Source organism: Prevotella sp. oral taxon 313 (assembly GCF_003043935.1).
Lineage (GTDB): Bacteria > Bacteroidota > Bacteroidia > Bacteroidales > Bacteroidaceae > Prevotella > Prevotella jejuni.
Window position 1 is genome coordinate 57,672 of record NZ_PYXE01000001.1, and the last position, 57,671, is coordinate 115,342.

A 57,671-nucleotide genomic window follows, 5' to 3' on the forward strand; every position below is an offset into this window, starting at 1 on the left:
CTCACGGAGGATATTTCTTTCTCGCATAGAGGGTATTTCTTTCTCTCACAGAACTCACAGATTTAACAGAATTTTTCCACCAGCGTTTCGAGTCCACAGAACGCCTCCGGCATACAGATATCACAGAGCGTTACTGCCAAAGATAGGTGTTGGATGTTGAGTGTTAGGTGTTGATGATTAGCCAAAGAGGCATCAGAGTGAATCTATATTCCCATCAAGACACAAGTAGCGAAGGAGGGGTATCTCGGTGATCACTCCCCTCTCCATTCGGAGAGGGGCTGGGGGTGAGGCTTCACTTGGCTGTAAGGTTCTGTGAAATCGGTTGACTTAATGTCTCTGTGGGCCATTGTGTATTCTGTTCTTCTGTGTTTTTCTGTGAGAAGAAATATGCACCCTCTCAATGAGAACACAGAGCATTAGAAATTTCATCATTATTAGGTATTGTACGACCTACCATTTCTTTTTAATTTTGCTACCCCTTACAAATATCAAGAAAATAGTGCAAAGGAGGGCCTCTCGTCTACAACCCACTTGATGGAAACCTTATAACGATTGACAACACGTATTAGGAGATGTAGTCGACAAACCTTGAATAAGAACAAACAAATATATAATTAAAAACAAAGAAAAGAATGAAAGTCATAAAAACAAGTGTTTTGTTGCTTCTCATAGTATGCCTAACAGCAGCTTGTAGCACCGAAAACAAAGCAGATGAAGAGATGACAAATAACGTTGCACTCTCTGTGGTAGGGAATGCTTTTATGAATGAAGACGATACAGAAGGTATCACCCTTCATCTGCTAATAGCATTCGCACCGACGAAAGATGAAACCATCAACCTTGACATAAAAGGTAATGAAGATGAGATCGTACACTTAGAACAAAGTACTATTCAGCTCAAAGCTGGCCAGAAAGAGGCTACGGTGAAAGTTATATCTAATACCAAACATCTACTCTCTGTGCCTAAGACGCTAAGCATCAGTGTTGGGAACACATCGAACCCACGCATAAAAGCAGCCGACGCAGGTGTGAAGATAACCGTCAACCCAGACTCAGATGTTCCGCAACTAAGTGCACACCAGCTGCAACTCATCGAAGGGTATAAACAGAAATATGGGTTCGACCTCACCTACTTAATGGGTAAGATTCCTGTTGAGGCAACCGTATCATTCAACACAGAAGACAAAGAAAGCTACTTCAAAGGAGAAACGCAATTTACAACTAAAGGCTATAGCATCATCACGCTAAGCGAGAAAGCAACCGAAGAAACACCCGTACTGAAGATTATTGACAATCCGATGGGACTCACCTCGTTTTTCTATGACGTCTTGAAGCGCAAGACCGTCGAGGATCAGGAGTTCTTCCTACAACAACCATACGGGAACGCTATCGTACAAGCTATCGGTTATGATGCGACCAAAGAACAGTTTAGTATGACACTCGACGATATTAAACTCGTTCCATCATCGGGTAAGATAGACTTCCTCGTCCAACGTCCTAACGCCTACGACGAGCAGATCTCCGCCCTACCCTTCGTCTACCATTTCTCGGCATGGGAGAGGGTAAAGAAGCTACGTGACGAAGGTGCACTTGTCTACGTTAAAGAGAACGGAAAGATGGTAGGGTATCAGGTGACTGACGAGTTCCTCTTAGCTGGTGGTTCGATTGACCCACAAAGATGGCTTGCAGTCAGTGATGTCAGTCATGATACCTTTGGCAACTCTCCTTCTGACTGGATTGAACCATCTGGGCAATTTGACTTTACAAAGGGGACGATGACATTTGTTTTCCCTTGGGACTTTGAGGCTGCTAACGGATATGAACAGGTAAAAGTCACCTATACCATGCACAAGAATAAGTAACACGTCCATCAACAGTAAGCACAGTAATATAAAACAGACATCTTATTAATAAATCAAACAAAACAATGAACCGAAAATTAATCTTTCTTCTACTGCTCGGCTGCCTTCTCACACCTCTCAGTGTGAGAGCAGCAGGACCAGTAAAGTTCTTCTGCGTAGAACTTCGTGATGGAACAAAGGCTGAGTTTGCTCTATCAAGTCAACCGCAAATCACGTTCTCAAATGGAAGTATGACAGCAACAACACCAGAGAAGACCATTACGGTGGAACTGGGACGCGTGCTTAAATACTTTTTCAGTAGTACTCCTACAGGCATTTCCCTTCCAAGTAAACAGCCTATAGGCAAACCACAAGTAGAGTATCACATAGGACATGTCCTCCTCTACGGTCTTCCTACGGAGGCTGCAGTTAGCATTATGACGATAGACGGTCGACGTGTCTTTAAGGGTCATGCAACAGCTGACGGTAAGATAGACATCGACCTATCAACCTACTCTAAAGGCATCTACCTACTTTGTACGCCAAATGGGAACATCAAAATGGCAATAGATAAATAATAACTTAACGAAACAAATTAATAACAATCAAAAGACAAGAAAATGAAAAAATATATACTTACACTTCTCCTTGCTTTCACGTTCGGGACACTCTTTGCACAAACCTATCAAATGAAGGTGGTAAAGAAAAGTGGTGGTACAATAGAAATCGACGCCGATGACATAGAGGACATCACCTTTGTAGCTAAAGAAACACCAAAGGGCTCAACGAAATATGTTACGCTTTTTGGTGTGAAATGGGCAACAGGAAATCTGCAATATGACAAGGGTACATGGAAAATTGCAGACAATCAATGGGAATACTTTAAGCCACGATATGGACTTCACAGAAACTCTACTGAAGCTTATAATCATGAGATAGAACAGGCTGACGACCAGATCGACCATTTCAACTTTGGGGTATGTGGTAACAACGCCCTCACTTACTCGAAAGACGTGTGCGGAAATACGACAAAGACAGATATCGCAGGTAAGATGTACACAGACGATAAATTCACAAATGAGACAACTGATTTCAATCAAGCAGCATTCGGTGATATCGCTTATTGGGCTACGAAAGGAACTTATCGTCTACCACGCTATTCAGAGGTCAGCACATTAGCACAAAAAGGTAAATGGCAGTTTGGCTATGTCACGGTAGAAGACAACAAGCAAGTCTATGGCTATTTGGTTACCGAACCAGCAGAGGGTGAGTTTGCAATGACAGTCAGATTCCCAAAGGAAATAACGCAAGACGATCTCTCAAAAGGCCTTTTCCTTCCATGTGCTGGTTCACGCTATGATGATACCAAGGCTGTGAGATATGCAGGATATGGTGGTTACTATTTCTCTTCTATCCTCTTTGAAGATGCAGCAGATTATGCTCGCGCAATCACATTCGACAATGACGGCATCTATGGTGACAATGGTGAGAACTGCCGTTGTGGGGATTCTATCCGTCCTGTAGTAGTTGAATAAGACGCAGAAGGCTACTCATGACTATACGAAAAGAATTTCAATCATAGCCATGCTATGCGCATAAAAGAATGCGGACACTCGATAGGAGCGTCCGCATTTTTACAATACTGTTTTGTGATTAGTAAGATGTTGTCATATCCTCAGGTACACAGATATAAAAATCAGCAATACCCTTATAGTCTTCTTCTAAATGAGATATGTCTTCTTGTCTGACAGCTCTCACAACCGTATAGGTTGTTCCTGGTTTGTATTGCAAGAGATAAGGAATAATACCATCATGGTTGTCAGTATGGAAGTTACCATTGAAATGAATAAATTTCGATGGTAGGTTCTTGGCTATTCGCCAAGCCATCGTAGCGTCTTTGATAGCTTGTGCCTCAGCAATCTGACGTGGGTTGGCATCCTTATTCTTACCCATGACACCCATGAGTGCAAATCCTTGTTCAACACTCTCGTTCGTCTGAAAACGGATGGGGAGCGGTGCCATGTACGACTTCGCCTCCGTAGAGAGCGAATCAAGATAGGCCAAACCGTGCTCTTTCACTGCTGTGGCATAACGACGAGGAACATTCGTAGCAACGACAGGGATATGATGTTCGCGTGCATAAGAGATTAGACCCGCATAATCAGTGCTGTAATTCGGCCAGAGACGTGCCTCGTCCTCAAAGCGATCACCTGTTATCTGTCCGTGAAGATATTCATCAAGGATGAGTTGGTTATCGCTTTCAAACATCTCCATACCCATCTTTAAGCTCTTTCCATGGACTTTGTAAAGACTTTCAAGGAGTTTCTGCTCCAGCCAGTGAGTTATCACACAGTTGTGGATCTCGCCTACAAAGACAACATCAACTTTTGCTATAGCCTTTATCAACTGGTCGTATGTTATTGACTTTCCTTTACTGTCATACAAGCGATAGGCCTCTGGTTGCGATTGTGTTTGTGCTATTGCCTGAGTTGCCATAAGCATACAAATGAGGCAAACAAGTAAACGTAATTTCTTTATAATCTTCATTTCTTTTGTGTTTTATATACTACATATCTTTGATTCCAAACAATCAATTCGTTGATCATCTCTTGTAATGTCTTAGGTGTGATCTCGTTAAGACACATCGAATAATGTTCGAAGTCGTGCAATGATTCGCCATTTTTAATAAGTGACATCAAAGCTGTTTTCCATTCAGAAGGTGCCTTATCGTTAAGCACCTTATCTTTCGTGACGAGGAATGAGCGTTTCATCTTATTAAGCTCTGAGGCTGTGATAGGTGTCGTCTTTAGCTGGTTTATGATGTCTTGCAACAAATATTCTATTCGTTGCTGGTTGCCGTCCTTCATCGATACAGTAATCAGAAACTCATATTTCTGCTGTGGCACACCATTATAATAAAGGTCTACAAAAGGTGAATAGACCAGATTCTCCCTTTCACGTAACACCTTCAATAACCTGTCTTGCAACACATCACGTATCAGTTTCAAGCACAGAGAATTACGGAGTGAAGGAGAGTAATTACCAGCAAAAACGTAGTTGACAAGTGTTTGATGGTCATTACCACCATCAAAACCCTTCGTAAACATCTCTTTACCAACCCTGAAAGGCGTATTGTTCAGCGGTAAAGGCATCGTTTGTTTAGGCATCTGGGCAAACGTCGCAATAGCCTTTGGCAACACTTCTCTCATAGAGAAATTGCCAGTCAACACTATCGTGAGCCGTGAAGGATCGCCAAACAAACGTTTATAATAGTTTGTAAGTGTGTCAATATCCAATGTCTCCAAGACCGATTTAGTAAGGTAGCTCCTGCTATTATCAACTGAATTGCCTACCAACGAATCTATGGTCATTGTCATTAAACGGTCGATATCATGTGAAAGCATCTTGTCGAGTATGGTCTCTTTGCCTAAGTCTTCAATCTCTGCAGCTACAGTCTCCTTAAAGTCCTCACGGTTGATACCTGGGAAATACATCTTCTGATAAACCAAGTTGAATAGTTCTGTAGCTTTATTGGAAGGTGAGGAAGCCAAGAGCTGGTGCCAGAACGCATCTTCCCCAACCGTCATAGAAAGACTCTCTTGGGTCATATAAGACAATAAGCTATCATTTGCAACCTTAGACAAACCACCCATATCTACGTAACTAATAGCATCATACACTTTTAATTGTTGTGGTAGTGATAAGTCAGCAGTTCCCCCACGTCCTATTGCAGCCAGGGAGATAACGGAGTCCTCGTCAATGGTCGGTCGGAGAATGAGCCTGACCCCATTCTTCAATATCACTTCTTCTATCCCTAAGTCGCCCCATTGCTGTTTACTCTTAATGCTCTCCGCCATAAAAGTAGCTGGTTGGACTAAACACATGGGAGCCTTGACACGCATTTCTTTTACTTGTTCTTTTCTATGGAAATGATAGGGCTTCATTTGCTGTTTCTTTCCCATTCGCCATGCTTCATCAGCTTTTTTAGCTGTGAGATAGCCTTCCTTTGTATCTTTCTTGACCGATGTGTAAGCATACAGACGACTGCGTCTCATTTGTTTAAGAACATCACCTAAGAGTTGTTGCAGCTGGGAACTCGTCGTCATCGCAACTTGTTGTCGTACCCATTCCACCTCACAAGGCATCCAAAGGGTGCGATCTCCAGCTGTGATATAATCAATGAAATCGTCGCAGATGTTAGCCGATAGGTTCTGAGTAGTGTCAGATGTGAGATGGTTTAGACGTGAGGCAACAAGTTGCTGTAGTTCGTCATGTGACACACCAAAACGTAAAAGACGATGACACTCTGCTGAGACAGTACTAATCTGACGCTCTAAATCGATAGTAGACGTACCACGAATAGACAGTACGAAATGGTCTTTATTAGCTAAATACCAATCATTTGAAACGTTACACTTCACTTCATCTGTCGTAAAACGATCATCTAAGCATTGCAACAACATACGCATACGTTGCTTCGTAACCACATCTTGCAATGTTCGACGAACACAAGTGGTATGTGGGACTATTACTTCTAACTTGCTTTCCGACTGTATGCTGTCTACAATATGCATCCAGCTGGCACCCTTAGCATAGCTCATATCAAACTTAATTATAGGCTTGTCATCACGACTTGAAGGTATAGAGCCAAGCGTATGAGTTAGTTTCTCTACCACTTCAGGCACATTGACTTGCCCAACAATAAGTACGGTAGCATGAGAGGGGTTGTACCATCGCTTATAAAAAGCCTTCAACCGGTCGCTATTAATGCTATTGATATCGTGTTCCGTTCCAAGCGGGATACGTTCAGAATAACGATTATGCCCCATCTTTAGACGATAGAAATCATCATTTTGTTGGTAGCCTCGCAGCTCTTCGACAATGACTCCTCGTTCTTTTTTCACACGTGCATCATCAAACTCTATCTCATTTAGCCAATCGTGAAGGGCTAAGAAGGTGCTATCAAGTATCTCTGTGTGATCAGAATAATAAGGCAAAGAAAGCCAATAGATTGTGCGATCGAACCCCGTAAAGGCGTTAATATCACGCCCAAACTTCATACCATGTCCCTCAAAATAATCAATTAGCGAACGATTAGGGAAATGTTTCGTACCTATAAAAGCACTGTGCTCAAGGAAATGTGCACCTCCACGCTGGTCGTCTTCCTCCTGTAAAGAGCCAACATCCATAACCATTCGTACCTCAACACAATGACGTGGTAAAGCGTTCGGCAAGATAATATAACGCAATCCATTCTGCAACTTCCCTTCAACAGTTCCTCTCGGAAGCGAGATAAGTCTATCACCACTCAATGAAGGTTGTGCGAAAGCGCAACCAGAGAATAGTAGACCGAATATAAGAAATAACCAAAAAGTAGATAGAATGGACTCTTTTCGCATTTTCTTCATAAATCAATTAGAACTTCTTAGGGATGTAAGGTATAGACTACAGACACCTGTTCGTAGCCATTACCATCGGCATAGTCCCATGGGAAAAGGAACGATAGCTTCCCCTTCTGAAGGTCAAGTGTAGCAGAAGGCGCAACCCAATCACTTGGATTATTACCAAACTCATCGTTGCTTATATTGCTCATACCAAGGAACTTATTAGGATTTAACGAGCCACCCTGCATAAAGAAATCATCATCAATGGTATAACCAACTATCTTCCCGTCTTCCTCAATCTCTACAATGGAGCCTCTCTTCTGAAGCAAACGCTCCCATAAAGAGTAATGATAGATGAACGGTAGACCCGTTATCATGTCACCATATTGATTCTCTTTTTGTGTTGTAAACGTAATAGCCTTCGTAGACATATCGAGGGTTATACCTCCCAAGCTGACGTCAAAAGTCTCTTTATCTTCTTTGTAATCAGCTGCCTTCACAGCTGCTCTACCATAAGGAGTCTGCATAAAGAATTCTTCGTCTTCAACCGTCTTACGTTTTAACACATCATAGAGGAATGTTGTTAATCCCATAGGGTTGCTCACCATCTTAAAAGTTGGTGCATCAACAGTAGCATCATCAGCAAGTGTTATCACACTATACCCCTTATACGTGCGCTGTGCCTGTCCTTTAAAGAAAGTCTCCTTATCTGCTGTATTAAACGTGATTGTCGTCTCAACAGGTATCTTTCCTATCATACGCATAAGATCTACACCATACTTTGTCTTCACATCTGCTATGAGTTGTAATTGTGCTGGCGTGAGCGCAGGTATGTCGGCATCAGGATTAACAGTGATTTTCACTCCTTTCCCGAAACCTTTCACGGATGGTGTAGAAGCTGAGACAACTTGCAACGTAACTGTACGAGGGACAGAGAGGACATGATTACCATTCGATCTCACACGAACAATAGCCTCCTTCTGCCCGGGATTAAACACCACATTCTCATCTTCCAAACGTAGAATATTATCATCATTGCCAATAAACGCAAGCTTAATTTCTACCTTTTCTTTAGGAGCAAAAGCAATCATTGCATGCACTGACACACTTGTCGTGTCGTCTTCAGACAATAATGCAGTGCTTGGAATGGTAAGTTCAACATCATTTGTCATACTTTCTGTGGGTATTTCCTCCTCATGGCAGGCTACTAAAAAGAATGACATTAACACTAATAAACTATTGAGTAACTTCTTCATTTTTTGTTCCATATAAATTAATTAGAAGGCCATCCAGGGTTCTGTTCCACTTTGTTAAATCGATATTCAGACACAGGAATAGGGAATGTCCAACGATAATCATCGCTCGCTACACTGGTTGTAGTACTATTCCCCCACTGAGATTGTCGTTTTAAAGTAGCAGCATGTGTACGCTTAAGATCAAAGAAATTCACGCCCTCACCTACAAACTCACGTTGCTTATCAGTTAAGATAAGGTTTAGAAGTTCTTGATTGGAAATCGTCGATGGGGCTTCAGCAACCCCTATACAATGCCAATAATGATTGATTAATCTACGAGCAGCCTCTGTATCTCCCTTTCTGCAATATGCCTCAGCAACAATAAAATAAGCTCCAGCATACCGCATCGTATTGATGTAACTCGTTGACTGATTTTGCTTATTGCATCGGTTATACTTTCCAAGAAGCTCTCTATTAGAGCCATTCATCATAAATGGATAAACAAACGAGGCTTTTCGGAGATCTGACCCAACAAAACTCAACTGTGGATTGACCATAAAATAATCACCTTCCTGACTACTATATTGGATGCCAGCATAGTAAGATGAGTTATTATTAAAAGCAAAGATACGCCCCGAATAGCTGTTTTTTGACCACAGACTATTAAGTCCTTCTGATGTGAAATAAATATCATTGCTCTTGCTAAGAACCTTATTTCCAGCATCTATAGCCCCTTGGTAATCATTTGAATAGAGGGCTAAGTCAGCTAATAGATACTGTGTAGCTTCTTGTGACAACCATCCATTACGGTCAGAGCTGTGCTCTACAGAGGCGGCATCAGTAAGCAATTCCTTTATCTTTGCAACACATTCACGTATTGAAGAACGCTGTTTATCCTCAATCCCAAGTTCAGTTTTTAGGATAACCCCAGGCGCATCAGGATTAACATCGTAGGCTGGAGCAAAGATTCTTAGCAACTGTAGATAGCATAACGCCTTCAACGTCTTAGCCTCAGCAGCTATCACAATCTTTTCTTTCTCCTCATTTTCATTCTCTGCTTTTACTCCATTCATACGCCCAAGAAGTCCATCACATTGTGCAATCACATTGTAATAATCTTGCCAAAGGTTTGGTGCAAGCTTGTTTATCTCCTTATCATTCCAATTATAGAGATTCAATGAACTGATATCTTTTATAGACAAAGAGGTGGGAACAAAGTCGTTCCCCAATAAAGAAAACTCATATTCTTGATGAGGATAAGACGAATAGGCCGATGCCAACAGTGATCGAGCATTTGAGACATTCGTTATTGCATCTGGATCAGAGAATTGGTCTTGGGGTGGAATGTTAAGACTACAAGCCGTTAACAGTGTCAGACACGCTCCTACAACTACACTTTTGAATATTAATATACCTTGTTTCATATTGTATTATCCATGCGTCTTAAATGTAAAACTACTCTACTTACATACTATATCATTAGAATGTCAAATTGAGATTGAACGTGAATATTGGCTGCATCGTACCAGCAAGCGTGCCACTCTCAGGATCAGACTCCTTATATCTTGTCCATGTAAAGAGGTTAGAACCTTGTAATCCAAGATTAGCATATCGAATGAATGGAATTGTCTTCTGTAACCATTTCGATGGAACTCGGTAACGCAGTGATACGCTCGAGAGTTTTATGTAATCACTACTTCCTATCGTCCTTGTGTTAGGATAGAGCGCAAGATTCCCCTCGGCAATACTCTGCGTATAGAATGGGGTCCAGTATTCCTTATATTCATCGCCTCGTTTAAACCACATCTTCTGTGTTTGTCCTGACACAGCATTGTAGATTGCATTGTCACTATTACGCACATATTGGTAAGAGAAGCGTTGCTTCCCACCAAAGACATAGTAGAACGACACGTCAACATCGAATTGCTTATAAGAGAAACTGGTGTAGAAGCTACCAGAGTATGGAGGTGTCTGATGACCTAAAGCAATAAAATCATTCCTTGTGAGTGGTTCCGTACCTTGCTTTTCTACTCCTTCTGGGGTCAAGAAGACAGGATAACCCGTGAGTGGGTTGATGCCTAAAGAATGTAAACCATAGATCATGTCGTATGATTTACCCACCTCATAATTAGGCACTATTGACTGTTCGTCAAGATAGAGCTTATCCGTCCAATAGAGGCTTACTACCTTATTATCATTATAAGCTATATTTCCTCCCAAAGAAAGACGACAATCAAAAGCATCTATAATCTTTGCATTTAATCCTATTTCTATACCACGATTTTGCAAGATACCAATGTTCCGTTTAAGAGAGGAATAGCCCGAACTTGTTGCGATAGGTACATCTAAGAGTGCTTGTTCAGTACGCCGATTGTACCAGTTCACATCAAGTATAATACGCTTGAATAACTCTACGGTTAAACCTAAGTCTGTAGACTTATTTTGTTCAGCCTTCAGATCTTTATTATATAATGATAGTAATGACAAAATACGACTTTCCTCATAAGCCTGCTCACCAAACATAAACGTACCAACAGTATTAGAAACAGTCACACCATTAAGATTTGCCGTAACACCGTATGATGCTTTAATATTTAATTTTGAAAGGACCTTATTATCTTTCAACCATGAATAATTTGTTGGTGTCCAACCCAAACCTGCTGCCCAAGCCGTATTCCAACGCTTATCAGCTGGGAGTATTGATGAAGCATCAGCCTTATATGTGAAGTAAGCATCATAGACTGAATTATAAGTATAACCTGCCACGACACCAATACCCATCTGTGCATTCTTGTCACGAGGATTTCGTACAGAAGGCTGACGCATTCCGTGTAACGAGTTATTAATTGCAGAAGGGGCATCAACATTGCCTACTCCATATCCGGTGATACCCACGGCATCATAATTATACAAATAATAGTCGTAGTTTGCACCAAGCGTAACGTCATGAACGTCTGCAAACACATGATTATAGGTTGCTCGGAGATTACTTGACAGGTTAATTGTCGTTCCTTTCATTCGACTATATATGCCTCTCGCATTATCAGGGACGCCAGTGTTTTGTTCAGTGAATGAAGAAGCTGGCGTAAAGTTATGATTATCATCCTGAAGATAATCTAAACCAGCAACGTAAGCTAAGGTAAAACCTTGCCATGGCGTTAAAGTTACGTTTATGTCTACCCCCGCATTCTTATCTGAGGCATCACTCTGATATTGTTGTGTGAGATCACGATAACTTCTATTCGGATAAGAATAGAGTTCACCTGTCTTTTGTTCGTAAGGATTAAGATTATAAACTAAAGATGTGGGGTCGAATGATGATCCATTAGGCGACTTACTCTTAGCATAGCCACCAGACACACCAATCATCAGATATCCTATCTTCCCCAACTGCTGGTCTAAACCCATACGAACACTAAACCGTTGCTTATTATTACCTTCTATACGCCCGCCTTGATAGGTATAGTTCCCAGAGAGGAAATAAGTTGTAGTCCCACTTCCACCTTTTATACTGATGTTGTGTTTCTGATAGAAATTATTACGGATAAGTTCCTTAAACCAGTCTGTATGGATATTTCTTAAAGCTTCCAAACGCTTTTCTCCTTCTGCTATCAATTGTTCTTTATTGGGGTCGGACGCATGATAACGTTCAAAGTAATCTCTACTATAGCGATAGCCTGGAGCTGCAGGATTTTGTAACAAACGCTCTAACTCTAATTTTTCATCCGTATCCATGAGCTTTACGCCACGCCTACCACGCATCGTCAGGCCCATATCAGTGCCGTAGGTAAGGGTCATCTTTCCATTATAACCGCGCTGTGAACTTATCTCCAACACACCATTAGCAGCCTTTACACCATACAAAGCACCTGCAGCTGCATCTTTCAGAACCTTTATACTTGCTATGTCTTGTGGATTAAGATTGTAGAATGTCTCGGCGGAGATAATCTTTCCATCGAGGACATACAACGGCTCATTACTCGTGTTGCCATGACGGAAAGAAGAATTGCCTCGTATTCTGATCTGTGGCTTACTTCCAATATCTCCCGTATTGATAACGTTCAATCCAGGTACCATACCTTGTAGAGCCAACCCCATGTCAATCATTGGTTTCTCGTTGAGACGTTTCATATCTATCGACTCAACGATTCCTGCCTTTGCACGAAGGTCGATAGCATTGATGTTACTCTTTGCCTTCACCACGACTTCGCCCAATTTATTCTCTGACGATTGCATCTTTACATCTATCTTCTCTCTCCCGTCATAATTGACTTTCTTCTGAGCATACCCGATATAAGTAAAGATTAACACTGAACTTTTATTAAAGTCGCCATTCAATTGATAACGACCATTAACATCTGTAATAGTTGCTATCTGAGTTCCTTGGATCCGAACGGTCACACCAATCAGTGCCTCATCACTGGCATCCGTCACATAACCATATACCCTACTTTCTTGGGCTCCTACCTCCTGAGAAGGAATAAAGAGCCCAAGAAACGTGAAAAGACACCATAATAAAAGGTTCTTCATATCGAAACTATTTATCGTTTGCTTTCAACCCATTTATTTGTTTGGGCTACTATCCAATCTACCACAAGCGGAGTACAAGCAGGAAGAATACCATCTGCACTATACACGATGTCTACTCCTGTCTTCTTAACAAGATCTTTTTGTACATCTGTCATCTTATGACGATCAGCCATACGCTTCACATCAGAGGTCAGATAGATACCCTGAACTATGATTCGCTTCTTCTTTGCTGAAGCTTTTGTCAATAATGGCATCAACTCATTGGCAAAATCATGTCCCATTTCGATAAGAGCATGATCAACATAATTAATCTTTGTATGTTCTTTAGTGTACTTATCAACATTCTTTAGGACTTCTGCCCAAAAGCCATCTCGTTCAGGATCACCATGAGCCAAGAAGATTACAGCTTCATTAGGTGCGTCTTTAGAAAGGCTTTGTACCCGATTTAACATACTCTCTTCTAACAAGTAGCTATAATAGAAAGTTGGACCAAGGATGATGGGTGTTTTGGTATGTACCAACTCTGTGTTCTCCTCTGCCAACTCTTCTCTTACGAAAGGATTGTATTTATGTCCGAGAATATTTGGAAGGTCTTCTTCAGTATGACTTGATGGTGCCATAAAGACAGGAAGAGCAAAGATCGTGTCTGCACCTTCTGCCTCACATGCCTTCACTACAGAAGCCACGGAAGGTTCGGTATATTCCATAAGTGCCACCTTTACGATATCTATACCTTTGAGCTTCTTTTTTTCAACTTGCTCTTTTACAAGTGGTTCAAGCGCTAATACAGGTTTGCGCCATGACTCCATAGGCGATCCATGAGCTACGATTATCAATGCAGTTTTAGCACTTAACGATGCAAAAGTTGTTAGCAGCGCAGCTAACACTAACATAATTTTCTTGTTCATATTCATATTAAATTTTATTCTTTTACCTAATTCCATGGGTATCAAAAAGATGTTATAAATTCTTTGGCAAAAGTATAACATTAGTCAGAATAAGACAATACCTAAAAATAATGAATTAAGACAACACTTCATGGTACATATTGCTTAACAACGCTAACCTAACTTTTTACTGATTTTACAGGGAGTCTGTAAATTTATAAAAGCTGAACCCCTCACATGGAGTTCAGCCTTTATATTCAATATGGACTTTTATGATACAAATTATGTAGACAACATTACTAAATGGTATTAGAAGCAATGTTCCATATCAATACTTAAATGGGTTGTTTCTCTTATTTACCCCACACCTCCGCAGCAATCTCCTGCACAAGGTCTATCTTTGCCCATTGCTCTTCCTCGGTGAGTTTGTTACCTATCTCACAGGAAGCAAATCCACATTGTGGACTAAGACAGAGGTCGTTATGAGGAATGTAAAGTTCTGCATCACTTATTCGGGCCACTATCTCTGCAGGGCTTTCGAGTTCTGGACGCTTCGTGGTGATGAGTCCGAGGACTACCTGCTTGCCGTTTGGGATATACTTCAACGGCTCGAAACCTCCAGAACGGGCATCATCATACTCCAAATAGAATGCATCCACGTTCTCTTGCGCAAAGACATAAGGGGCAACAGGGTCGTATGCTCCTTCGGCAGCGTAAGTGGAATGGTAATTACCACGACAGATATGTGTGGTGAAAGCAACTTCCTTTGGTCGTCCTTCAAGGGCTAAGTTATTCACCTTTAGATATTTCTTAGCCAAATCGTCGAGTGTTTTCTTGTCTCCTCCATGTGCTTTCCAATAGTTCTTGTCGACCACCATACCCCACGTGCAATCATCAAACTGAATATTATGACATCCAGCAGCATAAAGGTCGACAATCACCTGACGGTAGGCCTTCGCAATATCCTCAATAAGCACGTCAACGCCAGGATAATACTTCAACGTATTCTTTGTGTTATCACCTCTGAACAGTTCTGCAAACAACTGGGCTGGAGCAGGTATCGTTTGTCGGGCTGTCACACCCTCCTCTTCGAATTGCTTTACGAACTTAAAGTGCTCTACAAATGGATGATTCTCACCACTAATACGACCAGACAAAGCAATAGAACCACGTGTTGTCTCCTCTCCGTGGAATTGATAACCATGGTCGAGTTCTATCTCCTCTATGCCATTGAAACCCCACATAAAGTCTAAGTGCCAATAGCTTCTACGGAACTCTCCATCAGTTATTACCTTCAAGCCGTGAGCCTTCTGCTTAGCAATAAGGTCGGTGATGAGGCGATCCTCAACAGCCTTCAACGCTGAAGCATCAATCTTCCCTTCAACGAATTTCTGTCTTGCTTCCTTCAACTCTGCTGGACGAAGAAAACTTCCTACGATGTCTGCACGATAAGGTGCATTTGCTCTGACACTGCTCATATTCTTTTACCCTTTCTTTTTGTTATCATTATGAATGTGGATGCAAAGTTAGAGAAATTCTTTTTGACTTCAAAATATTCTTGTTTATTCGGAAAATTATACTAACTTTGCCATGAATTAAGGTTTTACACAGAATATTATTCTACTAAAACAGCAATTTACAAAATGGACAACACAACGATATTAGACGATATTGACAGAAAGATACTGAAGATTCTTCAGCGTGACTCCCACCTAACTGTCAAGGAACTGGCGGCCCGTGTTCATCTCTCGCCCTCGCCTGTCTTCGAACGACAAAAACGATTAGAACGTGAGGGTTACATAGAGCGCTATATGGCTGTGGTTAATTCTCATAAGGTTGGAAATGGCATCATGGTTCTATGTAACATTCGGTTAAAACAGCACACACAAGACCTCATCCAAGAGTTTATGGACGTCGTACAGAATATTGATGAGATAACTGAATGTTATAACACCAGCGGTGACTATGACTTTCTTATTAAGGTTTATGCACACGACATGAAGCGTTATCAACAGTTCATGCTCAATACGCTGGGTAAGATTGATTGTATTGGTAGCCTTCATAGTATCTTTGTCATCGACGAGACAAAGAACACTCATGGGGTTCCTGTGACGGAATAGGCCTAAGTCTAAGAGCTGCCCTGACTCTCCTCGCAGCCGAACAATCTCTCTTCCAGTTCTTCTCCTGCTTAGAGAGGTTGGGGAGAGCCTCCTTTTCGCAGGAGTATCTTGGTAATTATCTGTGTTACTCGGTGCTTGGTTGTTATCAGTGTTACTCGGTGAGAGCAGGAATGCACTCTCTCAATGAAATAAAACACAAACAATTCGCTGGGGTGTTTTTTCTCTTACAGAGTGGCACACAGCTCGCATCCTTGGGTAGTTCTTTCTCGCACAGAGGATATTTCATTCTCTCACGGAGGATAGTTTTCTCTCTCGGAGAACAGTTCTTTCTCTCACGGAGGATAGTTCTTTCTCTCACAGAATGCACAGATCTAACAGAGCATATTGGCGCACTGTTCGACCCCATGAGGAGGTGGCCCCTCCCCCAACCCCTCCCCCGCAGGGAAGGGGCGTAATATGTGAGGTTACCCCTACAAGTCTGCCAGTAAGAGGATAGAATGAAGCGTACATCCTCCCCATAGGGGTATCTCGGTGATCACGCCCCTTCCCTTCGGGGGAGGGGTCGGGGGAGGGGCCACCAGGGGAAGGGATGAGGGACCGATTGTTGTTGAAGCTACTCTCACCCCTCTCTAAGCCTCCTTTTTCTTCCTGTTAGCCAAGAAATTCTTGTATAACTTCTTCACCTGTGGAGCAAGGAAGATGATACCAATAAGGTTAGGGATGACCATCAGACCATTGAAGGAGTCGGCTAACTCCCATACCAGGTCGGCTGCAAAGAGACAACCCAAGAAGACAAAGAGGACTACAAGGGGGCGATAGAAACGAACACCCTTCTTACCAAACATGAACTTGATATTCATCTCGGCAAACATATACCAGCCTATAATCGTCGTAAAAGCGAAGAAAATAAGACTGATAGCAAGGAAGATGATACCTCCTTCTCCAAATGCTATCTCAAAGCCTTGTTGTGTGATAGCTACAGACTTTAAACTTGTGTTACTATAAACACCCGTAAGCATGATGACAAACGCCGTTGAGGTACAGATGAGAACGGTATCTACAAACACACCTGCCATAGCCACAAAGCCCTGTTCGCATGGGTCTTTGACATCGGCTAAAGCATGAGCATGAGGAGTGGAACCCATACCTGCCTCGTTAGAGAACAATCCACGTGCAACACCATAACGGATGGCATACTTCATCACTGTTCCTGCGGCACCACCTGCAGCAGACTTCAAAGAGAAAGCATCAGTAAAGATGGTACGGAGAACATGCGGCAACTGATCGGCAAACATATAAATAATAATCAATGAACCGAGGATATAGACTATCGCCATGAACGGTACTAAAAGCTCGGCAAGAGCAGTGATACGACGCTGTCCCCCAATGACTACAACGGCCACAACGGCTGCTAAAACAATACCTATCACCCATGAAGGGATGTTGAACGCATTGGTCAAGGCGATAGAAATGGAATTGGCCTGTACCATGTTGCCAACAAAGCCTAAGGCAAGGACAATGGCAATAGAGAAAAAAACAGCAAGCCACTTACTACCAAGACCATAATAAAGATAGTAAGCTGAGCCACCAACGGTCTCGCCATGGTATTCTTTCTTATACTTTTGGGCAAGCACAGCCTCGGAGAAGATGGTACTCATACCCAAAAGGGCTGACACCCACATCCAGAAGATAGCTCCTAAACCACCAGTAGCAATGGCTGTTGCCACACCACCGATATTTCCTGTACCAACCTGAGCAGCTACGGCAGTAGCCAAGGCCTGAAAAGAATTAACTTTCGTCTCACCTGGCTTTCGCTTCTTAAATATCGGACCAAAAGCATACTTAAACGCCAGATTTAGATGACGAAGCTGTGGGAAACCAAGGTAGACAGTGTAGAAAATGCCTACGCCTAACAATGCATACATGAGAAAACTGTTCCACAGAAACTCATTGAACGCTTTTACATAGTCTAATGGACTCATTGGCTACATAGTTTAGATATTAGTAATAGATTGATGGATAACTCCATCTTGAGATTGTTTCGCTGTAGGTAAGATATTTATCTCACTATCGGTCATTGACCGTTATGTCCCTTTACTCGCATTAATAGGATTATATCCTTTTAATCTGTTTAGATTATTCTTTCGGCACAAATATAGTTTTTTATCTTTTATGAAGCAACTACTAAAGCAATATTTTACTACATTTTTGTGATTTTTTAGGGATAGATTGCTTGTGATTTATACTATTATAATCCCTATAAAAACCATGTTTACACATTATCTTACAGTGTTTTACGGTACAAAAGATATTAGGAGAGGCAAAGAACACTGTCGGACTGAACAACAACAAAAAGATAGCATCACATCATACCAGCCTGATCCCTTCCCCCCTTCCTTCTCCCGCAAGAAGGAGTGTGATTAGTGAGATTACATCTATTAGATTACTTTACATGGGACGTGAGAATCATTCTCTCATAAAGGACACACCCTTTCTCTCACAGAGCACACAGATTTAACAGAGTTTTTTGTACACAGTTCAAGCCCATGAGAGAGTAGTCCCTCCCCCAACCTCTCCCCCACAGGAAGGGGCATAATATGTGAGGTTACCCCTACAAGACTGCCAACAAAGAACATAACGAAGCCTACATCCTTTTTATAGGGGTATCTCGGTGATTACGCCCCTCCCTTTTGGGGAGGGGAAGGGGGAGGGGCCATCATCTTTCTGGCCTTTGTGTGTTCTGGTCTTCTGTGTAAATCTGTGAGAAATAGAAAACACTCTCGCTATGAAATGAGACGCATGTAACACGTTGAGGAGTTTTTTCTCTCACGAAGGAATTTTCTTTCTCTCACAGAACTCACAGATGTAACAGAACCCATTTGCGCACTGTTTCGAGCCCACAGAACGCCTCCGGCATACAGATATCACAGAACGTTTCAGCTAAAGATGGCTGTAAGGTTCTGTGTTATCGGTTGACTTAATGTCTCTGTGAAACCCTGTGTGTTCTGTTCTTCTGTGTTTTTCTGTGAGAAAAAGAAGACACTTGAGAGTCGCTGCGGAGATTTTTCTCTCACAGAGCTCACAGATTTAACAGAACTTTCCACCAGCGTTTCGAACCCACAGAACGCCTTCGGCATACAGATATCACAGAACGTTACTGCTATTTTCAATACTAATAAGGGACAACACGAAGCCTACATCCAGCCCATAGGGGTATCTCGGTAATCACTCCCCTTCCCTTCGGGGGAGGGGAAGGGGGAGGGGCCAGCTGGGGTCGGGGGAGGGGCCATCATCTTTCTGGCCTTTGTGTGTTCTGGTCTTCTGTGTAAATCTGTGAGAAAAAGAACACACCCACTCTATGAGATGACACACAAACAACACGCTGGGGAGGTTTTTCTCTCACGCTGGGGAGGTTTATCTCTCACAGAGCTCACAGAGTTAACAGAGCCTTTTTGCGCACAGTTTCGAGCCCACAGAACGCCTCCGGCATACAGAGTTCACAGAGCGTTACTGCTAAAGAAGGGTGTTGGGTGATAGTTGTTAGGTGTTGATGATTAGCCATAGGGGTATCTCGGTGATTACGCCCCTTCCCTTCGGGGGAGGGATCGGGGGAGGGGCCAGCTGGGGAAGGGGGAGGGGCCAGCTGGGGACAGGGGAGGGGCCGCCCCCATAAACCAAAAAAGCTGCCACCCGAAAGGATGACAGCTCTATTCCGTTATAATGAGTACTCACACAAAGATGAGCTACAATAAATTTACTTTACTTTGTCAACAATAGCCTTGAAAGCTTCCTGATTGTTAACAGCGAGGTCAGCGAGCACCTTACGGTTAATCTCGATACCAGCCTTGTGCAATGCACCCATCAACTGGCTGTAGCTCATATCATAAAGACGAGCAGCAGCGTTGATACGCTGAATCCACAATGCGCGGAAGTTACGCTTCTTGTTACGGCGGTCACGATAAGCATAAGTCAAACCCTTCTCATAGGTATTCTTTGCTACCGTCCAAACATTTTTACGGGCACCATAGTAACCCTTAGTCTGCTTCAGAATTCTTGTTCTCTTTGCTTTTGAAGCAACATGATTGACTGATCTTGGCATAGTTTTTCTTTCCTTTTAATTTGTTTGACTAATGAATTAACGAAGTCTGAGCAAGTCGCGTACCTGCTTCAAGTTTGTACCATCCACGAGCGTCTGGTGAACAAGATTTCTCTTCTGTTTCTTTGTCTTCTTAGTCAGAATGTGACTGTGGTAAGCGTGATGACGTTTAATCTTACCAGTACCGGTGAACGTGAATCTCTTCTTTGCGCCGGAATTTGTCTTCTGTTTTGGCATTTTTGTAAAATTTAAAATTGTTATTTATATTCATCTGTGGCAACGTATATACCAGGACGTTACGCACAGGGTTGCTCATCTTGCCCCTACCCTATCCTTTCAGAAAAGAGCTGGCTCAACAAGCGTTAGTCAATATTCAACTTCTTCAAAGCGTCTGCACCATTCTTGGCATTGGCAAACAGTCCACCGTCGGTTGCAGTCTCCTCAGCGACCTTCTCTGCAGCAGCCTTTACACCAGCCTCAGCCTCCTCACGGTCACGCTTCTGTTGGCTCTTCTTAGCAACGCCAGCCTTCTTAGGTGCAAGATAAAGGAACATCTTCTTGCCCTCAAGTTTTGGGAGTTGCTCCACCTTTGCAAGCTCTTCAAGGTCGTTGGCAAAGCGCAACAACAAGACCTCTCCTTGTTCCTTAAAGAGGATAGAACGACCACGGAAGAACACGTATGCACGTACCTTGTTACCTGCATTGAGGAACTCTTGTGCGTGCTTGAGCTTGAACTTATAGTCATGCTCATCTGTTTGTGGTCCAAAGCGAATCTCCTTCACCTCCTGTTTCACCTGCTTCTGCTTCATCTCCTTCTGATGTTTCTTCTGCTGGTAGAGGAACTTAGAATAGTCGATGATACGACAAACCGGTGGCTGCGCATTAGGAGATATCTCCACAAGGTCAACTCCTGCTTGATGAGCCAGCTCCAACGCTTTTCGCGTAGGCATAACTTCTGCCCCATCATCACTTACCACACGTACTTCCCGAACGCGAATCTGCTCGTTCACGCGGTACTTCATTTTCATTTTGTCATTCTTCATTCAACTATTTTAAAGAGTATAATTTTGCTAAACGAGTGCAAAGTTACTATTTTACAACTGATTAACCAAGGATTTTATTGATATTTTTATCATCGAAGCATGAAAAAAACTTAATCAGAAAGGCTAATCAGTTCAGCTGCTCATGAACATTACTTATTAATGGACATAACGAACGTCAAATCCCGAAAACAAACTACCGAACGAACTAAAACACAAAGACTGACGTCAAAGAGTTTTTGATTTTCCTGTCATGTCTGTCATCTATTACGAGCATATAACTAATTAGTTCCCAGTGAGGTTACGTGAAATGTTAAAAGTGACAGCAAACTAAAATAAAAAAAAGTTCTGTATTAAGCCTATAAATAAGGTAAGTGAACATCTGTCATTCCTCTACTTCAATACACCTTGGGAGCAACATCTTTCGCAGAGAGGGATAATGGCATCTATCCGTATCTGCACATGTGCAAAAAACACAAAGGCAATACGAACGAACAAATCTACCTACCCCCCTCGTTATTACCTAACAGGTGTATTTATAAATACAATCGTTCTCTTAGTTGTTGTACGGATCTACCATATCTATTCAACAATGTCTTTCTGTAAGTAAAAGGTTTGTTCCTCCTTAAATAAAAAGTCCCTTACCTTCATAAGGTCTGGCACTCCTTAATTCAGAAAGAAACCAAAAAGTATCTTTATTCATTGATTGCACCACAATGCGGACACCTACCCTTTCGATGGAGACGAACGCCACAGTTGCCACAATAATAAGTTTCACTACTCTTACGTAAATAGACACGGAAGGCGTAATAGATATAGACTATGAGAAGTGGATAACCTATATAATATAAGGTGAGCACGGAGAAAACAATATAATTGACGGCACACACAGCTCCTAACCCACAAAGATAAAGTAGGGTTTCGCCTGACTTCAATAATCTTCGGACGTCATCAATCGTTGCGATACCAATAATGAGCATGGCCCATACCAATACTAAGAAGATATTAAGTAGGGGAGGCTGCGAGAAAGGATTAAGCGAAGGATGGAAATAGAACTCACGCCACGTCTCTGGAGCAAAGAGCTGTATACTGGCATAGAAGGCTGCGGATAGTGCCACAATAACGGCTAACAGCGTAGGATAAAGCGAACTAATATCATTGAAATGTACGATATGTGCGTTCTTCTTCAATATCTTACGTGCCAGATAGCCAACTCCCATAATGGAGATAACAATCAAGAAGATAAGCAAGTGGATATTAGAGAATGTAGAGATGAACTGAGAGATAGGGTCAGCTGGGTCTACCTGCTTTAAGAGACGGTTCTCATGAACCCACCCAAAGGCATAGTCCTCCGTAGCTATCTGCACCCATACCGAATCCTGCTTATCATTAGGAAGAATACGAATATCAGCCACAACGACCTCCTTTCCTTTCTTCACAGCAAAGGAATCTGTCTCCATCTTATTGACAGCTTCCTCTGGTTGTTGACGAAGAAGCATCAGAGAATCAGCTGTCACAATAAAGTTAAACCCTTGTGAATAGTGATGTTTCACACGAAAAGACAAGGAGTCTACCCTACTCCGTGTACCACTCCATTCAATGTTATCAGTATCTTTCTCCTTTAAAATAGAGTCGCCCCCAGCCTCTATTCGTCGGGAGATTTGTGCCTCTTGAATACTGTCTGGCAAACGGAAGGAGGATGGTGTCTTCTTATGATAACAACCTGTTAGCAAAAAGCTAAGCAAGAAGAGAAGGAATACCCCCATTAGCCCATATCGTTGTAGGGTACAACTACTTGCCTTTTCTCTCGTAGAAAAGTCAACACGGGGCTCTCTTTTCAGGTTCACTTTATCCATAATCATAATGATTGGTAATGAATAATGACTTTTCATTTAAGTAGCGTTTCGTACATTCATCTGACAATTCTTACAATCAAACTCTAAACGAAAACGTCGCTTATCTGGTAGTTCGAGGAAGAGTGGTTCACGCCATGTGGGTTTCTTTCCACCTCGTTTCACACAATAGCCGAGCGAATAACGAATACAATGACGACACTGCATCAATAGATGAGAGACGGCATCTTTATCCCCCCTGATAGAAAACGACTTTCCTGTTGACTCTGAACCATTGTCTACAGAAGGATATTGAATTTCAAAAGCAGGCTCAGCTTTGGTCAGTCCCTGCTGCTCATAGAACTTATGGGCAACATCATTGGAGATGTTATACAGATAAGGCATTTGCTGATACTGGGCAGGATTTACCACTGTTATATGTGGTTTATGGTCAGACACCTTATCCACCGATTTCCTATGAATCGTCATACGCTGCCTATTCAGTATCTGTTTATCAAGTTCCTCTACCACCATACGGCGAAGTTCTGCAAGAATACTGCTTGGAATAAAGTACTTATCAGCCTCGTCAACTATCTCAACCTCTGTACATTCATATACCGTATTACCCAATTTAGTGAGCTGGCGTATGATGTTATCGCGTTGAGGCTTTTGGGCAAGTTGGAGACCTCCCCCATACCCTCCAAGGGGAGGAGAGAGCCTTACGGGATGTTCGTTGGATATTCGTTCGTTAGATGTTTGCTTTGGAGTAGCACTTCCTATCACCTCTGCTTTTGCCCATATTGTCCCACGCCTATCCGTTAGGCACTCCCCTCCTTCGGAGCGGTTGTGGGAGGTCTCAGGTGAGGTTCCAAACCACATCTTTATCTTAATCTTACGTTCAGCAGTCTTACCGCTCAACTCCTTATCAAAGGCTTGGTCTTGATTACGATACAAACTCATCCCTGCTTTTAGGCCTTTTGGCATCTTAAACGGATAGAGTCGATTACCCACAGCACGGTTCACACGAAATCCCTCCAACCGTGTTGACTGATTGACTGGGTCACGTGAAAGGAAACAGAGTCCGTCACCATTCGCAAAGTTTGCTGTACTGGACACGTTAAAGCTGTCTCGTCTTATCTCTTTTACCCTACCAACAAACTCACCCAATGCCTTTGGTGTATCAGGAGAGAAGATATCTGCCTGCCTTCCTTTGAGGAAGTAATTGGTATAACCACGGTTGAATGTCTTCTTCAAATCGGGTGTAAACGAATAGCGCACACGTCCCAACGAAGCACGACGGAACTCGCCTGAATGCTTACTGATAATCTCGTCAATGCGTTTACTATAAGCTGACACAACATTCTTCACATAGTTTATATCCTTCAGTCTTCCCTCTATCTTAAAGGCACAAGCCCCTGAACGCATCAGTGTTTCAAGGTTATCAATCTGACTCATATCTTTTAATGAGAGTAGATGTCGCTGGTGTTCGATGGTCTTTCCGTCTGAATCCTTCAAATCAAACGCCAATCGACAGAACTGTGCACAGGCACCACGATTGGCTGAACGTCCGAAACTATACTGGGAAACATAACATACACCACTATAACTTACACATAATGCTCCATGTACGAAGGCTTCCAACTCAAGGTTTGGCAACCGCTTATGAATATCGCTTATCTCTTCAGCAGACAATTCACGAGCAAGTACAACACGATCAAAACCCTGCTGACTCAGCCACTGGGCCTTCTCCCATGTACGTGTATCACATTGTGTACTGGCATGGAGTGCTACCGTATCGGGTACTATCTCCCTCACCTTACTCATCAGCCCCATATCCTGTAGAAGGAAAGCGTCTACCCCTACGCCCACCAACTCACGCACCAAGGCCATTGTCTCTTCGAACTCATCATTATAGATAATCGTATTGATGGTCACATGAACCGTGGCACCATAGCGGTGAGCATATTCGCATAGCTTACCAATATCCTCCACACTATTACCTGCAGACTGACGTGCTCCAAATCGAGAAGCACCGATATATACGGCATCTGCTCCGTGGTCAATAGCTGCCATTCCACATTCAAGATTCTTGGCTGGCGCAAGGAGTTCTATTGTAATGGGTGTTGGGTGATGAGTGTTGGGTGATGATGATTGCATATTGTTGGGTGATGGGTGGTAATTGTTGGGTGTTGGGTGTTAATTGTTGGGTGATGGGTGGTAATTGTTGGGTGTTGATGAAATGTATAGGACAGGATGAACGTTGGGTGATAGATGTTTATTGTTGGGTATTGATGAAGTGTTTAGAGGATGATGAGCATCGGGTGATGGGTGATGAGTGTTGGGTACTGATGGAGTGTTTAGAGCTTGATGAGGTGATTGAAGGTATTAACAACCAATGTCGTCTATTTATGGTGAACAAAGATGCTAAGCAAAATTACTATTCTTCAACACCTAACATTCAACACCTAACACCCTATTCCTCAACACCTAACATTCAACATCTAACACCCTACACATCAACACCTAACACCCATCATTCACCACCCAAGCTACCCAATTCACAAATAGTAAATTGGCATGTGCACGCCAGGTGACAAGCGGACCATTCGCTGGGTTGTCATCACGATAATAATGTTTCGGGACCTCTACATCGTCTCGCTTACCGAGGTCGCGGTGATACTCCGTGTCGAGGGTATCTGGGGCATACTCTAAATGACCGGTGATAAAGAACTCTCGCCTACTACATGACCTAACAATAGACACACCACTCTCTGCTGATTCAGCTACGATCTCGAGGTCGGCGACTCGTTCAATATCCTCACGCCTTATCTCTGTATGACGACTCTGAGGCATACGGAAGACATCATCAAAACCACGGAAGATAGGCAGTTCGGGCTTTAGAGGAATCGTAGGGAAGATACCAAACATCTTCTTTGGTAATGGATACTTAGGGATATCATAGAAATGATAGAGTCCTGCCTGTGCTGCCCAACAGATATAAAGCGTTGAACGCACATTCTCACGAGCCCAATTGAATATCTCTTGTAGCTCTTTCCAATAATCCACCTCCTCGAAAGGCATGTCTTCAACAGGTGCTCCAGTGACTATCAACCCATCAATCTTCTCCTTGCTTAGTTCCTCAAGTGTATGATAGAATCGGTCGATGTGTTCCGCTGGAGTATGGCGGGAGACATGACTCTTGAGTTTCATGAAGCTGATATCTAACAGTAGTGGACTATTAGAAAGAAGGCGTATGAAATCAGTCTCCGTCGTAGCCTTGAACGGCATAAGATTGAGTATGACAATGCGAAGCGGACGTTTATCGTCCTCCTTAGCAAGTATATCTTCTATGTTGATATTCTCACGCTTCAGCATATCAATGGCGGGAAGTCCGTCAGGTAATATCAATGGCATATCCTGTTTCCTTTATCTTTAATGGTCGTATAAGCATACAACCCTACTTTTCTCTACTATAAATAAGCTACAAAGATAGTAATTAATAAGAGATTGCACAAGTCTTATCTACACAAAAGTATAACAACGAATACGAATAGACATCCACCTATCCTTCCCACAACAATACCTTCCTCTATAAGAATAAACACAAAAGGCTCACGCTAACCATTCCTATCAACATCATATCTGATAAGAATGATTAGTCGTAAACCTTTTATTTTATAGATTTATTGGTATGGGAAATATCGAACGACAGATGTGATAATCAACTGAGAGTCAAGCCATCAACACCCAACAGTCATCACCCATCACCCAATATTCAACACCCATCACCAACCATTACCACAGCTTCAGGCGTTCATTCTCAGGGATGAAGAGCTTATCACCCTCCTTCACACCGAAGGCCTTATACCACGCATTAATATGAGGAAGAGCACCATTGACACGCCACTCGCCGAGAGAGTGTGGGTCACTCTTCACTCGACTACGGATTTCAGCCTCAGTGATATTGTTTGCCCATACGCCTGCATAAGCGATGAAGAAACGCTGTTCTGGTGTGAAGCCCATAATGACCTTACCCTTCTTAGCCTCTGGTGTCTTCTCGAAAGCATTGAAAGCCACCTCAAGACCACCATGGTCAGCAAGGTTCTCACCTAATGTGAGCTTACCGTTAGCATTGAGGTCTGGCAACACCTTAATAGCACTGAAGAAATCAGCATACTTACCAGTACGAGCCTCGAAGTTCTTTCCATCCTCTTCAGTCCACCAGTCTGTCATATTACCATCCTTGTCGTAATGGCGTCCTTGGTCATCGAATCCGTGTGTCATCTCATGTCCTATCACCACACCAATGGCTCCATAATTAAAGGCATCATCCGCCTTCGGCTCAAAGAATGGGTATTGAAGAATACCTGCAGGGAAGCAGATTTCATTCGTCGTAGGATTATAATAGGCATTAACGGTCTGTGGTGTCATCAGCCACTTATCCTTATCAACAGGCTTACCAGCCTTCTCTTTGATAGCATCCTCAGCCCAGAACAACTGACAGTTCTGCACGTTCTCATAATAAGACTTTGTTGGGTCTATCTTAAGTTGGCTCAAGTCCTTCCACTTATTAGGGTAACCCACCTTCACATAGAAGGTTGAGAGCTTCTCAAGAGCAGCCTTCTTAGTAGCCTCACTCATCCAGTCTTGTGCCTTAATACGCTCAGCAAGACTCACCTCAAGATTCTTGATGAGGTCTTCCATACGTTTCTTACTTGTAGCTGGGAAGTAACGCTCACAATAGATTCGGCCAAGCGCCTCACCCATCTGCTTCTCCACCTGCTGTGTAGCACGTTTCCAACGAGGATAATCTTCCTTCGTACCACGCATCGTCTTACTGAAGAAATTGAAGTACTCTGCCCGTATGTCATCACTCAGATAGTTAGCTGAAGCAAGGATAGCGCTCCACTCCATACGTGCACGCAGTTCCTCTGCACTCTCTGTAGCCGTTAGTTTGTCAACACCAGCAAGGAAAGCAGGCTGACACACGACCATCGTCTGAATATACTCGCTCTTAATACCTTCGGCATTAGCCAACTGCTCGAGTTGGATATTAGGATATTTCTCCTTAAACTCACCGAGTGTCATCTTGTTATAGTTGGCCTCAACGTCACGTAACTCCGTACGGCTCTTTGAGATCAAAGCCAACATTGTCTCATAACGCATCACAGCATCACGCTTAGCCGCAGCCTGTGTATCAGAGAAGCCATAGAGGCGGAACATATTAGCAATGAACTGGCGGAAGGCATTACGGATATCTGCCGTAGCCTTGTCATTATCGAGATAGTACTCTTTCTGTCCAAGGCTCAATCCGTCCTGATAGATAAGAAGGATATTCATCTTCGCATTCTTCTCATCAGCCTCAAAGGAATAACCCATTGGAACACCATAACCGAAACTTGCATACTTCAACTGCAGGGCACGAAGGTCGGCCAGACTCTTTGCACTTTCCATCTCGTTGAGTAGCGGTTTAACCGGACTTACGCCCTCCTTGTTACGGCGCACTGAGTCCATGGCGAGCTTATAGAAGTCGCCTAACTTTCTCTCTGTTGACCCTTCCTTACCCTGTTTCTTGAGCAAGTCAGTGAGGATCGTGTTGATACGCTTGTTGTTGTTCTCTTGCAACTGGTCGAACGAACCAAAGCGTGAGAAGGCTCCTGGTAGCGGGTTAAGCTTCTGCCATCCACCCGTGGCAAACGTAAAGAAGTCGTCAGCCGGGCGTACCGACTTGTCGAGATTCTCTGCCTTGATACCTGCCTGACCCTGTGCCATAGCAGTGAAGGGCGCAGATGCAAGGAGCATCATTGGTAAAAGTGATTTAATACGCATAGTAATATATTTAATTAATAATAACCTCCCCCAACCCCTCCGAAGGAGGGGAGTGCAGGAAACAGGCCTGATTACCGTAGTTGATTTAGGACCTCCCCCAACCCCTCCGAAGGAGGGGAGTGCAGGAAACAGCCCTGCTTACCGTAGTTAATATATAACTTTAATCTTCTAACAGAGAGTAAAATAGAATACTTCTCATCCACAAACTATCGTGAGGAGCATCCACAAACTATCGTGAGGAACACCCACAAACTATTAAAAAGATAACATTCCCATCACAAGTAGCCGACCTATCCTGCCATAGCAAGTTTGGGACCTCCCCCAACCCCTCCGAAGGAGGGGAGTGCAGGAAACAGGCCTGCTCATCATAGTTAATATATAACTTTAACCCTCTATCAGAGAGTAATATAGAAAATTTCTCATCCACAAACTATCGTGAGGAACACCCACAAACTATTAAAAAGATAACATTCCCATCACAAGTAACCGACCTATCCAGCCATAGCAGGTTTGCGGCTCCCCTCCTTTGGAGGGGCTGGGGGAGGTCCCCTACTCCTTCATCCCCTCCAGCTCTTCCGACAGTATGAGCCATCGGTCGTTCTCCTCATCAAGTTCACGCTGAAGGTTGGTATATTCCGAAACGAGTTCCATATTCGAGGCATTCTCTGGTGCCATAAGGAGCTCGTCGAGTTCGCTCTTGCGGGCTTCCAGCTTCGCTATCTTAGCTTCCGAGTCGTCCACTGCGCGTTGCGCCTTACGTATCTTCTTCTGCAGTTCCTTACGTTCAGCGTATGACAAGGTCTCACCTGAGGTTTCAGCCGACCCTTCCGAAGGGAGGGGAGCAGCATTTCTACTATTATCAGATGACAGCGACACTGTCTCAGTACCCTTTCCCTTTCGAGCGAGTTGGAGGGACTCACTGGAGCTTCTAAGCCAATCGTAGATACCACCTAAATGTTCTCTCACCTTACCACCACCGAACTCATAGACCTTACTTACCAGTCCATCGAGGAACTCACGGTCGTGGCTCACGATGATAGCCGTACCATCAAAGGCCTTAATAGCTTCCTTCAACACTTCCTTTGAGGCTATGTCAAGATGGTTGGTAGGCTCATCAAGGATAAGAAGGTTTACGGGTTCAAGCAATAGCTTAATCATCGCTAAGCGCGAACGCTCACCTCCTGAGAGTACTTTAACATACTTCTCTGACGTCTCTCCACCAAACATAAACGCACCGAGGAGGTCGTTTATCCTCAGACGCATGTCTCCTGTAGCCACCCTATCGATAGTTTCATAAATCGTAAGGTTCTCGTCTAATAGTTGTGCCTGGTTCTGTGCGAAATAACCAATTTGCACGTTATGCCCTATCTTCAGCGTACCGTCAAATGGAATCTCACCCATAACACACTTCACGAAGGTAGACTTTCCCTCACCGTTCTTACCGACGAAGGCCACTTTCTCACCTCTTTTAATAATAAGGTCGACACCCTCAAAGACCGTCTGACCCGGTCCGTCACTATGCAGTCTACTTGGATAAGTCTTCCCCAAACCCTCTGCAATGACAGGATAGTCTCCACTTCTCAGACACGGAGGGAATTTCAGACGCATAGCCGAATTGTCCACCTCGTCCACTTCTATGGGTACTATCTTCTCCAACTGACGGATGCGTTGCTGCACCTGAACGGCTTTCGTGGCCTGATAACGGAACCGTTCGATAAACGCCTTGGTGTCGGCAATCTCCTTCTGTTGGTTCTCATAGGCACGAAGCTGCTGTTCGCGACGTTCTTTCCTAAGGACAAGATACTCGTCATACTTCACCCGATAGTCTTCCACATGCCCACAGGTTATCTCAAGCGTACGGTTCGTTACATTATTAACAAATGCTCGGTCGTGACTAACCAGTACTACAGCCTTAGCACTCTGGGCAAGGAATTGCTCCAACCATTGGATTGACTCAATGTCAAGGTGGTTCGTAGGCTCATCAAGTAAGAGTACGTCTGGACGGCGGAGGAGTATCTTTGCTAACTCAATACGCATACGCCATCCACCAGAGAACTCACGAGTAGGGCGGTCGAAATCGTCTCTCGTAAAGCCAAGACCCGTCAGTGTGCGCTCTATCTCAGCCTCATAATTCTCACCTCCCATCATCATATAGCGTTCATGCTCCGTCGTAAAACGCTCAACGAGTTCGGCATATCCGTCACTCTCATAGTCGGTGCGCTCGGCCATCTCCTGCTCCATCTCCTTGAGCTTGGCCTCCATCTTCGTCTTGTCAGCGAAGGCCTTGCGCGTTTCCTCCTTCACGGTCGTATCGTCAGAAAGCTTCATCACCTGCGGCAGGTAGCCTATTGTCGTATCGTTCGGTACAGAAACGGACCCGCTCGTAGGCTTCTGCATCCCACAGAGTATCTTCAGCATGGTTGACTTTCCCGCTCCGTTCTTACCCACTAAGGCTATCCTGTCTCGCTCATTGATGACGAATGAAACATCCTTAAACAATGGCTTCACGCCAAATTCCACCGTCAGTCCGTCAATTGATATCATGTTCTAATCTCTTTCCTAAGTGTTCTTTGCAAAGATAAGATTTTATTTTCAATAAGAGAAATCCGTCTTTTGTACATTTCGTTACGCTATTCCGTCTCTCTCATCTCCCATAAGACCTATCGGCATATACCTATTTTGTTTATTTTTCTATGTTATTTTTGCAATTTGACAAAGATAGTAATAATAAACTAAAAAACCAATGAAAAGGTGAATTAATACACAACATTCTCGCTAAAAGTACTTTTCTGTACCGATGTACTCCTATCCTACCATACCACAATACGATTTCTTCTATTGTTACATTACGTCTATCGAATGCTTGAAATTATTTTACATGAATCCAAATAAGAGTCAGTAAACAGCAAGCCAAACACACACTATAATCAAGCTTACAACTAACAGTGATTCAGATGGTTATAAACAGCAAAGGAGAACATGCCCTTCAACGTTCAAGAACATGCCCTTCTTGCCTCAAGAAGAGCCTCTTCTACATGCAAGAAGGGCATGTTCTCCAACACCAAACATAACATACTGATTTATTGAAGTTTACAGACTTAATTATAAGAGGTATCATACACCTATCCAGAGGGTATTTAGCTCATTACAATGTAATGATTTTTCACACCCTTATAAAGTCCTCTGAAGTGTGGAGTAGTTTGTTTTACTTGCTATCATCTTAGCGTTTTTCAGTCATCAGTAGAGGGCTATTTAGCTCTGAAATCATAACATTCGGTAGGGCAGCCAGCAAACTCTAATAAGATGAATCAACCTACCATCTGCCCCTAACCACTCAAGGCTCGCTTCTTATAGTATTACGTCTACATTGGTCGTAAACTCCTTTTTATTCATTAATAATCAGCTGCTTGTATGCAATATTCCTAATAAATGAGGATTGCGCCGTGTCTTTTTTCTTCCTACCTTTGCCATCGTTAATTAAATACAAAAATATTAGAAATAAGATTATATGGTTAAGTCTAAATTTGGTATTGCTCTTCTGGTGGCGACATCTTTACCTATGGCAATACAGGCCAATAACATTATCGAGAAAGGAGATACCTCCAGAGTCTATGACATAGACGAGGTTGTCGTTGTCGACCAGCCTAAGGAGGCTTTCCGCCTGCGTCAGCAGCCATTGAGTAGCACCTCTTTTAATGGCGATTTGATACGTAATCTCAACGTACAGGACGTGCGTAACCTCTCTGTCTTCGTACCTTCATTTGCCATGCCAGAGTATGGAAGCCGTTATACCTCTTCTATCTATATGCGTGGAATAGGCTCACGTGTCTACTCACCTGCCGTGGGTATTTATGTAGATGGTATGCCTATCTTGAACAAGAGTGCCTTTAATTTCCATACGTATGACGTCGACCGTGTTGATGTTCTGCATGGTCCACAGGGTACACTCTATGGTATGAACACCGAAGGGGGACTGATTCGCCTTTATAGTCGCAATCCTTTCCAGTATCAAGGGACTGATGTTCAACTCTCTATCGGCTCGAAGTTATATCGAAAAGCAGAGGTAAGCCACTATAAGAAAGTCAATGATAAGATGGCATTTGCCGTTGCTGGCTTCTATGGAGGGCAGAATGGGTTCTTCCGTAATCAGTATGATGGCTCACATGCCGACCTTATCAATGAGTTTGGAGGTAAGGGTCGATTGCTGTGGAGACCAACGGACAGACTGAACTTCGACCTCATTGCCGACTATCAATATACTCGTCAAAATGGCTTCCCATACGGTCAGGTGGTTACAGAAGACGAACTTGCTGCTGCTACTATCACCTCTCCTCTCTATGGATTGAAGGCTGGTACACAATCACCTAACCAAAATCGACAGAGCAATTATCGCCGTAATATCATCAACACAGGACTGGGCATCAAATATGCAGGTAATGGATTTGACATCAATTCGATGACTTCTTGGCAGTACCTACGCGACTACATGCTCATGGATATAGACTATCGTCCACAAGACTTCATGCACCTTACGCAGCGTCAGTTGGGTAACACGGTGACGGAGGAACTATCTGTTAAGAGCCAAAATGATAGTAAGTGGCATTGGACCTTCGGTGCTTTCGGGTCTTATCAGTGGTTGAAGACGACGGCACCCGTCTACTTCGATCAAGATATGAACAGCTATCTCTCTAAGAAGATTACTGACTATGCCTACAACGGAATGCTTAACGCTATGGCTGCTCGTATGGCTCAAAGGATGATAGCAGGCGGAATGTCAGAGGAACTCGCCAACAAGACGGCACGAGCAAGCGTCGCTGCGATGATTGCTGGGGCTGGTGGTGTCAACATCAACATGACGATGGACCCTGTCCCAGGTGTCTTCCATACGCCAACACTCAACTTGGGTGTCTACCATGAAAGCAACATTGAACTCACTGATCGCCTTATGGCGACCTTGGGTTTACGCTATGATTACTCACGTGTAAACATTGATTACGAAACCTCTGCACGTGTTGCGCTGCAGGAGAGTGTGATGGGTGTAACCATCAACCCTGTTATCACCTCAGCACTGAAGCATAGCGAGCATGACAGCTTCAAGCAGCTTCTCCCAAAAGTGGGCCTGACTTATCGTCTTCAAAACGGTAGTAATGTCTATGCGACATGGTCAAAAGGCTATCGAGCAGGCGGTTATAACTTCGAGATGTTCTCTGATGTGCTGCAGACCGAGACCTCTCAGGCGGCTAACAAGGCCCGTGCTGATGTCGACATCGCACATGATGAGGCTTACTATGAGCGTATCGCAAAGACGATTGAGTATAAGCCAGAGACCAGCTGGAACTATGAGGTAGGAGCACACCTAAATCTCTTCAACAACCAAGTACACCTCGACCTCGCTGCTTACTATATGCAGATTCGCAATCAGCAGCTCTCTGTGATGGCTGGTAACTATGGCTTTGGGCGTGTGATGACGAATGCTGGTCGCAGCCATTCTTGCGGCTTGGAGGCAACACTCCGTGGTGTTGCACTCGACAATAAACTAACTTACGGACTCAGCTATGGCTTTACAAGTGCACAGTTCGATGAGTATAAAGACTCTATCGCAGGCGTTGGTATGGTTGATTACAAGGATAAGCGTGTACCTTTCGTACCGCAACATACACTCGGCGCCAATGCTGACTATCGTATAGATGTTGACCCTGCAGCCTTGCTGGATGCGTCTAATCGCTTCCACTTGCGTAGTGTCACGGTGGGAATGAACCTCTCTGCACAGGGTAAGACCTACTGGGATGAGCAGAACATTATCGGTCAGAACTTCTATGCAGTGGTAGGTGCCCATGCCGATGCCGACTTTGGTCCGCTACATGTCAACCTATGGGTGCGTAACTTAACAGATACTAAATACAACAGCTTCGCCGTTCAGAGCGCTGCTACTGGTACTCGCTACACCTTCGCACAACTTGGTAATCCGTTCCAAATGGGCGTGGACTTTAGGGTACACTTCTAATGATAAAAGGGTAAAGGGGACCTCCCCCGACCCCTCCGAAGGAGGGGAGAGCCTAACGGGACACGGTTGGGTGTGGGGGGGATAGATAAGGCGTAACGCACGAATAAGACGTTTTCACGGGGCGAGAATATAAGGAAAGAATACTTAAATATAAGTTCTGTGAGGACGTAAACATACGTTGGTGAAGGCGTAAATACAAGTTAGTGGAGACGTAAAAATCAGTCGAAGACTTGTAAATAGCTGTCTGCTACTTATCAGTTATCTATATTAATATAAGGAACTTATCTCAATTAGAGGACCAATATGTATATATCATGACCTACAACTAATGTGACGTAGCTCGCACATTAGTTGTAGGTCATTTCTTTTACTCGTCCGATAGATGGAGTAATAAGAGCTTGCGGGGTGGTAGGTGTTGAATGTTAGGTGTTGATGATGTGCTTTGTGCGGTGGTAGGTGTTGAATGTTAGGTGTTAATGATGTGCTTTGTGGGATAGTAGATGTTGAATGTTAGGTGTTGATGATGTGCTTTGTGGGATGATAGGTGTTGAATGTTAGGTATTGATGATGTGCTTTGTGGGGTGGTAGGTGTTGAATGTTAGGTGTTAATGATGTGCTTTGTGGGATAGTAGATATTGAATGTTAGGTGTTGATGATGTGCTTTGGTGGGTGATAGGTGATGAATGTTAGGTGTTGATGATGTGCTTTGTAGGATGGTAAGTGTATGATGTTAGGTGGTGATGAAAGGGTTTTGTGGATGGTAGGTGAATAATGTAAAATAGTGAAGAAGAGCTGTTAGTCATTGAACAACGATTACCAACAAGTACTAATATCATACGCTTTCTCATAGCAGGTTAGGCTCTCCCCTCCTTCGGAGGGGCCGGGGGAGGTCTTCGGAGGGGCCGGGAGAGGTCCTCACTTTTTACTCTCCTCAATTCCACCACACGGTCTTCATGATTGAAGAAGACGCCCTTCTACGTTCGAGAACATGCCCTTCTTGCACGTAGAAGAGGCCCTTCTTGGGGCAAGAAGGGCATGTTCTTCAACGCTATTTGTAACGCTCTGATTACTTGACGGTTATAAACTCGATTATAGAAGAGATTATACCCTTGTATTGAGGGCGTTTAACACGCTGCTATGTAATTATTTTTCACAGCCTTATAGAGCCTTATATTGTGTAAAGCGATTGCCAAATTACTCCTATAAACATACTAAGAAACATAAAAAGGTGCGTCCTTTTTCTTGCATCATAACACAGAAAAACATATTATTCCAGTACACACAGAGACCTCATTAGGTGCAAGAACTCACAAACTATAAGCCTAATGATAGTAGAGAAGCGCTGTGCCACCTGTCGATCGGAGGCCCTTCGTGGGCTTTACATGCGTACCAATAAACATCTGATTCACCTGTGCTATTGACAAGAAAAAGAACTACTCAACAACAGGTAGTACATGGAGAAAGGATTGAGGGACATTCGCACAGCTAAATAAAACTATTTCCGCAACTTAAAATGACTGCTAACGCCACTTAAAATCAGCGTTAACACCAATTAAAATAAACGTTAGAAACAATTAGAGTCAGCGCTAACAACACTTAAAATCAGCGTTAACAGCAATTAGAATCAGCGTTAACAGCAATTAGGATCAGCGCTAACAACAATTGGAGGAAGCATTATCACCACCAGAAAGGAGCATTGCCAAGTCAACAACAATTGCCATACAAGACTCGAAAGTATCACTACATGAAGCGTAGAAGAACGAGAGATAGCACATAAATCACAATTATAAAGTACGAAGAATCCACACTGAGGGAGTCCTCAATGTGAATTCAACTAATACGCCTAATTATGTCAGTCCTATTCTATTAACGCTTTACTATCTTACAAGTTGTTGTACCTGTACCGATGAGATAGACACCTGCTGGCAGATTGGCAACGCTGATAACATTGTCGCCAGACTTAACGTTATACTTGCTGATAAGCTTTCCTTGTACGCTATAAATGCTTACAGTGCAAGCCTTTGCGGCTGTGAGAATAACGTTATCCGTCACAACGCCCGATGAAACAGACAGCTCCGTACCACCAACGGCAACCTCGTCAATACCCAATGGGATACTTTCTCCATCAACTTTATTACCAATTGATTGGAAGTGTTCACCATAGAATGGAGGGGTGTCAAAGTCAAAGGTTGGACCAAGTGTTGGTTTGTTGCTGAATAAGTAAGATGGGGCAGGTTGGTTGAAAGCGGCATAGACATTGAAAGGAACGACATCTGTTGGGTAATAAAGCCATGTTGCACCTCCATTGTTATAGAGGATATTCATGTAATAACGCCCCTTCGATAGGTATCTTGTAGGCAGTGATACCTCGATATAACCGTTACTATTTGGCTTTAACGTGATGGTTCGTGTCTCTGTCATGTTGCTATTGAGAGGCTTAGAACTCAACTGTGCATTGGTGACATAGAACTTCACGCGACCTTCAAAGCCATTCACTGACTTCAAGTAAACGCGAGCAGTAAACTTGCTGTGGGCAGTTGACACGTAAGCATTGTCTGATCCAAGGTAGCTACTACCCTGATAGAAATAGATAGTCTGCAACTTCAAATCATGAACAGTCTGTGAGTTGTTATCATCATCATCAGCCGCATTGATGGTTAGTTCGCCTATCTTCCATACTTTCGCATCTGTTTTCACCTTGACAGCAACCTCTTCACCATCAACATCATACCCTGCAAGCAGGTTATACTTGCCTACCTCCAAGCGTCCGAAGTTGTCGTTCGTATAGAAAGAGAACGTTACACGCTCGCCTCTGGCTATCTTTGCGTTGCCTTCAGAGATGAGGGTGGCTGCCTTAACATCATTTGATTCAGCAGGAAGAGCGTAGAGCTTCAAGCTACCATTATAGTCGGTATTACCTTCATTGGCAAGAGTTGAGACAATCTTCGTGTTCTGTCCCTTCTTAACATACTCTGTTATACGCTGTACAGCATACAGTTCTGGCTGCTTAACAACTGGGTCTGGGTCTGGATCCGGGTCTGGATCAGCCTTACCAATGGCAACTGTTCCGGCAACGGCATCGATGGCCTTGAAGCCTGAACCCTTGGCGTAATTGACAGTAAGATGATAGGTTCCAGCCTTGACGTTGGCGAGGTTGGCATAGAAAGTCACCTTCTTCGTTGACTCAGCACCGACAGAAGCCGTCGTTGTAGAGATTATCGTAGAGTAAGCATCATTCTCCTCTTGATAGAGGGCAAGGGCTAATCGACCTGAATAAGCTGACTCGCTGTTCTTATTACCAATAGTGATAGTGACTGGGACAGAGTTCTGCTGTGCTAAAGCGGTCTGTTCGCACTTAGCTGCAATATACAGGTTAGTACCTGTTTCAACGTCGGGTTGTGGGTCAGGCTTTGGTTCTGGATTTGGATTAGGCTCTGGGTCAGGGTCATCGTTACGGTCAGGTTTCAGATAACGTAGCATCTGCTGATCAGAACTATAGCCTCCACTACCGCCACCAATACCTTCTTGTCCTGGGCGCAACACGTTGAGCTTATGCCAACCATTTGATGAATAGTTCCATCCCCAATCGACATGTACGAAGCCATTTGACGCATAACCATCGAGTACAAAACAGTGGCCACCACCACCAGAGAAGCCTGCATAGACTACAGGACCGTAATCTCTCAACTCATCATGTATCTCTCTTAGCCAGCTCTGCTCGTAGTAGTTGCTGCGTTGGAGGAACCTTACGCTGCTCTTATAGCCGAAGTTACGTGTGAGAACGGCTGGGGCATTGTAGACATAAGCACCCGACCCACCTGCAGAAGCAGGATTATAGTCCATCTGAACAGCATAACCAATGTCGCGCAAAAGGCGTCCTATGTTATCAGCCTGTAATGCTGTAAGCTCACGACCAGTTGTTCTATCGCGCCCATACCTATCTACTCCGGCTGGCATCTGGCTCCAATCGTATGCTGCATTCTCTGATCCTTGACCGTCAAAGTTCAATGACATGTAGTTACGCTTCCAATAGTAACTCACTGAACCATGTGCTTTACGTGGCCACTTATGCCATCGTAGAACGGTACAGATGGCTGTTGCCACACAACCCGACACTGTTTCGTATGTCTGACCATTGTAACGATAGTTCGGCGCATACTGGTTGAAAGGCCAACTCTGGCCCCAGCTGATAGGTGTTGCGAGCCTTGTCCTGCGGTCAGTAGCATATTCGAGAAGTGGACTAATCTCTATCTGATAGTTACTTGCACGCACAGTCGATGCCTGCATGAACTCTGGTGAGGGTGTGTCAGGCGTGTTCTCGATGGCCCACTTTATCTGATTGCGATACTCATCATATAACCACTTGATAGAAGGGTTCGCTTGTATGTCACTCTCTGAGAGGCTTCCTTTATCAGAGAAAGCGATGACAGGAGAGACACGGTCGTCTGCTGCAACAACAACATAACCCTGATCATTACCACGATTGAAGATATAGTATAGGTTCTCCTCAGCCTTTCCTGTACGGGAAGCCTTGTAGGGTGCCTTATACGCCATGCTGAGTTGGCGTGTTGTGGTGCCTTGTCCAAAGAAGTTTGAAGCAATCTTCAACGCTCGAGCCTGGTCTATTGGACCAGCCACAGAGAGCTGACAAAGTAGGCACAATACGGCAAAAAGCGTAGAAACTCTTTTCATATTGATAGTCTTAAATTCTACTTTATGATAATTAATGTACTGCAGCTTTTATCGACGCCATGGTGTTGACGCCGATAAAACAGCAATAGGTGTCTTTTAATTAAAGAACTTAAGGTCCAAAATCTTTACGTAAGTGTGAATCTTAATATGCTTATAGTTACTTTCTAAGACGACAACTGGGTTATCACTCTTATACTTAGAGAAGACGGTACCAAGGGTGTGGTTGAATTGTGTTCGACCATAGTTATACTTATAAATACCGTTTTCTGTATGCAAATCAGTGATGAAAGATATCTTCTGATGGTCTACAAAGTCCTCTAAACTCTCGTTCTTATCTTTGTCAAACTCGACATTGACGATACCACCAAAGCCTATTGGATGTAATGTTTCTTCCTTCTCTCGATAGTCAAACCAGAACGGATTAGACTGAGCAATGCCTACAAGCTCGTGCTCTTGACCGTTGACTCCTACCATGACCTTACCCCAGATGTTAGCATCCTTATCTAAGTTAGGAAGTGGACCACTGTGTTGTCCTGAGAAGCCAAGCACCTGTAACTGCATACGAACCTTCTTGAATACAGGAACAAAGTCGCGTTGTGTAACAGTGAACTCACTGCTTGACACTACACGAGCCTGTGAATTATCAACAGCATAACGCAAAGAGAAACTAATAGGGTACATCTGCTCCATTGGAATATCAGCCGCAAGGAAACGCTGGAAAGAGTCAATATCACCCTTCAAAATCTCTTGTTGGATAGTCTTCCCACCTCCAAGAACTGTGATATGTACGTCGCTTTTAGCCAACATCTTACGGTAGTTGACTGCTTGGTCAGCCGATACGTTAACATCAACACCCTTAATTTTGTTCAGTGCGAACTCAATAGCCTCATTGATGTTGCGTTCCTTCTCATCAGTCTCAATTGAAAGATAGATGATACGACCGTAGTTAATGCTGGAGATGTAGACTGGCTGATAACCGTCGAGGGCATCTTTGTCGATAGACTCAAAGATAGTACCCTTCTTAGGAGCGTCAGTTGAGACAGTAAAGTGCTTCTGTATGAGACGAGCTAAGATATGGTTCTTCTTCTTATTGAAGTTAAATCCGAGGTTTATGGAGCCATTCGCAACCGGAGCAGTTACTGCCACACCCAACTTCGTGACAAGTTCTTCCTGCGAGTTAATCTTCTCCACACTCTGAATAGTTGTCACTGGCGACTCCTTCCAATCCATTGTCGCCCACTTATTCCATACCTCTTGATACTCGCTCTTACGGATGTTAGGAACAGTAGCAGAGGTCTCGTGTGCCTTGCTTGGATCAGCAGGAGACAAGCTGATAGAGAAGGTCACGTCCCCAGTCTTGTGTGAAGTAATCATTGCATAAGTACCATTAGCTATCGTACCACCCTTTAGTACGCATCCAGGATAAACCACATCGCTTGTAGGATCAAAGAGGAAATTCTCATCGAAAGTCTGTTTAATCTTATAGTGTCGGGTTGTCTTCACCCAATTACCAGGTATTCCATCGAGAACACCCTGCGTCTCAACAACCGGGTCTTCCTCCTCAACAGGTAGAGGAGTACCATTATCAGGAGTTATCGGACCATTAGCACGTGTCATCATAGGTGCTAACGGCAACGTCTTCAGATAGTTGCGTATCTCCCTTGGGTTATTCAACACACTCTCTTCACTTTGTTCTTTGGTTTGCGTCAAAAGCTCATCTTGTGAGCAGGAAGCAACCGCAACGGCACAAACTACCATTGAAACAGGCAATACTGCCTTGATTAGAAACTTCTTCATCTTCGTTAAAAATTAGGTTATAATAATCGGTTTAACATACATGACTGCCTTATCACAGCCAGAATGGGCATCTGTCAGTTTAAGTTCTAATAAATGGTATAAATAGGATTAGCTGTTAGCCGTCATTCTTCTTACTTGTGCCCGGGTATTATATCACGTCTAAATCTTATTAACCTCATAGTATATGTACGTCCCTCTTTCGCTCAACAGGGATTGCGCAAAATGTCAACATTGTTCGGCAAAGTTAGTAATTAATTCATTACGAAATCTTCTGTAGATTTTAAAAAATGATAAATTCAAGCGTTTTTAATATAAAGATATGTTTATATTAACAAACCAAACTTAATTAGTTAAGCCTCTTTACACATTTTACTTAAATAAAGTAAAGTTGCCTAAAAAGTCACAACACTTTCCCTTAACATAAAGGCCTGTTAGATTAAAGAGTGTGTAAACATAACACAAATGACGAGAAAAAGACCCGAAAGAGTGGTTCACAACCTACTTATATAACTGCAATCGACCTACAACTAAGATGGGTAATCACCACACCTTAGTTGTAGGTCAATTCATATTGCAGATGGTGTAAGTTTATCCTAACAACCTCTTCCTTTCGCCTCAACCCCCAATTCTTTTCGTCACATCCCTATACAATAATGTGTAAAGCTCCCGCCATCCCACAAGAAGAGCGAAAACAGAAATCGCACAAACCGTTATCATCCCACCATCTAAGCGTTATGACCGAATTAAAGGAGCGTTATTATCACATCATCCGAGCATTATGACCAACACCACATGGGCGTTTTGACCACACACAACAAACACCATGACCATATATAACAAGCGTCATAACCGCGTATGCGAAGTATTTCTCTCCATCTCAAAGTGCCTCATGTATTCCACCTTTCAGCAGCGAGCATTCCGTTAGGCTCTCCCCTCCTTCGGAGGGGCCGGGGGAGGTCTCAAATCCTAATCTTCCCCACCAATTTCCTTTGCAGTCCTTCTCCAATGATAGGCGCATGTGCATCTTCAGGGAAGAAGACGGTGAATTGTCCTGGTTCTACCTTGAGATATTCCTTTGCCGCTTGCTTATAGAAGCCACAGTCAGTAGTTGGGTTGTAGGCAATATCAGGCTTGCCCAAGTCAGACAAAGCAGTCCACCCCATCATTTCTGGCTGCAGCAAGGGAACTTGTACGTCTATATAGTCCTTGTGAAACTCTAATCGTTGTTCCTCCTTAGGCTTCAACTCCACTTCATCTAAGTTGATAAACAAGTCATCACCATCGAGGGTAATACGTCCCACCATCAGCCGACTGAAATCATGTTGGAGGATATAATCCATCATCACCTTCATCCTTGGATGCAGACCATAGTATCGATGGCATGCCCTTAAATCTGCTATTATCATCTTCTTAGCTTTACTTAATGTTATAGAAAACAGTTGCAAACATACGTATTTATTTTCTGATAACAAAGAGAACAGCCGTAAATAACGTTCATGAGATGGTGGACACTCACTCTACTACGGCTGGTTCACCATCAAACAACAGCTGGCCCAGCACCAAACAACGGCTACCCCCTCCCCCTACTCCATTCCCACAGGGAGGGGCATGATTAGTGAGGTTACCCCTACATGACTGTTTGCACGCTTAGTGTTAGCCTTCTATTAGCATCAAATAAGACTATTTCGACAATCACGATCTTATCCATCCAAAGACGGAACGTGGGTGAACCTCCCTACCTGTGGACTCCCTCTGTGCGTAAAGAGACATATTACTCTATGACAGAAAGAGACACCGAGCAAGCTAATCTACGTGACGTACTATGAGAGAAAGGGACACCCAACGAGCCATAATACACAGAAAGAGAGAGAAAAGGCTGCATTGTATCAATCAAATTCATTCCTTATAAAAGATGTAGTCGCTGTTGTCTTAACTCCCTTTCACTCCTTATCACTCCTTAACTCCTCATCCAACATCTCCCTTTCACTCCTTAACTCCTTAACTCCTTATACAACTACTCCTTAACTCCTTATACAACTACTCCTTAACTCCTTATACAACTACTCCTTCACTCCTCCCCATCTCCTTGTAAATTATTTTCACCCTTCTCGAATCCAGTACACGCCCTACAACGTTGAAGAGAAGGCCCTTCTTGCTTCAAGAACATGCCCTTCTTGCCTCAAGAAGGGCCTCTTCTACATGCAAGAAGGGCATGTTCTCAAACGCAGTATGTAACATATTGGATGCTTGTGAGTTATAGACTCGATTATAGGTGAGGCTATACTCCTATCTTGAGGGTATTCTGCTTGATGTTATGTAATTATTTTTTACGCGCTTAAAGCATACTCTGAAGCGTAGAGTAATTGCCGAGATGATTGAATGGAGAAACTGACGAAAGCAATAGCATACGTTTAACGCTCACAGAGTAACACAGGACTATGCACACAAGTAGCACACCAGACATTGCCGAAACACCTTCGTGTAAGTTGTTTGTAGCTTTAAGTTCGAGATTACGACATGCCTTTCTTTGAAGCAGAGAATAGTTGTCAACATGGATAAAGAGCTTGAGCATCATAGAGATAAAGCCACAAAAAGGGGCACACAGAGCGTGTGCCCCCTTGTTATAGGAGACTTGCAGACTTACATCACATCGTTATATGACGAATTCAGAACAAGCTGTATCAGTCGTCACAGAGCCAATACAGAGGTTGATCCGTGCCCGATACTATTTTTCCCAGCCGTATTTAGCATACTTGGGATTGACAGAGAACTCCCCTGCCCCTATGTCAAGATCCCCACAGATCGGCACTCGGTATTGTCCCCACGCACATGGTTTTGCCTTCCTTGTACTGTTACTTCGCCATGAGCCAGCATACTGGTTGTTGCAAAAGGAGTCCGAATAGTCATCAATGTCGTCATAGACAATCCTGCCATCGACAGTCTCGTACCAATAAAACAACAGATAACCAGAGAACACACCACTACTCTTTTGACGGGTATCTTCCATCAACTTGTATTTTGCAACACTACATCCACGTCGTCTGAACCGACCCTTCATAGCGTCGTCTACACCATACGTAGGATGGATAAACCGCCTATTATCAATGATGTTGATAGTCCCACGGAAGTTACAACGGTTGTTCTTGACAATGGTAACACCACTGACACTATATCGGTTGGCGCTCGTTCGATGCACTCTCTGAAAGGTTATCGAGAGCTTCTGATAGTTCGCTCCAATATACCCAACGTAAGGGACACGCCTATCTAACAGTATGTTTGAGAAATCATTGTCAACAACTGTCTTCTTACTCTCCCTTGTCAAAGATTGAATCCACCTCTGAACATTAGCCTCAGCAAGCTTGCGTTGGTAACTCGTGAGCACCACCCCCATCAAGAGTAGTACAAAGTAGCTGATTAATCTCACAATAACATCCTGTTAGATTAGCGTTTATAATATTCTAACTCCTTATCAGAGGAAATGTACCTGACCAATGAAATAAAGGAGCGCGTAGCCCAATACGAGGGAAACGACACCACATGTCAGACCCACCTTCAGCATATCATTCTGCTTGACAAGCCCTGTTGAGTAGGCAATAGCATTCGGTGGCGTAGAGATAGGGAGGCACATAGCAGTAGAGGCAGCTATGGCAATACCAATGAGAACCGTACTTGTCCCACCAATACCATCGAGATTATGATCCATACCACGGCAGACAACAGCGAGGATAGGTACCAACAAGGCTGCAGTAGCAGTGTTTGAGATGAAGTTAGAAAGGAAGTAACAAATCAAGCCAGACACAGCAAGGATGACAATAGGACTCCAATTGCGGAATGGAATACTCTCAATAGCGGCATCAGCCAAGCCCGATCCGTTCATACCTAATCCAATGGCAAAGCCTCCAGCAACCATCCAGATGACACTCCAATTTATATCTTGCATATCCTTAGCAGTAATGACTCCCGTGATAGCAAAGACTGCCATTGGAATCATGGAGACTGTGTTAGTATCAATACCAGTGACCTTCTTTGGAATAACCCATAGAAGGATTGTGACAATGAAGGTAATGATTACCACCCACATTCGCCATCCACGGTGTACCTCACCATCAATCTTCAAATGGATAGTCTTCTGTGTGAATGGGAAGAAATAGAGGATTATTCTCCAAGAGAGAAGGAGCAAGATGATTACAAGCGGAGCCATGAAGGCCATCCAGTGCATGAAGTCAATCTTCATGTCGAGGCCTGCAGGGTCATTAAGATACTTGAGTGCTATGAGGTTAGGAGGCGTTCCAATCGGTGTTCCCATACCTCCGAGGTTGGCAGCAACAGGGATAGACATTGTCAAAGCAATGCGTCCTTTACCATTAGCAGGCAGGGCTGCAAAGACAGGAGTTAGGAAGGTAAGCATTAAAGCAGCTGTGGCAGTGTTCGAGATGAACATTGAGAAGAGTCCTGTGATAAGTAGAAATCCCAAAAGAACATTCTCACTCTTGTTACCGAAAGGCTTGATAAGGTTGCGTGCCAATAGTGTGTCAAGTCCCGACTTCGACGCAGCAATGGCCAGAATAAAGCCCGCAAGGAAGAGCATAATGATTGGATCAGCAAAGGATGCCATTATCTCCTCCGAGTCGAGTAATTCCCCTACTCCATCACCTTTGAATATCCAGAAGGAGTTCTTCGATACGGTGACGCACATGATAGACATGATGCTCAGCGAGGTTGCCCACGCTGGGATACACTCTGTTAGCCACGAGAGAGTAGCAAAGACAAAGATTGCAATGATGCGTTGTTGTACTACTGTTAACCCATCAATACCAAAGCACGTGGTGGGTAAGTTCCATACAATGGCTGTAACCACGATGATTACTAAAAGTTCCCAGACCTTTTTCATCTCGACATGGCTACCAAGTTTATTAGACTGTTCTGCTGCCATAGTGTTAGTTGTTTAGATTAATTAATGTAGGTAATAATATAGATTCGCGGACGAAAGTATAAAAAATATCGTTACCAAGCAAAGGATTCTGTGTTTTTTTGTATTTTTGCATGATAAAACTGTGCTTATGCGCCCATTAATAGTATTTCTTCTCTCTGTTTTAACACTTTTGTCTTGTGGCAACACCCATAAACAACAAGTCGTTAAAGGTAGTCAATCAGAACTGCAGTATGCCCACAATATTACCATTGAGCATACTAAAGATTATGTGACCGTACGCCTCTTAAACCCATGGAAGGAGGGGAGTATCCTACATACCTACTATCTTGTAAAGCGTGGAACGCAGGTGAATGTGCCCGATGATGGTACTAAGGTTGTTGTCCCACTACAAAGGAGTGTTATCTTCACGACGGCCCATGCCAATCTTGTTGAGATGCTAAAAGCACCAAGAGCCATAGCAGGTGTGGCCGACCTAAGGTATATGATTATCCCAGACGTGCAAAGACGTGCCCACAGAAAAGGGGGGATAGTAGACTGTGGTGACGCTATGAAGCCTGATATAGAGCGTATTATAGACTTAAGAGCAGACGCTATTCTACTCTCTCCGTTTGAGAACAGCGGTGGTTATGGGCGTTTAGAGCAGATAGGAGTACCTATCATAGAATGTGCCGACTACATGGAGACCTCTGCTTTAGGGCGTGCTGAATGGATGAAATTCTATGGTCTTCTCTATGGAAAGGAGCACGAAGCCGACTCATTATTTACTGTTGTCGAACAGAACTATAAGTCTTTAAGCAAGCAGGCAAGCCACAGTAAGATAACACGTAGCATACTGCCAGACAGGAAGGTGGGTGCTGTATGGTATTTACCAGGCGGAGAAAGCAGCATAGGCTTACTTTATAAGGATGCACATGGACGGTATGCTTATTCCAACGATAAGCACAGTGGGAGTCTTACGATGCCTTTTGAGACCATTTTAGACAAGTTCGGACAAAGCGACTTCTGGGTGTTGAGTTATAATGGGGAGTTCAATCTCCGACGCTTGTTGGCTGAATATCAAGGCTATGCAAAGCTTAAACCTTATCAAACAAAGGAGGTTTATGGCTGTAAAGTGGATAGTAAACCCTACTTCGAGGAGGTCAGCTGGCGTCCCGACTGGCTGCTATCCGACTTGATACAACTCTTCCATCCCGACTTACACATCGCTCCTTTGCGTTATTATCATAAGTTAGAGGAATGATAAACACAGCCCCCAGATGATGAGACGAGCCCTCCTTTTATATATAGGTATAGCAGTTAGCATCCTACTTCTGTTCGGATTGAATCTTACAACAGGTTCAGTTCAGATACCCTTTACCGATGTCTTGCATATTCTCTGTGGTCGTTTTGCAGGAAAGGAGAGCTGGCAATACATCATATTAGAGAACCGCTTGCCCCAAGCCCTTACTGCCCTACTCTGCGGAGCATCCTTATCAGTCTGCGGACTAATGCTTCAGACCGCCTTTCGAAACCCTTTGGCAGGTCCAGATGTGTTCGGTATCAGTTCTGGAGCAGGCTTAGGAGTAGCCTTAGTAATGCTGTTATTAGGTGGAACTGTGTCCACTTCACTCTTTACAGTGTCTGGTTTTCTTGCCATTCTCACCGCCGCCTTCCTTGGAGCAATTACTGTTACAGCCCTCATCCTGTTCCTCTCTACCTTAGTGCGAAATAGTGTCTTATTGTTAATAGTGGGTATCATGGTGGGTTATGTCTCCTCTTCTGCCGTCTCCCTCTTGAACTTCTTTGCCTCAGAAGAGGGTGTCAAGAGCTATATGGTATGGGGTATGGGCAACTTCGGAGGCGTCTCAATGAGTCATATCCCCCTATTCTCTCTCCTTTGCATAGTGGGTATCATGGGTGCATTACTATTGGTTAAGCCCCTGAATATCCTCCTTTTAGGCCCTCAATATGCCGAGAGCTTAGGGATAAGTACACGTCGACTACGCAACCTACTACTACTTATCGTAGGCCTGTTAACGGCTATTACAACCGCATTCTGTGGTCCTATCTCGTTTATCGGCTTAGCTATTCCACATATAGCACGCCTTATCTTCCGCACAGACAATCATCAGGTACTGCTTCCAGGGACGATTCTGACGGGTGCTGCCATAGCCCTTTTCTGCAACTTTATCTGCTTTCTTCCAGGCGAGATAGGCGTTATCCCTCTGAATGCCGTCACCCCACTTATCGGTGCTCCAGTAATCATCTACGTCATCATTCAGCGTCGATAACGGTTAGACTCATAGACAGTTAGCAAGCAGATGTAAGTTTTCTACATTTGTATTAAAACCTTTCTATTCTTTGTTAGTTATCAACTTTTTTCTTAACTTTGCACCGAAATTAACCCAGAAAACTCAAACTACGGCTATACTCTACATGATGTAACGGCCACTAATGTGTTATAATTAACTACAGTTTAGGTATGTTTGGTTGATAGAACGTAGTAAGAAAGAGCAAAACAATTAATTCGTTTAGATTGATGAGTAAGCAGAAAGAATTAGTACGTAACGTGTACATTAAGCCAGAATGTAATTTATTGAATACTTACACAGAGACTCTTATGGTCAATGCAAGCGGCAACGCTGGTGGAATCAACCCTGGGGAAGGTGCTGGAGACGCAAAGAAAGCATTCTTCTGGGACGATGAGGACGTAGCGAGTGTAAGTCAGAATTGGAGCGAATAGACGCTTTATTGATAAGGTTAACCACACTTAACGAACAAGATATATATGTTTATAAAGACTTTACGATTACTTTCGTCATGGGTAGGTTGTGCTTTGATAGGTGCAGCAGTAACGATGAGTTGCACAAATGATGACCTTCTGCAGAACGCTAAGGAGAGCCATCGTGTTGTGGAGGACTCCATGACCTTCAGTGGTGTCTCTCAAGAAGAAGCACCGACACGCACGATTATCTACGATCATACCAAGGGTAGCGGAGCCTCTGTTATATGGAGAAATACTGACAAGATATTGGTGAAAGACAATGCTGGTCAGTGGCGACAGAGTGCAACAGCCACCTTCCCTATTGCCTCAAAGAAGTCTAACGCCATGTTTACCGTTGCTGGTAGCTACACCAGTCCGACACATGCTGTTGTCTATACCAATAAAGGTCTCACAGGCTCACAACCACAAGTAGAGATAAAGAAGGTACAGACTCAGACTGCTCCTAACAACTTCGACCATGCAGGTGAGTCGGGTGACTGCGGTGTAGCTACTGCCCAAAAGGTAGGGAGCGACTATAAGTTTACACTCGAGCACAAGGCTTCTTTCATCTGTCTCATCCCTCGTTCAAGTAATACATACGTACAGCATAGTCAGATTACTAAGATTGAGATTTCATCAGAAGACGACATTGCAGGTGTTTACAACATTGCTTCTGATGGCACGCTCACCCTTGCCTCGGGTGGTTCGAAGACTATCACACTCACGACTGGGAGTGGATTTGCTATCGACAATACGACCGCTGACATGAGTAAGAACGCTTCCTACGCTGTGATAGCACCTGGTAGGCATAGTCTGCGCATCCGTTACTGGCTTCGCAATACGGCTGATAATCCGAAGGGATCTATTGATGGCACTGTAACTAAATATGTTACCCTCACCTTTGTTCCTGGCTCAATTCATGACGTGACCGCCAACCTCTCTATCAATGACTATGGTGGTACCAACTATTATATGTGGGATGCAAAGGCAAACTATTGGAGTGGGCACGAATGGAACAGTGCTGACCCATGGCAGCCAACAAAGTTCTTAACAACCAGTAGTACGAACTATCCAAAGCCAGGAAGTGATAGTTACACTCCTAATCGTACAGCCGCTGGTCCGCTTGAAGCCTCAACCTCTCACTTTGCTGCCCTCCCTAACGCTAACGAGATGGCATGGTATGTGATGAAGGGCGACCCACGCTATGATGCTGATGAGCTTTGGTCAACTATGGGCTACCTCTATAAAGGGGGTACATGGTTTAAGAAGAGAGCTTATATCACGGGCTTCTCTGATAGTCATCAGCCTGATGACGCTTCAACCGACCTACGCAACACTTATAAAAGACTATCAAAAGCAGTTTCGAAGACGCTCCCTGCTACCACAGAGATGGACCAGTATTTCTATCTTCCACTCTTAGGATATTATAGTACAAGCTTGAACAACTATAAATTCAATGCTGCTGGTGTGACAGGTTATTACTGGTCTTCAAGCGCAGTACCGACTAATTCAACGGGTAGTTATGCTCTTACAATTAACAACAAGACAGCTACTCTACAAGATTCCGCTCCTTCCAGCGGTATGATTGTCCGTCCGTTTGAATAGACAATAGGTGCGACGGCATCAAACACAACTACTTACAGACTCACACTCAGCCACATATAGACTCATTCCCAAGCCACCTCCGGCCTCACCCCCAACCCCTCTAAGGCCTCACCCCCAACCCCTCTCCGAATGGAGAGGGGAGTGATTACCGAGATACCCCTACGCTTTTCTACGAACGTGGGGGAGTATTTCTATTCGAGAAATTCGGGTAATTCGTAGTTCTATTCAGCTCAATCTTTACCCGTATTACACATTCCCTATTCGAGAAATTAGCGTCATTCGTAGTTCTGTTCAGCTCAATCTTTGTCCGTATTACGCTTTCCCTATTCGAGTAATTAGCGTCATTCGTAGTTCTATTCAGCTCAATCTTTACCCGTATTACATATTCCCTATTCGAGTAATTCGCATCATTCGTAGTTTTATTCAGTCCCTCCTCAGTCCGTCATGTCCATTCTTTATTTGCTTAATTAGCGTCATTCGTAGTCATGAAAAGTTATTACAAAGACACATGTAAACATCTGGTAAGGAAGGAGTATGGCGCATAGAGAACAGAAGTACATAACCCGCACGAAATCAGAAGGTTATAGACAGTAAAGAAGAAGACGCCTTTCTTGCCTCAAGAAGGGCGTCTTCTACATGCAAGAAGGGCATGTTCTTGAATGGAGAAAGGCATCTTCTTCAACGCAGAAGAGCATGTAGTCGAATCAAGAGGAGCGAAAATAGTTTACAAGGGAGCGAGGAGTTTTCTTTAAGAAGATAAGGAGATAAGGAGTGAAAGGGAGTTGTTGTATGAGGAGTTAAGGAGTGAAAGGGGTTGAAAGGGAGTTATTGTATGGAGGAGTTAAGGAGTGATAAGGAGTGAAAGGGAGTTAAGACAACAGCGAATACAACCTTTGTTAGGAATGAAAAGCGAGTAATGAGGAATAAAGCCAGTGATATTTATTTTTCTATCTGAGTGTTTTACTGGTCGTTGAGAAGGGATAAGGCGAGGGGAGTTTATAGGAAACTATCAGAGGAGATGAGGGTTAGGAACAGGAAAAAGAAAACCCTCTCCGAGTCTGGAGAGGGTTTTGTATAGAGAAAATAAAGGATTAAGCTAACTCCTTAAGTTGGTCAGCAACCTCAGCATTGATGCGTTCTGCGAAGGCTTCCATAGTCATAGTAGCCTGCTCGCCACCACCCTGTTGGCGCATTGAGACAAGTCCTTCGGCAGCTTCCTTCTCACCCACGATAACCATGTAAGGTACACGCTTGAGCTCATTGTCACGTATCTTGCGACCAATCTTCTCGTTGCGATCGTCCATGATAGAACGTACGTCGTGTGCATCGAAGTAGGCTTTCACCTTACGAGCATAGTCGTTATACTTCTCAGAGATAGGTAGGATGGCCACTTGGTCAGGTGTCAACCAGAGAGGGAAGTGTCCTGCTGTGTGCTCGATGAGTACGGCTGTGAAGCGTTCGAGCGAACCGAATGGTGCTCGGTGTATCATCACTGGAGTCTTCTTAGAGTTGTCCTCTGCCGTGTACTCAAGCTTAAAGCGGTTAGGAAGGTTATAGTCAACCTGAATAGTACCCAACTGCCAGCGACGACCGATAGCATCCTTCACCATGAAGTCGAGCTTAGGACCATAGAAGGCAGCCTCTCCTAACTCTACACGAGCCTTGAGTCCCTTCTCCTCACAAGCAGCCTTAATAGCAGCTTCACTCTCTTCCCAAACCTCATCAGAGCCTATATACTTCTCTTTATCGTTAGGGTCACGGAGTGAGATCTGTGCCTCGTAGTTGTCAAAACCAAAGGTCTTGAACACCTTAAGGATAATGTCGATATTGTTCTCGAACTCAGCCTTTACCTGATCAGGACGTACGAAGATATGTGCATCATCCTGTGTAAACGTACGAACACGGGTCAGTCCATGCAACTCACCACTCTTCTCATAGCGGAAAACAGTACCGAACTCTGCGATACGCAGTGGGAGGTCTTTATAAGAACGTGGCTTATAAGCATACACCTCACAGTGATGAGGACAGTTCATAGGCTTGAGCATGTACTCTTCATCCTCTTCTGGCGTGTGGATAGGTTGGAAGGCATCCTTGCCATAGTGGGCATAGTGGCCAGAAGTTACGTATAGGTTCTTACCACCAATACCTGGTGTGATGACCTCTTGATAGTTATAAGGACGAAGAAGACGACGCAGGAGATCCTGCAAGCGGAGGCGCAGCTGGGTTCCCTTAGGTAGCCAGATAGGTAGTCCCTTACCCACTCTATCAGAGAACATAAACAACTCCATCTCCTTACCAATCTTTCTGTGGTCACGCTTCTTAGCCTCTTCAAGCATCTCAAGGTACTCGTCGAGCATCTTCTTCTTAGGGAAGGTGATACCGTAGATACGTGTCATCTGCTCGCGCTTAGCGTCACCACGCCAGAAAGCACCAGCCACACTGGTAATCTTAACAGCCTTAATAGCACCCGTAGAAACGAGGTGAGGACCACGACAAAGGTCGGTGAAATGTCCCTGTGTATATGTTGAGATGGTGCCATCTTCGAGGTCATCTACGATGTGCTCCACCTTGTATTCCTGTCCGTCAGCAGTGAACTCCTTTACAGCATCAGCCTTTGAGACATCACGACGAACGACCGATTCGTTCTTCTTAGCCAGTTCGCGCATCTTCTCTTCAATCTTTGGAAAGTCGTTCTCAGAGATTGACTGGCCCTCTGCAGGCATCACATCATAGAAGAAACCATTCTCAATAGCAGGTCCGAAACCGAACTGTATGCCTGGATAAAGCTCCTGCAAAGCCTCAGCAAGGAGGTGGGCAGAGGTGTGCCAGAAGGTATGCTTGCCTTCTTCATCCTCAAACTTGTACAGCGCAATAGTAGCGTCTTCGTTGATGGGACGGTTTAATTCAGTTGTTACGCCATTTACTCCGCAAGATACAACGTCACGGGCGAGAGCCGGCGAAATGCTCTCGGCGATTTGAAAACCAGTCACGCCCTGCTCGTATTCACGAACGGAACCGTCTGGGAAAGTGATTTTAACCATACTACAAATTAGTTTTATAAATCAAATATTGCGGCAAAGGTAACACTTTTAATTCACAATCTATCATCTATCCAGAACTTTTGGTGTCGATTTATCAAAGTTTTATAGATGAATAAGAACTAATGAAAGGAAGAATGGGGGTTGCTACCAATAATCTACAAAGCGGATTATTGTGACAAACGTAGTATCGGCTTGTTTTTCATGGGGTTCTGGTTATTATCAATGCGCAGGGATGGCAACTGATAAATAGGTGGGGTGTTCGACTTCACAGGCTGCTGCTTTGGCTTCCTACCTGCTAATATGTCAGAACGCAGTTGGGCAGCTGCATCGAACGATTTCCAGCGCTTCAAGATATATGCCAACTGTTGGAGAGCAGTCTTACTATCGCCTATCTGATAGAGACAATAGGCCCGATTAAACCAATAATCACGGTTATCAGGCATGATGTCAATGGCATGGGTGTAGGCAGTTACCGCACTATCATAACGCTCAAGACGAATGTTTGTCATGCCGTAAAGTTCGTAGATGTCAGCAATATAGGGTTGTAAGTTCAAAGCACGACGACAATCATCATCCGCACCCTTGTAGTCTTCGAGTCGATACTTCGATAATGCCATCAGATACCAAGCCTCATAGAGGTTTGGTTTGAGCCCAACAATACGGGAGAAAATCTGCATGGAGGTAACGTAGTACCCCTGGTCGAGCGTCCGCCTACCCTCCTCCATCATCTTCTTGATGTTATACTGAGCTGCAGACGGTAATGCCAATAGGCATAGCAAGGATACTACGACACCACGCAACATACTTACTTACGTGGAGCCTTCACACGATAATGACAGCGAACCTTACCCTGCAAGAGGGCTTTCAACTTACTATTAATCATCTGTTTACGGAAGGGTGAGAGGCGATCGGTAAATACTCTGCCCTCAAGATGGTCGAACTCATGCTGGATGACACGGGCCAGATAGCCATCAATCCACTCTTCATGCTCAACAAGGTTCTCGTCGAGATACTTCACATAAATGCGCTTTGCACGTGTCACACTCTCGTGAACACCAGGCAAAGAAAGGCATCCCTCTTCCAAAGTCTCTGTCTCAGAGTCATCGTATTCGAGGATATGTCCATTGATGAAAGCATGTCGGAAGCCCTTATACTCTGGGAAGGTGTCAGAGAGAACATCTAAGTCAATGACCACGACACGGATAGACTTGCCTATCTGTGGGGCCGCCAATCCAACGCCATCACTGGCAGTATTGGTCTCAAACATATTCTGTATCAGCTCTTGAAGGTCTGGATAGTCAAGAGGAATACCCTCAGCTACCTTACGCAACACCGGCTGACCGTATGTGTAAATAGGTAATACCATAATCTAATATTTAATTAAACGTATTGATCTTAATGGTCTTCTCCTTATTATATATCTATCATCAACGGGAGTAATGACCATTAAACACATTGGTTAAGATTATTACCAACGGGAGTAATGACCATCAAACACATTGGTTAAGATTTCCACCAACGGAATTAATGACCATCAAACACATTGGTTAAGATTATCACCAACGGAATTAATGACCATCAAACACATTGGTTAAAATTTCTACCAACGGAAATAGTGACCATTAAAGACATTGGTCCAACGGGCATGATTGAATAGTATCAAAGCCCTTTGGACCGCATATAATCTTGAAGTATAATCGTTGCAGATATCTCGTCAACAAGTCCTTTATCCTCCCTTCGTGTCTTCTTCTTCACCCCTCCAGCAAGAATAGCTTGATGAGCAATGACAGAAGTAAACCTCTCGTCGTAGTAATCAATCGGCAGTTCGGGATGCACCTTACGCCAACGATTAACAAACTGTTCGACACGTGCGAGGTTCTCACTCGGTTGTCCATTGGGCTGCATAGGCTTTCCAATGACCAGCTGACTGACCGATTCCTTCACAACATACTGTGTTAAGAAGTCGAAAAGTTCAGACGTAGCAACAGTCGCCAACCCATTGGCGATGATACACAATGGGTCGGTGACTGCAAGTCCGGTTCGTTTCTTTCCGTAATCTATAGCTAAGATTCTTCCCATCTATCGAGAAAGCAACCACGCATCAGCGTATGTAGCGCGCAGCTGATTGCGGCTCTGAACAGCTGAAGCCTTGCTGTCGTAAGTAGAAGCAACAACGCGATACATATTATTACCAGCATTGTAAGCTACTTGTGCATCGTAACCAGCATTCTTCAAACGCTGCTGTAAGCCCTCAGCATTAGCCTTTACGCCAAAAGAACCAACAACAACACTATAAGCCTTCAAGCCTGCGCCATTCACAACAGAGACTGTCTCACGGCGAACAGGCTCGTTGTCGTAATTGTCAACAACAGGCGCCTGTGTCACAGGCTGAGACTCTACAGGAGCGACAACAGCTGCCTCTTGAGTTGAAGTAGTCTCATCTGTGGTTGTAGGAGCCTGCTCCTGAGACTTAGCCTTCTCATAGGCCTTCTTGTATGCACTCTCGCTTGACTTACAGCCAGTGAACGCAACCGCTACACAGAGCGCTGCACTCAACACCATAAATTTCTTCATAATCCCTTAGTTTTTATTTATTATACTTTTAATCCACACTGTTCTTTATCGTGCGAAGTTACAAAATAATACGAAGAAGCAAGAAAATAAGGCCAATAAAGTTTGTTAAATAAAGCATTTGAAAGATTTTTAACACAAAAAGACACCGTATCTATTGGTGGTATGCAAAACTTTGACTATATTTGCCAATGATTAAGAATATAAGTATTCACTAAAAATAAGAGATTATGAAGACATTAGGTTACATTGGCGCATTCCTCTGCGGCGGTCTCGCAGGCGCTACTCTCGGTTTGCTTTTGGCTCCAGAGAAGGGTACAGACACACGTTCTAAGATTTCTGAAGCAGTTGATGATTTCTGCAAGAAACACGACCTTAAGCTCAGCCGCAAGGAGACTGACGAGTTCGTTGAAGACATCAAAGACGCAGCTTCTGACGTTATCTAAATCATAGAGGATGTTCTCGAACGATAAGAACGTAGAAACAATAGCACACTTAATAGAGGTGCTAAAACATTATATCGGGCTTCAGTCAGAGTACGTGAAGCTCGATGTAATAGAGAAGGTAGTACGACTACTGACGGTAATTACTATCGTGGTAGTGTTCTGTACTATCCTCTTAATTTCCTTAATTTACTTCTCCTTTGCTGCAGCCTTTGCTTTGCAGGCACTGGTAGGATCACTTATATGGGCTTTCCTCATTGTTGCTGGTGGCTATTTGCTACTGCTCTTCGTCTTTATCTTACTGCGTCACAGACTGATTGAACGCCCATTAGTAAGATTCTTGGGAAGTCTTTTAATGTCAAAATAAGCTTATGACTGAACAGACTACGCACTTTGGACCTCGTTATAGGACGTTGGACGACATAAGACTGCGTAAGGCGCAGCTCCTTACTGACATCACAAAGGATAGTAATAGGATAGCTGGACTGTGGAACGAGCTTATGCACAAGCCTAAAGACAAGAACTCTCCTACCCAGAAATTCTCTGGTGTTCTTAGCACAGGAGCTGGGGTCTTGGATGGTCTTATCCTTAGTTGGAAGCTCTATCGCATGTTTGGTGGTAAGCATCCTACTGGTCTTCTTAATAAGAGATTTGGCTTTTTCAAGAAGAAGAAGAATAAATAGATGAGTTGACGACTTACCAAGTTGGAAGGTCGACAAACGTTTTCTGATAGACATTATCGCTTTAATTATGATTAGAGGCTGCGTTAGTTCATCCTCTAAGTCTGCTTCTGATGGTAGCTTCTATGGAGAATTATCGAACGACACATCGGTTCAGAAGGCAGAAAGATTAAAGGGACAATGTCCTTTTTTTTCGTATTCTCGTTTATAGTCTACGCCCTTCTCCATTCAAGAAGACGCCTAACAGCATTGAAGAAGGGCCTTGGCAACACCCTTGACAACGCCCTTCTTGAAGCTTACTAAGCATGTTCTTAAACGCTCTTCATAACCTTCTGATTCTCTATTAGTTATGAAGACAAATAATAACC

At 43.7% G+C, this 57,671-nt stretch carries 39 protein-coding genes; 13 read left to right on the forward strand and 26 right to left on the reverse strand.

Going from position 1 to position 57,671, the window contains the following annotated elements; all coding sequences use genetic code 11:
* Positions 1-632: 632 nt before the first annotated feature.
* The 3 genes from AXF23_RS00365 (at position 633) to AXF23_RS00375 (ending at position 3,376) form a co-directional block, all read left to right on the forward strand.
* Positions 633-1,862, forward strand: a complete 1,230-nt coding sequence (locus tag AXF23_RS00365; RefSeq protein ID WP_107623903.1) for a DUF4929 family protein — start codon at positions 633-635, stop codon at positions 1,860-1,862.
* Positions 1,863-1,927: 65 nt separating this feature from the next.
* Complete coding sequence (locus AXF23_RS00370; protein ID WP_107623904.1) at positions 1,928-2,419, forward strand: T9SS type A sorting domain-containing protein; 492 nt, start codon at positions 1,928-1,930, stop codon at positions 2,417-2,419.
* A gap of 42 nt (positions 2,420-2,461) precedes the next feature.
* Complete coding sequence (locus tag AXF23_RS00375; RefSeq protein ID WP_107623905.1) at positions 2,462-3,376, forward strand: hypothetical protein; 915 nt, start codon at positions 2,462-2,464, stop codon at positions 3,374-3,376.
* Positions 3,377-3,494: 118 nt separating this feature from the next.
* On the opposite strand, the gene AXF23_RS00380 is transcribed toward AXF23_RS00375, so the two are convergent.
* The 7 genes from AXF23_RS00380 to AXF23_RS00410 form a co-directional block, all read right to left on the reverse strand.
* Complete coding sequence (locus AXF23_RS00380; RefSeq protein WP_107623906.1) at positions 3,495-4,388, reverse strand: ChaN family lipoprotein; 894 nt, start codon at positions 4,386-4,388, stop codon at positions 3,495-3,497.
* Positions 4,385-7,240, reverse strand: coding sequence for a M16 family metallopeptidase (locus AXF23_RS00385; RefSeq protein WP_107625746.1), 2,856 nt, complete (start codon positions 7,238-7,240; stop codon positions 4,385-4,387). Before AXF23_RS00385 ends, AXF23_RS00380 begins: the two co-directional genes overlap by 4 nt.
* Before the next feature lie 26 nt (positions 7,241-7,266).
* Positions 7,267-8,481: a DUF4929 family protein gene (locus tag AXF23_RS00390; protein ID WP_233251204.1), complete on the reverse strand. Its 1,215-nt coding sequence runs from the start codon at positions 8,479-8,481 to the stop codon at positions 7,267-7,269.
* Positions 8,482-8,498: 17 nt separating this feature from the next.
* Positions 8,499-9,884: a RagB/SusD family nutrient uptake outer membrane protein gene (locus AXF23_RS00395; RefSeq protein WP_107623908.1), complete on the reverse strand. Its 1,386-nt coding sequence runs from the start codon at positions 9,882-9,884 to the stop codon at positions 8,499-8,501.
* Between the two features lie 55 nt (positions 9,885-9,939).
* On the reverse strand, positions 9,940-12,990 hold the full coding sequence (locus tag AXF23_RS00400) for a SusC/RagA family TonB-linked outer membrane protein (RefSeq protein ID WP_107623909.1): 3,051 nt from the start codon (positions 12,988-12,990) through the stop codon (positions 9,940-9,942).
* Positions 12,991-13,001: 11 nt separating this feature from the next.
* A complete protein-coding gene (locus tag AXF23_RS00405) occupies positions 13,002-13,898 on the reverse strand; it encodes a sirohydrochlorin chelatase (protein WP_107625747.1) in 897 nt (298 codons plus the stop codon).
* Positions 13,899-14,230: 332 nt separating this feature from the next.
* Entirely contained in the window at positions 14,231-15,355 is a 1,125-nt protein-coding gene (locus AXF23_RS00410) for a 5-methyltetrahydropteroyltriglutamate--homocysteine S-methyltransferase (RefSeq protein WP_107623910.1), read from the reverse strand.
* A gap of 165 nt (positions 15,356-15,520) precedes the next feature.
* On the opposite strand from AXF23_RS00410, the gene AXF23_RS00415 reads away from it, so the two are divergent.
* Positions 15,521-15,997: an Lrp/AsnC family transcriptional regulator gene (locus AXF23_RS00415; protein ID WP_009011759.1), complete on the forward strand. Its 477-nt coding sequence runs from the start codon at positions 15,521-15,523 to the stop codon at positions 15,995-15,997.
* Between the two features lie 629 nt (positions 15,998-16,626).
* Here AXF23_RS00415 and AXF23_RS00420 read toward each other — a convergent pair.
* The 6 genes from AXF23_RS00420 to AXF23_RS00455 form a co-directional block, all read right to left on the reverse strand.
* Positions 16,627-17,979, reverse strand: coding sequence for an alanine/glycine:cation symporter family protein (locus tag AXF23_RS00420; RefSeq protein WP_009011758.1), 1,353 nt, complete (start codon positions 17,977-17,979; stop codon positions 16,627-16,629).
* 1,772 nt (positions 17,980-19,751) lie between these two features.
* Entirely contained in the window at positions 19,752-20,096 is a 345-nt protein-coding gene (rplT, locus tag AXF23_RS00435) for a 50S ribosomal protein L20 (RefSeq protein ID WP_004383393.1), read from the reverse strand.
* A gap of 36 nt (positions 20,097-20,132) precedes the next feature.
* Positions 20,133-20,330, reverse strand: a complete 198-nt coding sequence (rpmI, locus tag AXF23_RS00440; protein ID WP_009436018.1) for a 50S ribosomal protein L35 — start codon at positions 20,328-20,330, stop codon at positions 20,133-20,135.
* Between the two features lie 125 nt (positions 20,331-20,455).
* Positions 20,456-21,136 (reverse strand): translation initiation factor IF-3, encoded by a 681-nt coding sequence (gene infC / locus AXF23_RS00445; RefSeq protein WP_089366830.1) that lies wholly within the window; start codon positions 21,134-21,136, stop codon positions 20,456-20,458.
* A gap of 692 nt (positions 21,137-21,828) precedes the next feature.
* Positions 21,829-22,899, reverse strand: coding sequence for a zinc ribbon domain-containing protein (locus AXF23_RS00450; RefSeq protein WP_042856147.1), 1,071 nt, complete (start codon positions 22,897-22,899; stop codon positions 21,829-21,831).
* Between the two features lie 126 nt (positions 22,900-23,025).
* Complete coding sequence (locus tag AXF23_RS00455) at positions 23,026-25,122, reverse strand: peptidase U32 family protein (protein WP_107623911.1); 2,097 nt, start codon at positions 25,120-25,122, stop codon at positions 23,026-23,028.
* On the opposite strand from AXF23_RS00455, the gene AXF23_RS15765 reads away from it, so the two are divergent.
* The gene (locus AXF23_RS15765) at positions 25,110-25,559 is read left to right on the forward strand and encodes a hypothetical protein (protein WP_146156712.1); all 450 of its coding nucleotides are present in this window, start codon (positions 25,110-25,112) and stop codon (positions 25,557-25,559) included. The two genes, AXF23_RS00455 and AXF23_RS15765, sit on opposite strands and share 13 nt — an antisense overlap.
* Here the strand turns inward: AXF23_RS15765 and metA are convergent.
* From metA to AXF23_RS00470, 3 genes are all read right to left on the reverse strand, one after another.
* Positions 25,489-26,379 (reverse strand): homoserine O-succinyltransferase, encoded by an 891-nt coding sequence (gene metA, locus AXF23_RS00460; RefSeq protein ID WP_107623912.1) that lies wholly within the window; start codon positions 26,377-26,379, stop codon positions 25,489-25,491. The two genes, AXF23_RS15765 and metA, sit on opposite strands and share 71 nt — an antisense overlap.
* A 381-nt stretch (positions 26,380-26,760) precedes the next feature.
* Positions 26,761-28,794: a M13 family metallopeptidase gene (locus AXF23_RS00465; RefSeq protein ID WP_107623913.1), complete on the reverse strand. Its 2,034-nt coding sequence runs from the start codon at positions 28,792-28,794 to the stop codon at positions 26,761-26,763.
* Positions 28,795-29,343: 549 nt separating this feature from the next.
* Positions 29,344-31,338, reverse strand: coding sequence for an ABC-F family ATP-binding cassette domain-containing protein (locus tag AXF23_RS00470; RefSeq protein ID WP_107623914.1), 1,995 nt, complete (start codon positions 31,336-31,338; stop codon positions 29,344-29,346).
* 964 nt (positions 31,339-32,302) lie between these two features.
* On the opposite strand from AXF23_RS00470, the gene AXF23_RS00475 reads away from it, so the two are divergent.
* Positions 32,303-34,798 carry a TonB-dependent receptor gene (locus AXF23_RS00475; RefSeq protein WP_107623915.1) on the forward strand — a complete coding sequence of 832 codons (2,496 nt, stop codon included), beginning with the start codon at positions 32,303-32,305 and terminating at the stop codon, positions 34,796-34,798.
* Positions 34,799-36,664: 1,866 nt separating this feature from the next.
* Here AXF23_RS00475 and AXF23_RS00480 read toward each other — a convergent pair.
* The 5 genes from AXF23_RS00480 to AXF23_RS00500 form a co-directional block, all read right to left on the reverse strand.
* Positions 36,665-39,490 carry a C10 family peptidase gene (locus tag AXF23_RS00480; protein ID WP_107623916.1) on the reverse strand — a complete coding sequence of 942 codons (2,826 nt, stop codon included), beginning with the start codon at positions 39,488-39,490 and terminating at the stop codon, positions 36,665-36,667.
* Positions 39,491-39,586: 96 nt separating this feature from the next.
* Positions 39,587-41,287, reverse strand: coding sequence for a thiol-activated cytolysin family protein (locus AXF23_RS00485; RefSeq protein WP_009011748.1), 1,701 nt, complete (start codon positions 41,285-41,287; stop codon positions 39,587-39,589).
* Positions 41,288-42,246: 959 nt separating this feature from the next.
* A complete protein-coding gene (locus AXF23_RS00490) occupies positions 42,247-42,693 on the reverse strand; it encodes a NanQ anomerase/TabA/YiaL family protein (protein ID WP_009011747.1) in 447 nt (148 codons plus the stop codon).
* Positions 42,694-44,012: 1,319 nt separating this feature from the next.
* Positions 44,013-44,711, reverse strand: coding sequence for a hypothetical protein (locus tag AXF23_RS00495; RefSeq protein WP_009011746.1), 699 nt, complete (start codon positions 44,709-44,711; stop codon positions 44,013-44,015).
* Positions 44,712-44,756: 45 nt separating this feature from the next.
* Positions 44,757-46,220 carry an SLC13 family permease gene (locus AXF23_RS00500; RefSeq protein WP_009011745.1) on the reverse strand — a complete coding sequence of 488 codons (1,464 nt, stop codon included), beginning with the start codon at positions 46,218-46,220 and terminating at the stop codon, positions 44,757-44,759.
* A 127-nt stretch (positions 46,221-46,347) separates the two neighbouring features.
* Here AXF23_RS00500 and AXF23_RS00505 point away from each other — a divergent pair, with 127 nt between their 5' ends.
* From AXF23_RS00505 to AXF23_RS00520, 4 genes are all read left to right on the forward strand, one after another.
* Positions 46,348-47,460 carry an ABC transporter substrate-binding protein gene (locus AXF23_RS00505; protein WP_009011743.1) on the forward strand — a complete coding sequence of 371 codons (1,113 nt, stop codon included), beginning with the start codon at positions 46,348-46,350 and terminating at the stop codon, positions 47,458-47,460.
* Between the two features lie 19 nt (positions 47,461-47,479).
* Positions 47,480-48,490 carry an iron ABC transporter permease gene (locus AXF23_RS00510; RefSeq protein ID WP_107625748.1) on the forward strand — a complete coding sequence of 337 codons (1,011 nt, stop codon included), beginning with the start codon at positions 47,480-47,482 and terminating at the stop codon, positions 48,488-48,490.
* Positions 48,491-48,738: 248 nt separating this feature from the next.
* The gene (locus AXF23_RS00515; RefSeq protein WP_107623918.1) at positions 48,739-48,942 is read left to right on the forward strand and encodes a hypothetical protein; all 204 of its coding nucleotides are present in this window, start codon (positions 48,739-48,741) and stop codon (positions 48,940-48,942) included.
* 45 nt (positions 48,943-48,987) lie between these two features.
* Positions 48,988-50,568 carry a hypothetical protein gene (locus tag AXF23_RS00520; RefSeq protein WP_107623919.1) on the forward strand — a complete coding sequence of 527 codons (1,581 nt, stop codon included), beginning with the start codon at positions 48,988-48,990 and terminating at the stop codon, positions 50,566-50,568.
* Between the two features lie 1,091 nt (positions 50,569-51,659).
* On the opposite strand, the gene thrS is transcribed toward AXF23_RS00520, so the two are convergent.
* The 5 genes from thrS to AXF23_RS00545 form a co-directional block, all read right to left on the reverse strand.
* Positions 51,660-53,609 (reverse strand): threonine--tRNA ligase, encoded by a 1,950-nt coding sequence (thrS, locus tag AXF23_RS00525; RefSeq protein WP_107623920.1) that lies wholly within the window; start codon positions 53,607-53,609, stop codon positions 51,660-51,662.
* A gap of 167 nt (positions 53,610-53,776) precedes the next feature.
* A complete protein-coding gene (locus AXF23_RS00530) occupies positions 53,777-54,412 on the reverse strand; it encodes a tetratricopeptide repeat protein (protein ID WP_009011738.1) in 636 nt (211 codons plus the stop codon).
* 2 nt (positions 54,413-54,414) lie between these two features.
* Positions 54,415-54,975 (reverse strand): peptide deformylase, encoded by a 561-nt coding sequence (gene def / locus AXF23_RS00535; protein WP_107623921.1) that lies wholly within the window; start codon positions 54,973-54,975, stop codon positions 54,415-54,417.
* Between the two features lie 293 nt (positions 54,976-55,268).
* On the reverse strand, positions 55,269-55,688 hold the full coding sequence (gene ruvX / locus AXF23_RS00540) for a Holliday junction resolvase RuvX (protein WP_009011736.1): 420 nt from the start codon (positions 55,686-55,688) through the stop codon (positions 55,269-55,271).
* On the reverse strand, positions 55,689-56,183 hold the full coding sequence (locus tag AXF23_RS00545; protein WP_107623922.1) for an SPOR domain-containing protein: 495 nt from the start codon (positions 56,181-56,183) through the stop codon (positions 55,689-55,691). It abuts the gene before it with no gap.
* Between the two features lie 227 nt (positions 56,184-56,410).
* On the opposite strand from AXF23_RS00545, the gene AXF23_RS00550 reads away from it, so the two are divergent.
* Genes AXF23_RS00550 through AXF23_RS00560 form a run of 3 tightly spaced genes read left to right on the forward strand, consistent with a single transcriptional unit; the run spans position 56,411 to position 57,306 of the window.
* Positions 56,411-56,626, forward strand: a complete 216-nt coding sequence (locus AXF23_RS00550; RefSeq protein WP_089366846.1) for a YtxH domain-containing protein — start codon at positions 56,411-56,413, stop codon at positions 56,624-56,626.
* 10 nt (positions 56,627-56,636) lie between these two features.
* Positions 56,637-56,990: a phage holin family protein gene (locus AXF23_RS00555; protein ID WP_089366847.1), complete on the forward strand. Its 354-nt coding sequence runs from the start codon at positions 56,637-56,639 to the stop codon at positions 56,988-56,990.
* A gap of 4 nt (positions 56,991-56,994) precedes the next feature.
* A complete protein-coding gene (locus tag AXF23_RS00560) occupies positions 56,995-57,306 on the forward strand; it encodes a hypothetical protein (RefSeq protein WP_107623923.1) in 312 nt (103 codons plus the stop codon).
* Positions 57,307-57,671 lie beyond the last annotated feature (365 nt).

Coding starts and splice junctions, on each gene's coding strand:
- AXF23_RS00365 (WP_107623903.1), top strand. CDS start 633: ATGAAAGTCATAAAAACAAGTGTTTTGTTGCTTCTCATAGTATGCCTA.
- AXF23_RS00370 (WP_107623904.1), top strand. CDS start 1,928: ATGAACCGAAAATTAATCTTTCTTCTACTGCTCGGCTGCCTTCTCACA.
- AXF23_RS00375 (WP_107623905.1), top strand. CDS start 2,462: ATGAAAAAATATATACTTACACTTCTCCTTGCTTTCACGTTCGGGACA.
- AXF23_RS00380 (WP_107623906.1), bottom strand. CDS start 4,388: ATGAAGATTATAAAGAAATTACGTTTACTTGTTTGCCTCATTTGTATG.
- AXF23_RS00385 (WP_107625746.1), bottom strand. CDS start 7,240: ATGCGAAAAGAGTCCATTCTATCTACTTTTTGGTTATTTCTTATATTC.
- AXF23_RS00390 (WP_233251204.1), bottom strand. CDS start 8,481: ATGAAGAAGTTACTCAATAGTTTATTAGTGTTAATGTCATTCTTTTTA.
- AXF23_RS00395 (WP_107623908.1), bottom strand. CDS start 9,884: ATGAAACAAGGTATATTAATATTCAAAAGTGTAGTTGTAGGAGCGTGT.
- AXF23_RS00400 (WP_107623909.1), bottom strand. CDS start 12,990: ATGAAGAACCTTTTATTATGGTGTCTTTTCACGTTTCTTGGGCTCTTT.
- AXF23_RS00405 (WP_107625747.1), bottom strand. CDS start 13,898: ATGAACAAGAAAATTATGTTAGTGTTAGCTGCGCTGCTAACAACTTTT.
- AXF23_RS00410 (WP_107623910.1), bottom strand. CDS start 15,355: ATGAGCAGTGTCAGAGCAAATGCACCTTATCGTGCAGACATCGTAGGA.
- AXF23_RS00415 (WP_009011759.1), top strand. CDS start 15,521: ATGGACAACACAACGATATTAGACGATATTGACAGAAAGATACTGAAG.
- AXF23_RS00420 (WP_009011758.1), bottom strand. CDS start 17,979: ATGAGTCCATTAGACTATGTAAAAGCGTTCAATGAGTTTCTGTGGAAC.
- rplT (WP_004383393.1), bottom strand. CDS start 20,096: ATGCCAAGATCAGTCAATCATGTTGCTTCAAAAGCAAAGAGAACAAGA.
- rpmI (WP_009436018.1), bottom strand. CDS start 20,330: ATGCCAAAACAGAAGACAAATTCCGGCGCAAAGAAGAGATTCACGTTC.
- infC (WP_089366830.1), bottom strand. CDS start 21,136: ATGAAGAATGACAAAATGAAAATGAAGTACCGCGTGAACGAGCAGATT.
- AXF23_RS00450 (WP_042856147.1), bottom strand. CDS start 22,899: ATGGGGGTATTCCTTCTCTTCTTGCTTAGCTTTTTGCTAACAGGTTGT.
- AXF23_RS15765 (WP_146156712.1), top strand. CDS start 25,110: ATGATGATTGCATATTGTTGGGTGATGGGTGGTAATTGTTGGGTGTTG.
- AXF23_RS00455 (WP_107623911.1), bottom strand. CDS start 25,122: ATGCAATCATCATCACCCAACACTCATCACCCAACACCCATTACAATA.
- metA (WP_107623912.1), bottom strand. CDS start 26,379: ATGCCATTGATATTACCTGACGGACTTCCCGCCATTGATATGCTGAAG.
- AXF23_RS00465 (WP_107623913.1), bottom strand. CDS start 28,794: ATGCGTATTAAATCACTTTTACCAATGATGCTCCTTGCATCTGCGCCC.
- AXF23_RS00470 (WP_107623914.1), bottom strand. CDS start 31,338: ATGATATCAATTGACGGACTGACGGTGGAATTTGGCGTGAAGCCATTG.
- AXF23_RS00475 (WP_107623915.1), top strand. CDS start 32,303: ATGGTTAAGTCTAAATTTGGTATTGCTCTTCTGGTGGCGACATCTTTA.
- AXF23_RS00480 (WP_107623916.1), bottom strand. CDS start 39,490: ATGAAAAGAGTTTCTACGCTTTTTGCCGTATTGTGCCTACTTTGTCAG.
- AXF23_RS00485 (WP_009011748.1), bottom strand. CDS start 41,287: ATGAAGAAGTTTCTAATCAAGGCAGTATTGCCTGTTTCAATGGTAGTT.
- AXF23_RS00490 (WP_009011747.1), bottom strand. CDS start 42,693: ATGATAATAGCAGATTTAAGGGCATGCCATCGATACTATGGTCTGCAT.
- AXF23_RS00500 (WP_009011745.1), bottom strand. CDS start 46,220: ATGGCAGCAGAACAGTCTAATAAACTTGGTAGCCATGTCGAGATGAAA.
- AXF23_RS00505 (WP_009011743.1), top strand. CDS start 46,348: ATGCGCCCATTAATAGTATTTCTTCTCTCTGTTTTAACACTTTTGTCT.
- AXF23_RS00510 (WP_107625748.1), top strand. CDS start 47,480: ATGAGACGAGCCCTCCTTTTATATATAGGTATAGCAGTTAGCATCCTA.
- AXF23_RS00515 (WP_107623918.1), top strand. CDS start 48,739: ATGAGTAAGCAGAAAGAATTAGTACGTAACGTGTACATTAAGCCAGAA.
- AXF23_RS00520 (WP_107623919.1), top strand. CDS start 48,988: ATGTTTATAAAGACTTTACGATTACTTTCGTCATGGGTAGGTTGTGCT.
- thrS (WP_107623920.1), bottom strand. CDS start 53,609: ATGGTTAAAATCACTTTCCCAGACGGTTCCGTTCGTGAATACGAGCAG.
- AXF23_RS00530 (WP_009011738.1), bottom strand. CDS start 54,412: ATGTTGCGTGGTGTCGTAGTATCCTTGCTATGCCTATTGGCATTACCG.
- def (WP_107623921.1), bottom strand. CDS start 54,975: ATGGTATTACCTATTTACACATACGGTCAGCCGGTGTTGCGTAAGGTA.
- ruvX (WP_009011736.1), bottom strand. CDS start 55,688: ATGGGAAGAATCTTAGCTATAGATTACGGAAAGAAACGAACCGGACTT.
- AXF23_RS00545 (WP_107623922.1), bottom strand. CDS start 56,183: ATGAAGAAATTTATGGTGTTGAGTGCAGCGCTCTGTGTAGCGGTTGCG.
- AXF23_RS00550 (WP_089366846.1), top strand. CDS start 56,411: ATGAAGACATTAGGTTACATTGGCGCATTCCTCTGCGGCGGTCTCGCA.
- AXF23_RS00555 (WP_089366847.1), top strand. CDS start 56,637: ATGTTCTCGAACGATAAGAACGTAGAAACAATAGCACACTTAATAGAG.
- AXF23_RS00560 (WP_107623923.1), top strand. CDS start 56,995: ATGACTGAACAGACTACGCACTTTGGACCTCGTTATAGGACGTTGGAC.